The sequence below is a fragment of the Streptomyces sp. NPDC048415 genome (assembly GCF_040651675.1).
Lineage (GTDB): Bacteria > Actinomycetota > Actinomycetes > Streptomycetales > Streptomycetaceae > Streptomyces.
Genome location: NZ_JBEZKJ010000025.1, coordinates 1 through 57,671, shown reverse-complemented (window position 1 = coordinate 57,671; position 57,671 = coordinate 1). Strand labels below are relative to the sequence as shown.

Sequence of the window (57,671 nt, the reverse complement as noted above, 5' to 3'; positions counted from 1 at the left end):
TCGCCGTGCTGTCGTACCACTCGCTGGAGGACCGGCTGGTAAAGCAGGTGTTCGCGGCCGGCGCCGCCACGACCGCGCCGCCCGGCCTGCCGGTCGTCCCCGAGCGTTACCAGCCCCGGCTCAAGCTGCTCACCCGCGGTGCCGAACTTCCCACCGAGGAAGAGGTCGCCGAGAACCGGCGAGCGGCTCCCGCCCGGCTGCGGGGGGCGCAACGCATCCGCGAGGACGCCGAGTGAGGCGCGGGCAGGGGGAGGGCACGTGAGTCCGCACCGGGTTGGGGGTCCAAACTCTCCGAGCGGCGGTCAGTGGGGAAAACAAACCCGCGGGGTAGCGGTGAGGTGGGAAGCCAAACTCACCACGACCGCCGTGAACAGGAAAGCAAACCCCCGGGCGCCCGTCGATCGGAAGAACCAATCCCCCGCGCTGCTCGGTCGGGGGAGCGAACCCGCGGCCCTGATCAGCCGGGGGAGCGAACTCGCGGCGCCGGTCAGTCGGGGGAGCGAACTCGCGGCCCTGGTCAGTCGGGAGATCAAACCCCCGGAGCTCGTCAGCCGGGAAGTCAAACCCGCAGGGAGGGCGCGTGCGTAGGAAACCCGAACTGAGGGGACGTGCCGCCCGGCTCGCGCGGCTGCTCCCGGCCGGTGCCAGCCAGGCCGCCCGAGCCCCCTTCGTCCTGCTGGTCGTCCTCCTGCTCGGCGGCGGACTCATCGGGCTCCTGGTGCTGAACTCCGCGCTCAGTGAAGGGTCGTTCCGCCTGGACGACCTGCAGAAGGACACCAAGAGCCTCACCGACGAGGAACAGGCCCTCCAGCGGGATGTGGACGCCTACTCCGCCCCCGACGCCCTCCAGCGCCGCGCCCGCGAACTGGGCATGGTCCCGGGCGGCGACCCCGCCTTCCTCAACCCCGACGGCACCGTCAAGGGCGTCCCCGGAGCCCCCGCCCAGCAGTCCTCCGCACAGGCCCCGATGGTCCTCGCGCCCGAGGCGCTCGCCTCCGCGCCGACCGCGAACCCGACGCCCATGGTCCCGACACCGACCATGACCCCGACGCCCACCATGATCCCGACGCCGACCGTGATCCCGAACCCGGCGGGGGCCACCAGCGCCGTCGCCCCGCCCGCCCCGTCCGCACAGCTCTCCACAACCCCCGGCAGGTGACGGAAGTGTCCGACAGGGAACCGCCGCGCCGCCGCGTGCCCGGCCCCTCCAGGCCCGTACGCCCCAGCGGGCAGCGACGCCCGGGCCCCGGCGCGCGCCCCGCACGCCGCCCCGGCGCACCCCGCCCGCAGGGCCCGAGCGCCATCCGGCTCGGCAGCCCCCGCCCCCGTCTGCGCATGGTCAGCCTGGCGCTGACCCTGGTGATGATCGCTTTCGTCGTGCGACTGCTCCAGGTGCAGGCCGTGGACGCGAGCGCGTACGCCGCGAAGGCCGAGCAGAACCGGTACGTCGGGCGCACGCTGGCCGCCGAGCGCGGCGGGATCACCGACCGCAATGGCGTCGAGCTGGCGACGAGCGTGGACGCGTACGACATCACGGCCGATCCGACGATGTTCACGCGGCAGGCGACGAAGGTGACGGACGCGCCCGAGCAGGCCGCGGCGCTGCTCGCCCCGATCCTCGGCCAGAGCGTGGACAGCGTCGCCGGCAAGCTGCGGACGAAGAACACCCGCTACACCTTGCTCGCGCACCGCCAGACCCCCCAGGTCTGGAAACAGATCAAGGACCTGAAGACCACGCTCGGGGCCAAGGCGGAGACCGACAAGAGCACGATCAACGTTCTAGCGGGCGTCCTCGCGGTCCCCGCCAGCAAGCGCGTGTATCCGAACGGTGATCTCGCCGCCGGGATACTGGGCTGGGTCAACTCCTCCGGCAAGGGCGGCGGAGGTGTCGAGCAGCAGCTGAACAAGGAACTCGCCGGCAAGGACGGCAAGATCCGCTACGCCCAGTCCGGCGGCCGTCAGGTGCCGACCGTGGGTTCCACCGAAACGCCCGCCGTGGCCGGCTCCGACGTCGAGCTGACCATCGACCGCGACATCCAGTGGGCGGCGCAGAACGCCATCACCGAGCAGGTGAAGAAGTCCGAGGCGGACCGCGGGTACGTGATAGTGCAGGACGCCCGGACCGGCGAGATCCTCGCCATGGCCAACTCGCCGGGCTTCGACCCGAACGACCTCTCCCAGGCCGACTCGACGGCCCTGGGCAACGCGGCCCTCCAGGACGCCTACGAGCCCGGCTCCACCGCCAAGGTCATGTCGATGGCCGCCGTGCTGGAGGAGAACGTGGCCACGCCGGAAACGCATGTGATCGTGCCCAACCGGCTGCACCGCGGTGACCGGCTCTTCCAGGACGACATCGACCACGCGACCTGGGACCTGACGCTCAACGGCGTGCTCGCCAAGTCCAGCAACATCGGCACCATCCTGGCGGCCGGCCAGCTCGGCAAGACGCAGCAGCAGGCCAACCAGGTCCTCTACTCGTATCTGCGCAAGTTCGGCATCGGCAGCTACACCGGGCTCGACTTCCCCGGCGAGACGAAGGGCATCCTCGCGCCCGCGGCCAAGTGGTCGACCTCGCAGCAGTACACGATTCCTTTCGGCCAGGGCATGTCGATCAACGCGATGCAGGCGGCCTCCGTCTACTCGACGATCGCCAACGGCGGCGTGCGCGTCGAGCCGACGCTGGTGCGCGGCACGAAGGGCCCGGACGGCCGCTTCACCCCCGCCGCCCAGCCCAAGAAGACAAGGGTCGTGAGCGAGAAGACGGCCAAGACCCTCGCCCAGATGCTGGAGTCCGTCGTGGACGACGAGCAGGGCACCGGCGCCAAGGCGCGCATCCCCGGCTACCGGGTCGCGGGCAAGACGGGTACGGCCAACCGCGTGGATCCGGCCACCGGCAAGTACCACGGCTACACCTCGTCGTTCGCCGGATTCGCCCCCGCGGACAACCCGCGGATCACCGTCTACTGCGCGATCCAGAACGCCACCAAGGGCGGCTACTTCGGCGGTCAGATCTGCGGACCCATCTACAAGCAGGTCATGGAGTTCGCCCTGAAGACCCTCCAGGTACCGCCCACCGGAGCCCAGTCCGCCAGACTGCCGGTCACGTTCACGCCGTGATTCCCCCCGACCGCACGCCCTGATCAGCTCCTCCGCACAACGGACCAGGAACAGCTCGTGACAACGATCACCCCGGATTCCGGGAACCAACCGCCGCCGCGGCCCTCGCTTCGCTCCATCGGGGGTGCGCCCGGTACGCTCACCGCCGTGCCACACGCTGATCAGTCCCAAACCACCCAGAAGGGCGTTCCTGTGACATATCCGGGGCCGCCTCGACCGGTTCACGTCTCCGCCACACCCCTCGCGGAACTCGCCGATCAGCTGGGTGCCACCGCCCCGGCGTCGACCGCGGAGGTCACGGGCATCACCCATGACTCGCGGGCCGTGCGCCCCGGCGACCTGTACGCCGCGCTGCCCGGCGCCCGCCTGCACGGCGCCGACTTCGTGACCCAGGCCGCGAGTCTTGGTGCCGTCGCCGTCCTTACCGACCCGACCGGCGCCGAGCGCGCCGTGGCCACCGGTCTGCCGGTGCTCGTCGTCGAGGACCCGCGAGGGTCGATGGGCGAGCTGGCGGCCACGATCTACGGCCACCCGGGGCGCGACCTGCTCCAGATCGGCATCACCGGCACCTCCGGCAAGACCACGACGGCCTACCTCGTCGAGGGCGGCCTGAAGACGGTCCGCTCCACCGGGCTGATCGGCACGGTCGAGACGCGCATCGGTGACGAGCGCATCAAATCGGAACGTACGACCCCCGAAGCCACCGACCTGCAGGCCCTGTTCGCGGTGATGCGCGAGCGTGGCGTCGAGGCCGTCGCGATGGAGGTCTCCAGCCACGCGCTGGTTCTCGGCCGCGTCGACGGCTGCGTCTTCGACATCGCCGTCTTCAACAATCTCAGCCCGGAACACATGGAGTTCCACTCCGACATGGAGGACTACTTCCGGGCCAAGGCGCAGCTGTTCACACCGCGCCGCAGCAAACTCGGCGTCGTCAACCACGACGACGAGTACGGGCGCAGGCTCACCAAGGAAGCCACCGTCCCGGTCGTCACCTTCTCCGCCGAGGGCCACCCCGACGCCGACTGGCGCGCCGAGGACGTCGAAGTCGGGCCCATGGACTCGACGTTCACCGCGGTCGGCCCCAAGGGCGAGCGGATCACCGCCCGCTCGCCGCTCGCGGGCCCCTTCAACGTGGCGAACACCCTCGCCGCCGTCGTCGCCCTCGCCGAGGCCGGCCTCGACCCGCAGGCCGCCGCCGACGGCATCGCCGCCGTGCCGGGCGTCCCGGGCCGGCTGGAGCGCGTCGACGCGGGCCAGCCCTACCTGGCCGTCGTCGACTACGCGCACAAGACGGACGCCGTCGAGTCGGTCCTGCGCGCCCTGCGCAAGGTGACGTCCGGCCGGCTGCACGTGGTGCTCGGCTGTGGCGGCGACCGCGACAAGAACAAGCGGATGCCGATGGGCGCGGCCGCGGCCCGGCTCGCCGACACCGCCGTACTGACCTCCGACAACCCCCGCTCCGAGGACCCCCTCGCCATCCTCGCCACGATGCTCGCGGGCGCCGCCGAGGTGCCCGCGCACGAGCGCGGAGAGGTCCAGGTCTTCGAGGAACGGGCCGCCGCCATCGCCGCCGCCGTCGCCCGCGCGCAGCCGGGCGACACGGTGCTGGTCGCGGGCAAGGGCCATGAACAGGGCCAGGACATCGCCGGGGTGGTGCGTCCCTTCGACGACCGCCAGGTGCTTCGCGAAGCTATCCAGCAGACCCAGGGATGAACTTGTGATCGCCCTCTCTCTCGCCGAGATCGCAGCAGTCGTCGGCGGGCAGACGTACGACATACCGGATCCGGCGGTGCAGGTCACCGGACCGGTCGTCCGAGACTCCCGTGAGGTGAGGTCCGGCAGCCTCTTCGTCGCCTTCGCGGGCGAGCGTGTGGACGGCCACGACTTCGCCGAGGCGGTGATCGGGGCGGGCGCGGTCGCCGTACTGGCGTCCCGCCCCGTCGGCGTGCCCGCGATCGTCGTCGACGACGTGCAGACGGCGCTGGGCGCCCTCGCGCGCCATGTCGTCGAGCGGCTCGGCGCGACCCTCGTGGCCCTCACCGGCTCCGCGGGCAAGACCAGCACCAAGGACCTGATCGCACAGGTGCTGCGCACCAAGGCGCCGACCGTCTTCACACCGGGCTCGCTGAACAACGAGATCGGGCTGCCGCTCACCGCGCTCAGCGCCACCGAGGAGACACAGTTCCTCGTGCTGGAGATGGGCGCCCGCGGCCTCGGCCACATCCGGTACCTCACCGAGCTCACCCCGCCGAGGATCGGCCTCGTCCTCAACGTCGGCACCGCCCACATCGGCGAGTTCGGCGGCCGCGAACAGATCGCGCAAGCAAAGGGCGAGCTCGTCGAGAGCCTTCCGCCCTCCGAAGCAGGCGGCGCCGCGGTCCTCAACGCCGACGATCCCCTCGTACGCGCCATGGCGTCCCGCACGAAGGCACGCGTGATCCTCTTCGGAGAGTCCGACGAAGCGGACGTACGCGCCGAGAACGTCCGTCTCACGGAGAGTGGACAGCCTTCCTTCAGCCTTCGCACACCCTCCGGGTGCAGCGATGTGACCATGCGCCTGTACGGTGAGCACCACGTGTCGAACGCGCTCGCCGCGGCCGCCGTCGCCCATGAGCTGGGCATGTCCGCAGACGAGATCGCCCGCGCGCTCTCCGAGGCGGGCTCCCTCTCCCGCTGGCGGATGGAGGTCACCGAGCGCCCGGACGGCGTGACGGTCGTCAACGACGCCTACAACGCGAACCCCGAGTCCATGCGAGCCGCCCTGCGCGCGCTCGCGGCGATGGGCAAGGGGCGGCGGACCTGGGCGGTGCTCGGTCAGATGGCCGAGCTCGGGGACGAGGCGCTCGCCGAGCACGACGCGGTCGGACGGCTCGCCGTCCGGCTCAACGTCAGCAAGCTCGTCGCGGTCGGGGGCAGGGAAGCGTCCTGGCTGCAACTGGGCGCATATAACGAGGGTTCGTGGGGTGAGGAGTCGGTGCACGTGTCCGACGCACAGGCGGCTGTCGACCTGTTGCGCAGTGAACTGCGCCCGGGAGACGTCGTACTCGTGAAGGCGTCCAGGTCGGTCGGGCTCGAACGGGTGGCCCAGGCGTTGCTCGACGGCGGCGTTGAGGGTGAGGTTTCCGCCCGATGATGAACCAGATCCTGTTCGCAGGAGTCATTGGCCTCTTCCTGACCCTGATCGGCACCCCGCTGCTGATCAAGCTGCTGGCCCGTAAGGGCTACGGGCAGTACATCCGCGACGACGGCCCGAAGGAGCATCACAGCAAGCGCGGTACGCCGACCATGGGTGGTATCGCCTTCATCCTGGCGACGATCATCGCGTACTTCCTGTCCAAGGTGATCACGGGCAAGCCGCCGACCTTCTCGGGTCTGCTGGTGCTCGGACTGATGGCCGGCATGGGCCTGGTCGGCTTCCTCGACGACTACATCAAGATCGTCAAGCGGCGGTCGCTCGGTCTGCGGGCCAAGGCCAAGATGGCCGGCCAGCTGATCGTCGGTACCTCCTTCGCGGTCCTCGCGCTTCAGTTCGCGGACAACCGTGGCAACACCCCGGCCTCCACGAAGCTCTCCTTCGTCCAGGACTTCGGCTGGTCCATCGGCCCGGTGCTCTTCGTGGTCTGGGCTCTGTTCATGATCCTCGCCATGTCGAACGGTGTGAACCTGACGGACGGTCTGGACGGACTCGCCACCGGTGCCTCCGTGATGGTCTTCGGCGCGTACACGTTCATCGGCGTCTGGCAGTTCCAGGAGTCCTGCGCCAACGCGGCGACCTTGACCAACCCGGCCGCCTGCTATGAGGTACGCGATCCACTCGACCTCGCGGTCGTCGCCTCCGCGCTCATGGGCGCCTGCTTCGGCTTCCTGTGGTGGAACACCTCGCCCGCCAAGATCTTCATGGGCGACACCGGTTCGCTGGCGCTCGGCGGCGCGCTCGCGGGTCTCGCGATCTGCTCCCGCACTGAGTTCCTGATCGCGCTGCTCGGCGGCCTCTTCGTCCTGATCACCATGTCGGTCGTCATCCAGGTCGGCTCCTTCCGCCTGACCGGCCGGCGCGTCTTCCGCATGGCCCCGCTCCAGCACCACTTCGAACTCAAGGGGTGGTCCGAAGTCCTTGTGGTGGTCCGCTTCTGGATCATCCAGGGCATGTGCGTGATCGTCGGACTCGGCCTCTTCTACGCAGGATGGGCAGCCAAGAAGTGACCAACTGGCAGGGCAAGCACGTCACCGTCGCCGGCCTCGGCGTCTCCGGTATCCCGGCGGCCAAGGTGCTGCACGGCCTCGGCGCGGTCGTCACGGTCGTCAACGACGGCGATGACGAGCGCTCCCGGGCCCAGGCCGCGGAGCTGGAGGCGCTCGGTGTCACCGTGCGCCTCGGTGACGGCGCGACCCTGCCCGAGGGCACCGAGCTCATCGTCACCGCGCCCGGCTGGAAGCCGGACAAGCCGCTGTTCGCCGCGGCCGCCGCGGCGGGCGTCCCGGTCTGGGGCGACGTCGAACTCGCCTGGCGGCTGAGGGGCCCCGACGCGGCCCCCTGGCTCGCGGTCACCGGCACCAACGGCAAGACCACCACCGTCCAGATGCTCGCCGCCATCCTGAAGGCGGCGGGACTGCGCACGGCAGCGGTCGGCAACATCGGCGTCTCGCTGCTCGACGCGGTCCTCGGCGAGGAGACGTACGACGTCCTGGCGGTGGAGCTGTCCAGCTACCAGCTGCACTGGGCGCCCTCGCTGCGCGCGCACTCGGCCGCCGTACTGAACCTCGCGCCCGACCACCTCGACTGGCACGGCTCCATGGAGGCGTACGCCGCCGACAAGGGCCGTATCTACCAAGGCAATCGGGTCGCCTGCGTCTACAACGTGGCCGACAAGGCCACCGAGGACCTGGTGCGCGAGGCGGACGTCGAGGAGGGCTGCCGGGCGGTCGGCTTCACGCTCGGTACGCCCGGGCCGTCCCAACTCGGCGTGGTCGAAGGCATCCTGGTCGACCGCGCCTTCGTGGAGAACCGGCAGAAGAACGCGCAGGAGCTGGCGGAGGTCTCGGACGTCCGTCCGCCGGCCCCGCACAACATCGCCAACGCCCTGGCGGCGGCGGCCCTCGCGCGCGCCTTCGGTGTGCCCGCCCAGGCCGTACGCGACGGGCTGCGCGCCTTCCGTCCCGACGCCCACCGCATCGCGCACGTCGCCGATGTGGACGGCGTCGCGTACGTCGACGACTCCAAGGCCACCAACACGCATGCGGCGGAAGCCTCTTTGGCTGCCTACGAGTCGATCGTGTGGATCGCGGGCGGGCTCGCCAAGGGGGCGACCTTCGACGAACTGGTCGCCAAGTCGGCAAAGCGGCTTCGGGGTGCCGTGCTCATCGGTGCGGATCGTGCGCTGATCCGTGAAGCCCTCGCGCGACACGCCCCGGAAGTACCGGTCGTCGACCTCGAGCGGACCGACACTGGGGCGATGCTCGCGGCTGTCCAGGAGGCCAAGCGGCTCGCCCGGCCCGGGGACACGGTGCTGCTCGCCCCGGCGTGTGCGTCCATGGACATGTTCGCCAACTACAACAAGCGCGGTGACGCGTTCGCGGAGGCGGTTCGCGAACTCGGCGCCTGACCCGGCCGCCTTGCCGGGCGACCCTGGGAGGGACGGACGCGTGACATCGCCCAGGCCCGGAGACGCCGATGCCCAGTAGCCGTACCGGCCGACCTCCCGTGCAGCGCGCCACCGGACGGCCCGCCGTCCCCCGGGCGTCGCGCGACAACCCCGTACGCCGCTTCGCCACCCGCGTCCGCAAGGCCTGGGACCGGCCGCTGACCGCGTACTACCTGATCCTGGGCGGCAGTCTGCTGATCACCGTGCTCGGTCTGGTGATGGTCTACTCGGCCTCGCAGATCACGGCGCTCCAGCTGTCGCTGCCGGGCTCCTACTTCTTCCGCAAGCAGTTCCTGGCGGCCGCGATCGGCGGTGTGCTGATGCTGGTCGCCTCACGGATGCCGGTGAAGCTGCACCGGGCGCTGGCGTACCCGATCCTGGCGGGCGCCGTCTTCCTGATGGCCCTGGTGCAGGTGCCGGGGATAGGGATGGCGGTCAACGGCAACCAGAACTGGATCTCGCTCGGCGGCTCCTTCCAGATCCAGCCCAGTGAGTTCGGCAAGCTCGCGCTCGTGCTGTGGGGCGCCGACCTGCTCGCCCGCAAGCAGGACAAGGCGATGCTGGCGCAGTGGAAGCACATGCTCGTGCCGCTCGTGCCGGTGGCCTTCATGCTGCTCGGGCTGATCATGCTCGGCGGCGACATGGGCACGGCGATCATTCTCACAGCCATCCTCTTCGGGCTGCTGTGGCTGGCCGGAGCGCCCACACGGCTGTTCGCGGGCGTGCTGTCGGTGGCGGCGACGATCGGTGTCATCCTGATCAAGACCAGCCCGAACCGCATGGCCAGGCTCGCCTGTATCGGCGCCAGCGACCCGGGGCCCGGCGATCACTGCTGGCAGGCCGTGCACGGGATCTATGCCCTCGCCTCCGGTGGACTCTTCGGTTCCGGTCTTGGCGCCAGTGTGGAAAAATGGGGCCAACTGCCCGAAGCGCACACCGACTTCATCTTCGCCATCACCGGGGAGGAACTGGGCCTCGCGGGGACGCTGTCGGTACTCGCCCTCTTCGCGGCTCTAGGCTATGCGGGTATCCGCGTGGCCGGACGCACGGAGGACCCCTTCGTGAGGTATGCCGCGGGAGGCGTGACCACCTGGATCACGGCCCAGGCCGTGATCAACATCGGTGCGGTGCTCGGTCTGCTGCCGATCGCCGGGGTCCCGCTCCCGCTGTTCTCCTACGGGGGGTCCGCGCTGCTGCCGACCATGTTCGCCATCGGACTGCTGATCGCCTTCGCGCGCGACGACCCCGCCGCGCGGGCGGCGCTTGCGATGCGGCAACCTCGCTTTGGCAGAAAGCGGGCTGCGGTGAGAGGCTCCGCGGGGGCCGCGGGGCCTCGGAGATGGAACACGATGCGACGGCGCGCCGCGGCGCGTTCGTCCGGAGAGCGGTGAATTTCGGTGCATGTCGTACTCGCCGGCGGGGGGACCGCCGGCCACATCGAGCCCGCGCTCGCCCTCGCGGACGCCCTGCGCAGGCAGGACCCGACCGTGGGAATCACGGCCCTGGGCACGGAACGCGGACTTGAGACCCGACTCGTACCCGAGCGCGGCTACGAACTCGCGCTGATCCCCGCCGTCCCGCTGCCGCGCAAGCCCACGCCCGAGCTGATCACCGTCCCCGGGCGGCTGCGCGGCACGATCAAGGCGGCCGAGCAGATCATGGAGCGCACCAAGGCGGACGCGATCGTCGGCTTCGGCGGCTATGTGGCGCTGCCCGGCTATCTCGCGGCCAAGCGTCTCGGTGTGCCGATCGTCATCCACGAGGCCAACGCCCGGCCGGGGCTCGCCAACAAGATCGGTTCGCGCTACGCCGCCCAGGTCGCCGTCTCCACGCCGGACAGCAAGCTGCGCGGCGCCCGCTACATCGGCATCCCGCTGCGCCGCTCCATCGCCACCCTCGACCGGGCCGCCGTACGCCCCGAGGCGCGCGCCGCGTTCGGGCTCGACCCCAACCTGCCGACGCTGCTGGTGTCCGGCGGTTCACAGGGCGCTCGGCGCCTCAACGAGGTGGTCCAGCAGGCGGCTCCGTACCTCCAGCAGGCGGGCATCCAGATCCTGCACGCGGTCGGTCCGAAGAACGAACTGCCGCAGGTGCACCAGATGCCGGGAATGCCCCCGTACATCCCGGTACCGTACGTGGACCGGATGGACCTCGCGTACGCCGCGGCCGACATGATGCTCTGCCGCGCGGGCGCGATGACCGTCGCCGAACTCTCCGCCGTCGGGCTCCCCGCCGCCTATGTCCCGCTGCCCATCGGCAACGGCGAACAGCGGTTGAACGCCCAGCCGGTGGTCAAGGCCGGCGGCGGGCTCCTTGTCGACGACGCGGAACTGACGCCCCAGTGGGTGCAGCAGAACGTGCTGCCCGTGCTCGCCGACCCGCACCGGCTGTACGAGATGTCCCGCGCCGCCAGCGAGTTCGGCCGCCGGGACGCCGACGACCTGCTCGTCGGCATGGTGTACGAGGCGATCGCCTCACGCCACCGCTAGGTTCGCATGAGGGAAGGCAGGGAGCGTGGCCGGACCGACGACCGCCGAGCGCGGTGAACGGCAGAAGCTGAAGTCCGGCCCGCCCCGGCCGCCCCGACTGGGGCGGCTGCCCAGGCCTCGTACGCTCATCATCCTTATGATCGCCGTGGTGTTGGCCGGGGCCGCTTCGGTCTGGCTTCTCTACGGTTCGCGGTGGTTGCGGGTGGAGGGCGTGTCGGCTTCCGGGATGCGGGTGCTGACGGCTGAGCAGGTGCGAGATGCAGCCGATGTTCCGGTCGGTTCCCCGTTGATTTCCGTCGACACGGATGCGATTGAGGCGCGATTGCGCCGGAAATTGCCCCGAATTGACTCGGTTGATGTCGTCCGTTCCTGGCCGCATCGAATCGGGCTGAAAGTGACCGAGCGCACTCCGGTCCTGATTGTCGAAATGGGCTCAAAGTTCGTCGAAGTGGACGCCAAGGGCGTGCGATTCGCCAGGGTTTCTGACGCACCGAAGGGCGTACCGGCACTGGAATTGACCGTGCCTCAGTCGGCTGCGGCGCGCCGCTTCCCCGTCGACCGGCTGGTGCGCGAGGCGGTGCAGGTCGCCGGTGACATTCCGGCCGCCGTCGCCCGTGACACCCGTATCCTCAAGGTCCGTTCGTACGACTCCATCTCGCTGGAGTTGGAGGGTGACCGCACCGTCGAGTGGGGCAGTGGTGAGAAGGGCCGCGCGAAGGCCAGGACACTCACCGCTCTCATGAAAGCCGCTCCCGGGGCCCGGCACTTCGACGTGAGTGTGCCCACCGCCCCGGCGTCATCGGGGAGTTGACGCACATCCGCGCAGGCCAGCACCCTGGTTGGGCAGCGCTACGCCTGATCACATAGGGTGAAAAGAAAAACGGGAGGTTCGGCGTGTTCGTTGAACGTGCGCCACTTGTCGACTTAGTGTCCTGTTCGGAAGAGTCCAAGGAACAGACACACTGGTAACCCTAAACTTCAGCGTTAGGGTTCGGGTCGGCGTTCGGACCGTCCCATTCGGCATCAGTCGTCGGATCGCGACCGTGCGAGGCGACGACACGTAACTCGAGGCGAGAGGCCTTCGACGTGGCAGCACCGCAGAACTACCTCGCAGTCATCAAAGTCATCGGTGTCGGCGGCGGTGGTGTCAATGCCATCAACCGGATGATCGAGGTCGGTCTCAAGGGCGTCGAGTTCATCGCCATCAACACCGACGCGCAGGCGCTGTTGATGAGCGACGCCGACGTCAAACTCGACGTCGGCCGCGAACTCACCCGCGGACTCGGCGCCGGAGCCAACCCGGCCGTCGGCCGCAAGGCCGCCGAGGACCACCGCGAGGAGATCGAGGAGGTCCTCAAGGGGGCCGACATGGTCTTCGTGACGGCCGGTGAAGGCGGCGGTACCGGCACCGGCGGCGCGCCCGTCGTCGCCAACATCGCCCGCTCGCTGGGCGCCCTCACCATCGGCGTGGTCACACGCCCGTTCACCTTCGAGGGACGGCGCCGCGCCAACCAGGCCGAGGACGGCATCGCGGAACTCCGCGAAGAGGTCGACACCCTCATCGTCATCCCGAACGACCGGCTGCTGTCCATCTCGGACCGCCAGGTCTCGGTCCTCGACGCCTTCAAGTCGGCGGACCAGGTCCTGCTCTCCGGTGTTCAGGGCATCACCGACCTCATCACCACGCCCGGCCTGATCAACCTCGACTTCGCCGACGTCAAGTCCGTGATGTCCGAGGCCGGTTCGGCGCTCATGGGCATCGGCTCGGCCCGCGGCGACGACCGCGCGGTGGCGGCGGCCGAGATGGCGATCTCCTCGCCGCTCCTCGAGGCCTCCATCGACGGCGCCCGCGGCGTCCTGCTGTCCATCTCCGGCGGCTCCGACCTCGGCCTGTTCGAGATCAACGAAGCCGCCCAGCTGGTCAGTGAGGCCGCGCACCCCGAGGCCAACATCATCTTCGGCGCGGTCATCGACGACGCCCTCGGCGACGAGGTACGGGTCACCGTCATCGCCGCCGGCTTCGACGGCGGCCAGCCCCCCGCCAAGCGGGACACCGTCCTCGGCTCGTCCTCGGCCAGGCGCGAGGAGCCCGCCCCGGCGCGCCCCTCCGAGAGCCGCCCGTCCTTCGGCTCGCTCGGCAGCGTCACGCCGAAGGAGACGCCGGAGCCCGCCCCGGAGCCGGTGAACGAGCTTCCGGTCTCCCCGCCGGTCCCGCCGTCCCGCTCCTACTCGGACAGCGCGGCCGAGGAGCTGGATGTGCCGGACTTCCTGAAGTGATAGGCCAGCGCTCAGGAACGAGCACAGTGAGCGGCGCCCACTTCGCCTTCACCGACCGGTGGGGCGGGGTGAGCGCCGTTCCGTACGAGGAGCTCAACCTCGGCGGAGCGGTCGGCGACGACCCCGACGCCGTACGGACCAATCGTGAACTGGCCGCCAAGTCGCTGGGACTGGACCCGGCCGGGGTGGTCTGGATGAACCAGGTGCACGGGCCCGATGTGGCCGTGGTCGAGGAGCCGTGGGGGGATCGTCCCGTGGCCGAGGTGGACGCGATCGTCACGGTGCGGCGGGGGCTCGCCCTCGCCGTCCTCACCGCCGACTGCACGCCGGTCCTGCTGGCCGATCCGGTCGCCGGAGTCGTGGCCGCCGCCCACGCGGGGCGGCCCGGCATGATCGCCGGGGTCGTCCCCGCCGCCGTACGGGCCATGGTGGAACTCGGCGCCGAGCCGGCCCGGATCGTCGCCCGCACCGGACCCGCGGTCTGCGGCCGGTGCTACGAAGTGCCGCGGGAGATGCGCGCCGATGTCGCCGCCGTCGAGCCGGCGGCGTACGCCGAGACCAGTTGGGGCACGCCCGCGGTCGATGTGACCGCCGGAGTGCATGCGCAGCTTGAACGGCTCGGGGTGCACGACCGGGAGCAGTCGCCGGTGTGCACGCTCGAGTCGGAGGACCACTTCTCGTACCGCAGAGACCGCACCACCGGGCGGCTCGCGGGCTATGTCTGGCTGGACTGATGGGACATGACGGACCGTAAGGCTCAACTCGCCGGAAATCTGGCGAAAGTGGAAGAGCGCATCACGGCGGCGTGCATCGCTGCCGGACGCAAGCGCGAAGAGGTGACCCTGATCGTGGTCACCAAGACCTACCCCTCGAGTGATGTACGGATCCTGTCCGAACTCGGTGTGCGTCATGTCGCCGAGAACCGGGACCAGGACGCGGCACCCAAGGCCGCGGACTGTGCGGATCTGCCCCTCTCGTGGCACTTTGTCGGTCAGTTGCAGACCAACAAGGTGCGCTCCGTGGTCGGTTACGCGGATTTCGTGCAGTCCGTCGATCGCTCCAAGCTCGTCACCGCTCTCTCGAAGGAGGCGGTGCGGGCCGAGCGCGAAGTGGGGTGTCTCCTCCAGGTCGCCCTGGACGCCGAGGAGAGTGGCCGGGCTGAGCGAGGAGGCGTGGGGGTCGGCGGAATCGAAGAGTTGGGCGACCTCGTCGCCGCGGCACCGGGACTCCGGCTCGACGGACTGATGACCGTCGCGCCGCTCACCGGACAGTACGCGGGGCGCCAACAGGCGGCGTTCGAGCGGCTGATGGATTTGTCGACTGACCTGCGCCGGGCCCATCCGGCTGCGAACATGGTCTCGGCAGGGATGAGCTCGGACCTCGAACAGGCCGTCGCAGCCGGAGCGACACATGTACGCGTCGGTACTGCGGTACTCGGAGTCCGACCCAGGCTCGGGTAACGTCGCCAAGAAGTCGGACCACAGCAGAAAATATGGTCATTTCCGCCATAGGCGGGCATAACGACCTCGTGGATCGCGGGCACTTGGCAATTCGTCAGCCGATCCACCACAGAGCGGAGGACTCAGAGCATGGCCGGCGCGATGCGCAAGATGGCGGTCTACCTCGGCCTCGTGGAGGACGATGGGTACGACGGCAGGGGATTCGACCCCGACGACGACTTCGAGCCCGAGCTTGATCCGGAGCCCGAGCGGGACCGTCGGCGGCACGAGCCGCCGCACCAGTCACATCAGGCACATCAGTCCCAACGGGACGAATCGGTACGAGTGGTGCATCCTCCGGCGCCGCGCGATCCCGTGCCGCATTCCGCTTCGCTCGCCGCGGATTCCGGGCGTCCGGCGCGAATCGCCCCCGTGGCGTCCATCACACAAGAACGTCAGTCCCTTGAGAAGAACGCACCGGTGATCATGCTCAAGGTCGTGTCCGAACGAGAGCCTTACCGGATCACCACGCTGCACCCCCGGACCTACAACGAGGCCCGTACCATCGGGGAACACTTCCGTGAGGGCACCCCGGTGATCATGAATCTGACTGAGATGGATGACACAGATGCGAAGCGACTTGTCGACTTTGCGGCCGGTTTGGTGTTTGGTCTCCACGGCAGCATCGAGCGGGTGACGCAGAAGGTGTTCCTGTTGTCGCCTGCTAACGTCGATGTCACGGCGGAGGACAAGGCCCGCATCGCAGAGGGCGGGTTCTTCAACCAGAGCTGAGACGCAGGACCGGAATGAAGCACGGGAACAGGGGAGAGGGAAACACAGATCATGAGCGTGGTCGGGCAGGTTCTCTACATCGCGCTGATGTGTTTCCTCATCGTGCTCATCTTCCGGTTGGTCATGGACTACGTCTTCCAGTTCGCCCGCTCATGGCAACCCGGCAAGGCGATGGTGGTCGTTCTGGAGGCCACCTACACTGTCACCGATCCACCGCTCAAGCTTCTGCGGCGGTTCATTCCGCCGCTGCGTCTCGGGGGCGTGGCGCTCGACCTGTCCTTCTTCGTACTGATGATCATCGTCTACATCCTGATCACCATTGTGAGGTCGGTGTTGGTGTGAACGATACGGTCTTGCCGAATGCCGACGACAACGTTGAGGTGAAGAGATGCCGTTGACCCCCGAGGACGTGCGGAACAAGCAGTTCACGACCGTCCGCCTCCGAGAAGGCTATGACGAGGACGAGGTCGATGCCTTCCTCGACGAGGTCGAAGCCGAACTGACCCGCCTGCTCCGCGAGAACGAGGACCTGCGGGCCAAGCTGGCCGCGGCCACGCGCGCGGCCGCGCAGAATCAGCAGCAGGGCATGCGCAAGCCGCCCGAGCAGCAGGACCAGCAGCAGGGCCCGCCGCAGGGCATGCGCGGTCCCGGCTCTCCCGTGCCCGCCGGCATATCGGGCCCGCCGCAGCAGCAGATGGGTGGCCCCATGGGAGGCCCGCCCCAGCTGCCGAGCGGTGCGCCGCAGCTGCCCGCCGGGCCCAGCGGCCAGGGCGGTCCGCAGGGTCCCGGCCCGATGGGCCAGGGTCCGATGGGTCAGGGTCCGATGGGTCAGGGCCCCGGCCAGCAGATGCAGGGCCAGATGCAGCCGCAGATGCAGCAGCAGATGGGTGGCCCGATGGGCGGTCCCATGGGTGGCCCCATGGGCGGTCACGGCCCGCAGATGCCGCAGCAGGGCCCCGGTGGCGACAGCGCCGCGCGTGTCCTCTCGCTGGCCCAGCAGACCGCCGACCAGGCGATCGCCGAGGCCCGTTCCGAGGCCAACAAGATCGTCGGCGAGGCCCGTAGCCGCGCCGAGGGTCTGGAGCGCGACGCCCGTGCCAAGGCCGACGCGCTGGAGCGGGACGCGCAGGAGAAGCACCGCGTCGCGATGGGCTCCCTGGAGTCCGCTCGCGCCACGCTGGAGCGCAAGGTCGAGGATCTGCGCGGCTTCGAGCGCGAGTACCGCACGCGGCTGAAGTCCTACCTGGAGTCGCAGCTGCGTCAGCTGGAGACGCAGGCGGACGACTCGCTCGCTCCGCCGCGTACACCGGCCACGGCCTCCCTGCCGTCGCCGTCCGCGCCCTCGATGGCCCCGGCCGGCGCGAGCGCGCCGTCGTACGGGGGCAACCAGGGCATGGGCGGGGGGCCGGCTCAGGCCGGCCCCTCCTACGGCGGGCAGCAGCAGATGTCGCCGGCGATGACCCAGCCGATGGCGCCGGTGCAGCCGCAGCGGCCGTCGCCGATGCAGCAGGCTCCCTCGCCGATGCGTGGGTTCCTCATCGACGAGGACGACAACTGACGGCCTCTGGTACGCCTTAGGCGTCGGCAGCGTTCAGGGCGGGGCCCCCGGTAATCCGGGGGCCCCGCCCTTTTGCGCGGAGTCAAGCCCCTGCGGCATGTGAGGAGCGGGGTCTGGGGCAGAGCCCAGGTACGCGTTGGGTAGGGGCGGAGGGGGCGAAAAACCCCGACCGCCCCTATCGGGGTTACGCCTTGCGGAGGCGGAACGTCAGGGAGAGGGAGTCGTCCGTGAACGGGGCGCCGTAGGTGTCGTCCGCCTCGCCCTGGGCGAAGTCCGTGGCGAGGACCTCGTCGGCGATGAGGGCGGAGTGCTCGGTGAGGGCGGCGATCACTGCCGGGTCCGTGGACGTCCAGCGCAGCGCGATGCGGTCGGCCACATCGAGACCGCTGTTCTTGCGGGCTTCCTGGATCAGCCGGATCGCGTCACGGGCGAGGCCCGCCTGCCGCAGTTCCTCCGTGATCTCCAGGTCCAGCGCCACCGTCGCGCCCGAGTCCGAGGCGACCGACCAGCCCTCGCGCGGGGTCTCCGTGATGATGACCTCATCGGGGGCCAGGGTGACCGTCTCGCCGTCGACCTCCACCGACGCCGTGCCCTCGCGCAGGGCGAGGGAGAGCGCGGCGGCATCGGTCTCCGCGACGGCCTTCGCGACCGCCTGGACCCCCTTGCCGAAGCGCTTGCCCAGCGCCCGGAAGTTCGCCTTGGCCGTTGTGTCGACCAGCGAGCCGCCCACCTCGGAGAGGGAGGCGAGGGAGGAGACGTTCAGCTCTTCGGTGATCTGCGCGTGCAGCTCGCGGTCGAGGGACGCGAAGCCGGTCGCGGCGATCAGCGCGCGGGACAGCGGCTGGCGCGTCTTCACGCCCGACTCCGCGCGCGTGGCGCGGCCGAGCTCCACGAGACGGCGTACGAGGACCATCTGCTTCGACAGCTCCGGGTCGATGGCGGACAGGTCCGCCTCCGGCCAGGAGGAGAGGTGTACGGACTCGGGGGCGCCCGGCGTCACCGGCACCACCAGGTCCTGCCAGACCCGCTCGGTGAGGAACGGGGTCAGCGGGGCCATCAGCCGCGTGACCGTCTCCACGACCTCGTGCAGCGTACGCAGCGCGGCCTTGTCGCCCTGCCAGAAGCGGCGGCGCGAACGGCGGACGTACCAGTTGGACAGGTCGTCGACGAACGCGGAGAGGAGCTTTCCGGCGCGCTGGGTGTCGTACGCCTCCAGCGACTGCGTCACCTGGTCGGTGAGCGCGTGGAGCTCGGACAGGAGCCAGCGGTCGAGGACCGGGCGGTCCGAGGGGGCCGGATCGGCCCCACTGGGCGCCCAGTTGGAGGTGCGGGCGTACAGCGCCTGGAAGGCGACCGTGTTCCAGTAGGTGAGGAGGGTCTTGCGCACCACCTCCTGGATCGTGCCGTGGCCCACGCGGCGCGCAGCCCACGGAGAGCCGCCCGCCGCCATGAACCAGCGCACCGCGTCCGCGCCGTGCTGATCCATCAGCGGGATCGGCTGCAGGGTGTTGCCCAGGTGCTTGGACATCTTGCGGCCGTCCTCGGCGAGGATGTGGCCCAGACAGACCACGTTCTCGTACGACGACTTGTCGAAGACCAGGGTGCCGACGGCCATCAGCGTGTAGAACCAGCCGCGGGTCTGGTCGATGGCCTCCGAGATGAACTGCGCCGGGTAGCGGCTCTCGAAGAGCTCCTTGTTCTTGTGCGGGTAGCCCCACTGCGCGAACGGCATCGAACCCGAGTCGTACCAGGCGTCGATGACCTCCGGGACGCGCGTGGCCGTGCTCTGGCACTGGGGGCACGCGAACGTGACCTCGTCGATGTACGGGCGGTGCGGGTCCAGGTTCGACTGGTCGGTACCGGTGAGCTCGGAGAGCTCGGCGCGGGAGCCGACGACCGTGAGGTGGTCCTCCTCACAGCGCCACAGCGGCAGCGGGGTGCCCCAGTAGCGGCTGCGGGACAGCGCCCAGTCGATGTTGTTGTTCAGCCAGTCGCCGAAGCGGCCGTGCTTGACCGAGTCCGGGAACCAGTTGGTCTTCTCGTTCTCCTGGAGGAGGCGGTCCTTGACGGCCGTGGTGCGGATGTACCAGGACGGCTGCGCGTAGTAGAGGAGCGCGGTGTGGCAGCGCCAGCAGTGCGGGTAGCTGTGCTCGTACGGGACGTGCTTGAAGAGCAGCCCGCGGTCCTGGAGGTCCTCGGTGAGCTTTTCGTCCGCCTTCTTGAAGAAGACACCGCCCACGAGGGGGACGTCCTCCTCGAAGGTGCCGTTGGGGCGGACGGGGTTGACGACGGGCAGTCCGTACGCGCGGCAGACCTTGAGGTCGTCCTCACCGAAGGCGGGGGACTGGTGGACCAGACCCGTACCGTCCTCGGTCGTGACGTACTCGGCGTTCACCACGTAGTGGGTTTCCACGTCCGCGGGGAACTCGACGAGCTCGAACGGACGTTGATACGTCCAGCGCTCCATTTCGGCGCCGGTGAAGGTCTCGCCGGTGGTCTCCCAGCCCTCGCCGAGCGCCTTCTCGACGAGCGGCTCGGCGACGACGAGCTTCTCGTCACCGGATGGGCCCTTCGTCGCGACGACGTACGTGACGTCGGGGTGCGCGGCGACGGCGGTGTTGGAGACCAGCGTCCAGGGGGTCGTCGTCCACACCAGGAGCGCGGCCTGGCCGGCCAGCGGACCGGAGGTGAGCGGGAAACGGACGTACACGGACGGGTCGACGATCGTCTCGTAGCCCTGCGCCAGCTCGTGGTCCGACAGGCCGGTCTCGTCGCGCGGGCACCAGGGGGCCACGCGGTAGTCCTGGACCAGCAGGCCCTTGTTGAAGATCTCCTTGAGCGACCACCAGACGGACTCGACGTACTCGGGGTCCATGGTGCGGTAGGCGTCGTCCAGGTCGACCCAGTAGCCCATGCGCGTCGTCAGCTCGGTGAAGGCGTCGGTGTGGCGGGTCACGGACTCGCGGCACTTGGCGTTGAACTCGGCGATGCCGTACGCCTCGATGTCCTGCTTGCCGGTGAAGCCGAGCTCCTTCTCGACCGCCAGCTCCACCGGGAGGCCGTGGCAGTCCCAGCCGGCCTTGCGGGCCACGTGGTAGCCGCGCATGGTGCGGAAGCGCGGGAAGACGTCCTTGAAGACGCGCGCCTCGATGTGGTGGGCACCCGGCATGCCGTTCGCGGTGGGCGGCCCCTCGTAGAACACCCACTCGGGGCGGCCCTCGGACTGCTCGAGGCTCTTGGCGAAGATCTTCTGCTCGCGCCAGAAGTCGAGCACGGCGTGCTCGAGGGCGGGCAGGTCGACCTGGGCGGGCACCTGGCGGTACTGCGGCGGTTTCATCGGCGAGCTTCCTCCGGCGGACTTTCTGCCTTCCGTCGGAGGGACGAGAGCCGTCTTGCTACGGACGCCGTGTGCGGCGCGCTCCCGCGGTACCACCCTCCTTGGCTCTCCGGTGCGTGGTGCACACCCGTGAGCCCCCTCATTGGGGTCGCGATGCCGGGTCTACTGGCCCCTGCGGGGCGTTCTTCCGGCGGCTCCGGGGTGATCTTCGCGTCGCGCTCGCCCCCGGGCTTCCACCGTCCCCGGGTCGCTCCTGGCCGCTTACGCCGCTACTCGTCCCCATCCACGCTTTTCGCTCCGCTCAGTGTACGGCGCCGCGGGGACAGCGGCCCACCGGATTTCCGAGGCGCCCCGGTGGCCTGCGGAATGACCCGAATGGCGAGGCGCGGGCGTCCGGATCCTGGGACGTGGGGCCGGTCGGATTACCTGGCGGGGAGCTGGGCACAACGCATGCAGGCTTGTCGCGCGGGAACCGCGGGGCGGGCGAATCGTGAGCGTGCCCCGTTGCCGCGGGCCAGAAGTCGATTTATCGTCCCAGCACGATTCGCGAGCAAAATCACAATATGTGAAGGGGCCGCGGCCATGGTGGCGAAGAAGACCGCCGTACAGCAGTCGGCGTCCAGCAGATCCACGGGTCCGGCGGCCAAGGACGTGGGTGGGAAGAAGAGCGCACAGGGGGCACCGGCGACGCGCGATGCCAAGCCGGTGAAGACGGCCTCCACGACGGCCGGCAAGAAGGTGGCCACCACGAAGGCGGCGCCTGAGAAGGAGGCCATCAAGAAGGCGGCGCCTGAGAAGGAGGCCACCAAGGCGGCCACAAAGAAGGCGGCGGTCAAGAAGGCGGAGGTCAAGAAGGCGGAGGTCAAGAAGACGGCCGCTACGGGGACGGCCACCAAGAAAACGGCCGCTACGAAGGCAGCCGTCAAGAAAGCGGCGTCCAAGAAGGCAGCCGTCAAGGAGGCAGCTGTCAAGAAAACAGCCGCCAAGGAGACAGCCGCCAAGAAGGTGGTGGCCAAGGAGGCCATCGCGCAGTCGGCCGCAGCGAAGACGGCCGCGGCGACGGAGGCCGTCCCGGAGGAGACGGGATCGGCGAAGGGCGCCGGAGCGAAGGGCGGCACCACGAAGAGGACCGGTGCGAAGAGCGCGGCCAAGAAGAGCACGAGTACGGCCAAGAAGAGCACCAGTACGGCCAACACGGCGGTCGCTTCCGCGGCCCAGGGCGCGGCCGAGGCCGCGAAGACGACGGGAGCCACGACAGTGGTTGCGAAGAAGACCCCTCGCACGGCCACGGCGGCGCAGAAGCCCACCGCGGTCCCGAAGGCGCGGCTCGCCGCGGCGGAGCCCGGCGAGCTCGCGGTGCGCCCCGGTGAGGACCCCTGGACCCCGGAAGAGGTCACGGAGGCGCGCGAGGAGCTGCAGTCGGAGGCGCTGCGGCTGGGCACCGAGATCTCGTCGTCCGAGGAAGCGCTCGCGGGCCTGATGCGCGACTCCGGTGACGGCGCGGGCGACGACCAGGCGGACACCGGCACGAAGAACATCACCCGCGAGCACGAGTTGGCGCTCGCGGCCAACGCGCGCGAGATGCTCGAGCAGACCGAACTTGCCCTGGAGAAGCTCGACGCGGGCACCTACGGACTCTGCGAGAACTGCGGCAACCCCATCGGCAAGGCGCGGATGCAGGCCTTCCCGCGCGCCACCCTGTGCGTCGAGTGCAAGCAGAAGACGGAACGCCGCTACTGAACTGTGAGGGAGGGCTCCTGAGCACATGGGCCCCAGGGGGTGTGCCGTACCCTCGTCCTCAGTCAGGAACCTAGGTCGAGGGACTCACTCACGTGGCAGAGGCGGAGCGCATCATCGGTACGCCGGACATCCCAGGGGCGCCGGGGGCCGAGCCGGAGCAGTCCGGCGGGAACGCGGTGTCGGGCGACCGGTCCGGCTCCGAGGGATCGGCCCCGGCCGAGCCGTCCGGCGTGGACGAGACGCAGGCCACGGACGAGCGGCCCAAGGGCAGGCGCAGGATCGCCGTGCTCTTCACGGTCGCCACGCTGGCCTACGCCCTCGACCTCGTCAGCAAGATGCTCGTGGTCGCGAAGCTGGAGCACCACGACTCGATCAAGATCCTCGGGGACTGGCTGAAGTTCGAGGCGATCCGCAACGCGGGCGCGGCCTTCGGCTTCGGTGAGGCCTTCACGGTCATCTTCACGGTGATCGCCGCGGCCGTGATCGTGGTGATCGCCCGGCTCGCGCGCAAGCTCTACAGCCTGCCCTGGGCGATCGCTCTGGGCCTGCTGCTGGGCGGTGCGCTCGGCAACCTGACCGACCGGATCTTCCGCTCGCCCGGCATCTTCGAGGGCGCGGTCGTGGACTTCATCGCGCCCAAGCACTTCGCGGTCTTCAACCTGGCGGACTCGGCGATCGTCTGCGGCGGCATCCTGATCGTGCTGCTGTCCTTCCGCGGTCTCGACCCGGACGGGACCGTCCACAAGGACTGACCTTCGGGGCCGCTCGGGGGCACTGGCGTTCGGGCTGTGGTCCGGCGGTGTCCGACCCGTCCGGCATACTCGACGGGTGAGTACCATTCCCGAGGTCCGTAACCTGCCCGTGCCCGACGGCCTGGAGGGCGAGCGCGTCGACGCCGCCATCTCCCGCATGTTCGGCTTCTCCCGCACGAAGGCCGCCGAGCTCGCCGCGGCGGGGAAGGTCACGGTCGACGGCTCGGTGGTCGGCAAGTCCGAGCGGGTGCACGGCGGCGCCTGGCTCGAGGTCGAGATGCCGCAGGCCCCCGCGCCCGTGCGGATCGTGGCCGAACCCGTCGAGGGCATGGAGATCGTGCACGACGACGATGACGTGGTCGTGATCGTCAAGCCGGTCGGCGTGGCCGCGCATCCCAGCCCCGGCTGGTCCGGTCCGACCGTGATCGGCGGTCTCGCGGCCGCCGGGTACCGGATCTCCACCTCGGGCGCCGCCGAGCGCCAGGGCATCGTGCACCGCCTCGACGTGGGCACCTCAGGCCTGATGGTGGTAGCCAAGTCGGAGTACGCGTACACGTCGCTGAAGCGCCAGTTCAAGGAGCGCACGGTCGACAAGCGCTACCACGCGCTCGTCCAGGGCCACCCGGATCCCACCAGCGGCACCATCGACGCGCCCATCGGGCGGCACCCGAACCACGACTACAAGTGGGCGGTCACGGCCGAGGGCAAGCCCTCGGTCACGCACTACGACCTGGTCGAGGCGTTCCGTGCCGCCTCCCTGCTCGACGTCAAGCTGGAGACCGGACGCACCCACCAGATCCGCGTCCACATGTCCGCCCACCGCCACCCGTGCGTCGGCGACCTGACGTACGGCGCGGACCCGACGCTCGCCAAGCGGCTCGGCCTCACCCGGCAGTGGCTGCACGCGGTGCGGCTCGGCTTCGAGCACCCCGGGGACGGGCAGTGGGCGGAGTTCGAGAGCGACTATCCCGAGGACCTGCAGAAGGCGCTCGACAAGGTGCGTGAGGAGAGCTACGCGTGAGCGTGGCGTACGCGGTGCGGGTCGCCGAAGAGGCGGCCGACCGTGAGGCGTGCTTCGCGGTGCGCAAGGAGGTCTTCGTCGGCGAACAGGGCGTCCCCGAGGACATCGAGTACGACGTGTACGACGCCGGCGCCCTGCATGTGCTGGCCGTGCGCGAGGATGGGCTGCCCCTCGGCACCGGGCGTCTGCTGTACGGCGAGGCGGCGGCCGCGAAGACCGACGGCGACCTCTCGGTCGGCTCGCTCGGTCGGCTCGCCGTGACACGCGAGGCGCGCGGGCTCGGCGTCGGCGCCGCGCTCGTACAGGCCATCGAGGACGCGGCACGCGCGCGTGGACTGATGGCGGTGGACCTGCACGCGCAGACGCACGCGCTGGGGTTCTACGAGCGGCTCGGATATGTGGCGTACGGGACGGAGTTCCCGGACGCCGGGATACCGCACCGGGCGATGCGCAAAGCCCTGTAAGCCGGGTTTGTCGTAGGGGCATGGCACGCTTGACGTCTGGTCGTCCTTGATCGCCTAGACCCGCCGGAGCGCTGACCGTGGATCAGTTGGCCCTGCTGTTCATACTGCTGCTCGGGGCCGTGGTGAGCGTCCCGGTGGGGGACCGTCTGGGGCTGCCCGCGCCGGTGCTGATGACCCTCCTCGGGATCGTGCTGGCCGTGCTGGACTTCGTCCCGAACGTGGACATCCCGCCGGACCTGATCCTGCCCGCGCTGCTGCCGCCGCTGCTGTACGCCTCGGTACGGCGCACGTCGTGGAGACAGTTCGCCGCCAACAAACGCCCCATCTTCCTGCTCGCCGTGGCGCTGGTGTTCGTCACCACCCTGGCCGTGGCCGCCGTCGCGAGCGCGATCGTGCCCGGGCTGCCGATCGCCGCCGCCGTGGCCCTCGGCGCGCTCGTGGCGCCGCCCGACCCGGTCGCGGCGACCGCCGTCGCGGGCCGGCTCGGGCTGCCGCGCCGACTGGTGTCGATCCTGGAGGGGGAGGGGCTCTTCAACGACGTGACGGCCATCGTGATGTACCACGTCGCGATCGCCGCCGCGGTGAGCGGCTCGTTCTCGCCGTGGCGGGCCGGGCTCGACCTCGTGCTGTCGGCCGTCGTCGCGGTCGCCGTCGGTCTGGCGCTGGGGTGGGCCGCCAACAAGCTGATGTCACTGCTCGGCGACGCCACGCTGCAGATCGGCCTCACGCTGCTCGTGCCGTATGTCTCGTACGTGCTGGCCGAGGAGCTGCACGGGTCCGGTGTGCTGGCGGTGCTCACCACCGCGCTGTTCCTGGCGGAGTACGCCGCCGATGCCGACGACGTGATGACCCGGCTCGCCGGATCGACCGTCTGGGACGTGGTGGACACCCTCGTCACCGGGGTCGCGTTCGGGCTCATCGGGCTCGAACTGCACAACGCGATCAGGACGGCGTCCGGGCGGTGGGGCCAGATGCTCGGGTGGGCGGCCTCGATCGTCGCCGTCGTCGTACTCGTACGGCTGGCGTGGCTGCTGCCGGCGACCTGGCTGACGAAACGGCTGCACGCCAAGCGGGACTACGACGAGGAGATCCCGACGTCGTGGCGGGAGACCGTGGTGATGTGGTGGTCGGGGATGCGGGGGGTCGCCTCGGTGGCCCTGGCGCTGGCGATTCCGCTGAAGATGAACGACGGGTCGCCGTTCCCGGACCGGGACGAGATCGTGTTCATCGCCTTCGGGGTGATCATGGCGACGCTCGTGCTCCAGGGGCTCACCTTGCCGTGGCTGGTCAGAAGGCTCGGGGTGCGGGCCGACACCGACAGCGAGAAGGCCTTCGAGAAGAAACTGGCGATCCGCGCCGCGAAGGCCGCGAAGCGCCGGCTCCGGGAGATCGAGGAGGTCGAGGAACTGCCGGAGGAGTTGTCCGAGCAGTTGCTGCGGCGGGCCTACGACATCGGGGTGCGGATCAGTCCCGACATGGGGGACGAGGAGCGGCGCGAGGCGCACGAGCAGCGGGCCCGGCGGATCAGACGGATGCGGCGGATCCAGGGCGAGATGCTGAGCGCGGCCCGTCACGAGGTGCTGTCCGCGCGGAGCGAGTCCGGGGCGGATCCGGAGATCGTGGACCGGGTGCTGCGGCATCTGGATGTGCGCAGCCTGCGATGACGGAGCCCTGGGCCTGAGCGGGGGACTCTGCAACCGCGCACCGCCCGCTTCCGCCCTGATGGCAAGTCCGGCTCTCCCGGGTCGCCGTTCCCGCCGTCGGCGACTGCGGCGAGAACGGCGACCCGGCGCACTCACAGCTCAGCGGGTTCAGCCCCGGCCCGGCCCCGTCCGGGGCGGCTCGTAGGCCCGGCGCCGATCGGGACGTACCGCCGCGCCGTCCCCCTCGCCGTGACCGGCACGCGGCACCCGTCCGTTGCCGTGGCCCGGTGCCAGCACCGCATCCGCCGTGTTGACGCGGGGCAGGGCGTAGGGGTGCTGTTCGGTCAGCCAGCGGATCAGCTGCTCACGGACCGTCACCCGCACCGTCCAGATGTCGTCCGCGTCCTTCGCGGTGACCAGGGCGCGCACCTGCATGGTGTTGGGCGTCGAGTCCGTGACGGCCAGGCCGTAGTCGCGGCCGTCCCAGGCCGGGCACTCGCGCACGATGTCGCGGAGTTTCTCCCGCATCGCCTCCACGGGCGCGGAGTGGTCGACGTGCAGGAAGACGATGCCGGTCATCTGGGCGCTGCCGCGCGACCAGTTCTCGAAGGACTTCGAAGTGAAGTACGAGACCGGCATGGTGATCCGGCGCTCGTCCCACGTCCGTACCGTCAGGAACGTCAGCGTGATCTCCTCGACCGTGCCCCACTCGCCGTCCACGACGACCGTGTCGCCGAGGCGCACCATGTCGCCGAAGGCGATCTGCAGCCCGGCGAAGAGGTTCGCGAGCGTGGACTGGGCGGCCACACCGGCCACGATGCCGAGGATGCCCGCCGAGGCCAGCAGCGAGGCACCGGCCGCGCGCATCGCCGGGAAGGTGAGCAGCATCGCGGCGACCGCCATCACGCCGACGATCGCGGAGACCACCCGCTGGATCAGCGTCACCTGCGTGCGCACCCGGCGGACCCGCGCCGGATTGTGGTGGGCGGCCGCGTAGCGCGTGTACGAGGCTTCGACGATCGCCGTCGCGATGCGTATCACCAGCCACGCCGCGGAGCCGATGAGGATCAGGGTCAGCGTCCGGCCGATACCGACCCGGTGCTCCAACAGCAGCTTCGCCTCGTCGTAGGAGCCTCTGAGCAGGGCGGCGAACAGCACGAGGTGGAAGGGGATCCGGCCGCGACGGAGCAGCCCCCACAGGGGAGTGTCGTGGTCGCGGTCGTCGGCTCGTCGCAGCACCCGGTCCACGGCCCACCCTACGAGTAGCGTGAGCACGACCGAGCCACCTACGACGACCAGCGGGCGCAGTACGTTCTCCATCCTGTGACCGTAACCGGCTTCGCGCGGGCATGAACATGTGTTCTCGGGGCCCGAAGTGGGTACGGCCTCCGCCGGGCGCTGTCAGTCCCGGCTGGCACCATGGGGCTCATGAACATCATGCTCTTTCACTCGACCTACGGGTTGCGGCCCGCGGTGCGCGCGGCGGCGGACCGGCTGCGTGCCGCGGGACACGAGGTGTGGACCCCCGACCTCTTCGAGGGGCGCACCTTCGAGACCGTTGAGGACGGCATGGCGTTCAACGACGAGATCGGCAAGGACGAGCTGCTCAGGCGAGCTGTCCTGGCGGCCGCGCCCTACTCGGAGCGAGGCCTGGTGTACGCGGGGTTCTCACTCGGCGCCTCCATCGCGCAGACCCTCGCCCTGGGTGATGCGAAGGCCCGCGGGCTGCTGCTCCTGCACGGCACGTCGGACATCGCTCAGAGCGCGTCGGTGGACGAGCTGCCGGTCCAGCTGCATGTCGCCGAGCCGGACCAGTTCGAGACGGACGACTGGCTGAGCTCCTGGTATCTCCAGATGCGGAGAACGGGTGCCGATGTGGAGATCTACCGGTACGCGGGCGCCGGCCATCTCTACACCGACCCCGACCTGCCCGACTACGACGCCGAGGCGGCCGAGGCCACCTGGAAGGTGGCGCTCGGCTTCCTCGACAGCCTGTAGCCGACCGGGCATCACACCGGGTCGTACGTCCGCTCCACCTTCTGGGTGCCGCTGCGCGTGCGGTACGAGCGCACCCACGAAGCGGTCGCGTTCGGGTCCGTGCGGTGGGAGAGCACGTAGTAGTCCATCTGCGCGCGGTCGCCGGTGATGTCCAGGACGCCGTAGCCGTGGCGGTCGGTGTCGACCCAGTGGACGTGCCGGTTGGCCGTGCGGATGATCGGCGCGGCCACGGCCGAGACGGTGCCCTCCGGGGCCTTGACGATGTCGTCGAGGTTGTCGGAGGTGACCGATGTGACGACGAACTCCGTGGCGGCGGAGGCCGACAGCGGATATGTACCGGCGTCGACGGGCACGTCGTTGGCCCAGGCCATGTGGATGTCGCCGGTCAGGAAGACGGTGTTGCGGATCGCGTTGGAGCGCAGATGCGCGAGCAGTTCGCGGCGGTCGTCGGTGTAGCCGTCCCACTGGTCGGTGTTCAGGGCGATGCCCTCCTGCGGCAGTCCGAGCAGCTTGGCGAGCGGCTTGAGCAGGTCGGCGGGGAGCGAGCCGACCGAGAACGGCGAGATCATCACCGAGTTGCCGACCAGCCGCCAGGTGGTGTCCGAGGCCTTGAGCCCGGTCTTCAGCCAGTCGAGCTGGGCCCGGCCGGTGATCGTACGGTCCGGGTCGTCCACCGAACCGCTGGCCGTGGACGCCTGCTGCGAGCGGAAGGACCTGAGGTCGAGCAGGGAGAGGTCGGCGAGCTTGCCGAAGCGGAGCCGGCGATAGGTGGTGCCCGCGATCGCCGGGCGGACCGGCATCCACTCGAAGTAGGCCTGCTTGGCGGCGGCTTGGCGGGCCGACCAGGTGCCTTCGGCGCCCTCGGTGTGGTTGACCGCGCCGCCCGACCAGGCGTTGTCGGCGAACTCGTGGTCGTCCCAGATCGCGACGACCGGAGCTGCGTGGTGCAGCTTCTGAAGGTCGGGGTCGGTCTTGTAACGGCCGTGCCGGGTGCGGTAGTCGGCGAGGGTGAGGATCTCGTTCGCGGGGGCATGCGGCCGTACGACCGTGCCGCGCGCCGCGTACTCGCCGGACTTGTACTCGTAGATGTAGTCACCCAGGTGCAGCCAGGCGTCCAGGTCGCCGCGCGCGGCCAGGTGGCGGTACGGCGAGAAGTAGCCCGCCTCCCAGTTGGCGCAGGACACCACGCCGAAGCGCAGCCCGGCCACGGAGGCGTCGGCGGCCGGGGCGGTGCGGGTGCGGGCGACGGGGGAGTCGGTGCCGCCGGCGGAGAAGCGGAACCAGTAGTCGGTGGCCGGTTCCAGACCGCGGATGTCCGCCTTGACGGTGTGGTCGGAGGCGGCCGTCGCGGTGGTGGACCCCTTGGCGACGATCGTGGTGAACGCCTTGTCCTGGGCGACGATCCAGCTCACCTCGGTGTCCGGGCCGATCCCGGAGCCGGGTATCGCCTCGGAGGTGGGCGTCACCCGGGTCCACAGCAGAATGCCTTCCGGCAGTGGATCGCCGGAGGCGACACCGTGGAGGAAGGCCGGTGCTTCGGTGGAGGCGCGGGCGGGCAAAGCGGCCGCGAGCGGGGCGGCGAGTACGGCGGAGGCGGCCGCGGCCTTGACGACCGTACGGCGGCGCGGAGCACGGGAGTTGACGGCGGCTGAGGAGTCGGATGATCTGAAGCGACTGGTCACGAGCGATCAGGTTACCGACCAGTACAAGCCAAGAGCGGGCGAACTCGGAAAGTTCGCCCGCTCTTCGAGAGCTGGTCGCCCAACACGCGCCTCAGGGCGGGCCATTGAGCCCGCGCCGGTGGCTCAGGCCTTGAGGGCCGCGTCGATCGCCGTGGTGAACTCGGCGACCGTCATGGGCGCGGTCTGGCCGTCGGAGCCGGTGAGCTTCTTGCCGTTCATCACCAGGCTCGGCGTGCCGTTGACGCCGTCCTTGTTGGTGTTGAACGTCTCGGACATCGCCAGCGCCCAGGCGTCGTACGTGCCGTTCTTCACGGCGCTTTGGAACTTCGTGTTGTTCTTCAGCGCGCCGACCGTGTCCGCCACCTTGATCAGGTAGTCGTCGCTCTTGAACTTGTCGTTCGTCTCGTCGGGGTGGTACTTCGCCGAGTAGAGCGCGGTCTTGTACTCCAGGAAGGCCTCCGGGCTCACGTTCAGCGCGGCGCCCAGGGCGCTCATCGCGTTCTTCGAGCCCTCGCCGCGGGAGCCGATCTGGATCTTGCCGCTCTTGTCGGAGTCGCCGTCGAGGAACGTGCCGCCGATGTACTGGATCTTGAACTTGCCGGCGTCGAGGTCCTTCGTGACCGTCGAACCGACAGTCTGCTCGAACTGGGCGCAGACCGGGCAGCGTGGGTCCTCATACAGCTTCAGGGTCTTCTTCGCGGTGCTCTCGCCGAACACGACGGTCGTGCCGTTCGTGCCCGTCGTGTTGGCCGGCGCGACGACCTTGTCGCTCTTGACGGACTCCCAGTGGGTGGGCTTGTTGTTCTGCACGACGGCGTAACCGATGCCGCCGGCTATCGCGAGGACGGCGACGAGTGAACCGGCGACGATGGCCTGCCGCTTGACCTTGTCGCGCTTGGCCTGGCGCTCGCGCTCGAGGCGCAGCTTCTCACGGGCCGCCGACTTCGAAGCCTGGCTGTTCCGCTTGCTCATAGTGGTGATCTCCATGTGGGACGCGCACATGTCGTACGCGGAATACGTAGGGGGGACTGCTGGTGCTCAACCGCACAGGGCCGCCGAGGGCTCAGGCGAACACGGCCGAGCAGGGCGGTCCACGTCGTCCCAGGGAGTGCACGAACAGGCGCGTACGGGCGGCGGCGGTGCGGCGGGCGGTGCGCGGTAGCCGGCGGACCGGAGCGAGCCGCACGGTCACCGCGGCGACCGCGATCAGCAGCGGCCGGAAGGTCGAGGCGGCCACCGCCCGCAGCAACTGCTCCAGGGCCCGCTCGCCGCGGCGCAGCCAGGCGGCCGCGAGCAGACCGACGGTGAGGTGCGCGCCCAGCAGCAGCCAGGCGGCGCGCGGGTCGGCGTGCGCGAGCAGGGCCGCCGCACGGTCGGGGCCGGTACCGGTCACCCGGGCGAGCGGGGCGCCGACGCTGCCTCCGCCGCACAGCACGTCGAAGCCGACCGAGCGCAGCGGGCCCGCGACCGGGCCGCCCACCCTGCCGTAACAGACGTGCTGGCCCGTGGTGAACACGGTGTCGGCGGCCAGCTCCAGCGGGATCAGCAGGGCCGCGATCCGTCCGAAGCCGCGTGCGCGGCGGCCCGCGAGGGCGTAGGCGATGACGAAGACGGTGGCCGCGATCACGGCCACCGTGGTCAGGGGCAGTGGCACCCGGGACAGCAGTACGTGCGACGCGGTGGAGAGCGTCACGACGACTGCCGTGAACAGAGCCGCGCGAAGGGCTCTGAGCTGGGTCCCGGATATGTCCATAGCGCTGGAGAGTGTGCCACGTACTCCTGTAAGGGACCCCTAAAGGGTCCCTGTGAGTTGTGTGATGCCTACAGACCCGGAATCCGACCGTTACGGAAGAGGTCCACGAAGATCTGGTGGTCGGCACGCGCGCGTGCGCCGTAGCTGTGCGCGAAGTCCACCAGGAGGCCGGCGAAGCCGTCCTCGTCGGCCGCGATCGCCGCGTCGATGGCCCGCTCCGTGGAGAACGGCACCAGCTCCGAGTGGCCGCTCTCGTCGTCCGCCGCCGCGTGCATCGTGGCCGTGGCCCGGCCGAGGTCCGCGACGACCGAGGCGATCTCCTCGGGGTCGTCGATGTCGCCCCAGTCCAGGTCCACCGCGTACGGCGACACCTCGGCGACCAGCTGGCCCGCGCCGTCCAGCTCGGTCCAGCCCAGCCACGGGTCGGCGTGCGCCTGCAGGGCGCGCTGCGAGATCACCGTGCGGTGGCCCTCGTGCTGGAAGTACTCACGGATCGAGGAGTCCGTGATGTGCCGGGAGACGGCCGGGGTCTGGGCCTGCTTGATGTAGATCACCACATCGTTCTCCAGGGCGTCGCTGTTGCCCTCCAGAAGGATGTTGTACGACGGGAGGCCGGCCGAGCCGATACCGATGCCGCGGCGGCCCACGACGTCCTTCACGCGGTAGGAGTCCGGGCGGGCCAGGGACGACTCCGGGAGCGTCTCCAGATAGCCGTCGAACGCCGCGAGCACCTTGTAGCGGGTGGCCGCGTCCAGCTCGATGGAGCCGCCGCCGGGCGCGAAACGGCGCTCGAAGTCGCGGATCTCGGTCATCGAGTCGAGCAGCCCGAAGCGGGTGAGTGAGCGGGCGTCGCGCAGCGCGTCCAGGAGCGGGCCCTCGGCGGTGTCCAGCGTGAAGGGTGGCACCTCGTCGCTCTTGGCGCCGGTGGCGAGGGCGTGGACGCGCTCGCGGTACGCGCCCGCGTACACCTTGACCAGCTCGGTGATCTGCTCGTCGCTGAGCGCCTTCGCGTACCCGATGAGCGCCACGGAAGCGGCGAAGCGCTTGAGGTCCCAGGTGAAGGGGCCGACGTACGCCTCGTCGAAATCGTTCACATTGAAGATCAGGCGGCCCTGGGCGTCCATGTACGTACCGAAGTTCTCGGCGTGCAGGTCGCCGTGGATCCACACGCGCGCGGTGCGGTCGTCGAGGTACGGTCCGCCCCGCTTGTCGGCGTCCAGGTCGTGGTAGAAGAGGCCCGCCGTGCCCCGGTAGAACGCGAAGGCGGAGGCCGCCATCTTGCGGAACTTCACGCGGAACGCGGCCGGGTCGGCGGCCAGGAGCTCGCCGAAGGCGGTGTCGAAGACGGCGAGGATCTGCTCGCCGCGTTGCTCGGCGCTGAGCTGCGGGACCGACATCGCTGGGTGCCTCCTGGTGCAGGTGGTGCGTGACATGACGGGACGGACGCGCCGCCCCCGGGACGGATGGTCCGTCCACTTCCAACGGACGAAGGTACGCGGGAGTGCCCGGGTACCTCGCATGAAGGTACGGCTGATCGCCCGCGGAGTGTCAGTCCCGCGTCATAGACTTCGACGCTGTCCCCCAGACTGTCCGCAGCCTGTCGCCCATCGTTCTTCTTGGAGGCCGAACCCGTGTCGAAGCCGCCGTTCACGCACCTGCACGTCCACACCCAGTACTCGCTGCTGGACGGTGCCGCGCGGCTCAAGGACATGTTCAATGCCTGCAATGAGATGGGCATGACCCACATCGCCATGAGCGACCACGGCAACCTCCACGGGGCGTACGACTTCTTCCACACGGCGACGAAGGCGGGCGTCACACCGATCATCGGCATCGAGGCGTACGTCGCCCCCGAGTCCCGGCGCAACAAGCGCAAGGTCCAGTGGGGCCAGCCGCACCAGAAGCGCGACGACGTGTCCGGTTCGGGTGGTTACACGCACAAGACGATCTGGGCGGCGAACCGGACGGGCCTGCACAACCTCTTCCGGCTCTCCTCGGACGCGTACGCCGAGGGCTGGCTGCAGAAGTGGCCGCGCATGGACAAGGAGACGATCTCCCAGTGGTCGGAGGGGCTCATCGCCTCCACCGGCTGCCCTTCCGGTGAGCTCCAGACCCGCCTTCGCCTCGGCCAGTTCGACGAGGCCCTGAAGTCGGCCGCCGAGTACCAGGACATCTTCGGCAAGGACCGCTACTTCCTGGAGCTGATGGACCACGGCATCGAGATCGAGCGCCGGGTCCGTGACGGCCTCCTGGAGATCGGCAAGAAGCTCGGCATCCCGCCCCTGGTGACGAACGACTCGCACTACACGTACGCGCACGAGGCGACCGCCCACGACGCCCTGCTCTGCATCCAGACCGGCAAGAACCTCTCCGACCCGGACCGCTTCCGCTTCGACGGCACCGGCTACTACCTGAAGTCCACGGACGAGATGTACGCCATCGACTCCTCGGACGCCTGGCAGGAAGGCTGCGCCAACACCCTCCTGGTGGCCGAGCAAGTCGACACCACCGGCATGTTCGAGGCGAAGAACCTCATGCCGAAGTTCGACATCCCGGAGGGCTACACCGAGGTCACCTGGTTCCAGGAGGAGGTCCGACGCGGCATGGAGCGCCGCTTCCCGGGCGGCATCCCGGACGACCGCCAGAAGCAGGCGGAGTACGAGATGGACGTCATCATCCAGATGGGGTTCCCGGGGTACTTCCTCGTGGTCGCCGACTTCATCATGTGGGCCAAGAAGCAGGGCATCGCGGTCGGCCCGGGCCGTGGCTCCGCGGCCGGCTCGATCGTCGCGTACGCCATGGGCATCACCGACCTCGACCCGATCCCGCACGGTCTGATCTTCGAGCGCTTCCTCAACCCCGAGCGCGTCTCCATGCCCGACGTCGACATCGACTTCGACGAGCGCAGGCGCGTCGAAGTGATCAGGTATGTGACGGAGAAGTACGGCGCCGACAAGGTCGCCATGATCGGCACATACGGCAAGATCAAGGCGAAGAACGCCATCAAGGACTCCGCGCGCGTGCTGGGCTACCCGTACGCGATGGGCGACCGCCTCACCAAGGCCATGCCCGCCGACGTCCTCGGCAAGGGCATCGACCTCAGCGGCATCACCGACTCCTCGCACCCTCGCTACAGCGAGGCCGGCGAGATCCGGGCGATGTACGAGAACGAGCCGGACGTGAAGAAGGTCATCGACACCGCCAAGGGCGTCGAGGGCCTGGTCCGGCAGATGGGCGTGCACGCCGCCGGCGTCATCATGTCCAGCGAGCCCATCGTCGACCACGCCCCGGTCTGGGTGCGGCACACCGACGGCGTGACCATCACGCAGTGGGACTACCCGCAGTGCGAGTCGCTCGGCCTGCTGAAGATGGACTTCCTCGGCCTGCGCAACCTGACGATCATGGACGACGCCGTCAAGATGGTGAAGTCCAACAAGGGCATCGACCTCGACCTGCTGGCCCTCCCGCTCGACGATCCGACGACCTTCGAACTGCTCCAGCGTGGCGAGACCCTCGGCGTGTTCCAGTTCGACGGCGGCCCCATGCGCTCGCTGCTGCGCCTGATGAAGCCCGACAACTTCGAAGACATCTCCGCCGTCTCGGCGCTCTACCGTCCCGGCCCGATGGGCATGGACTCGCACACGAACTACGCGCTCCGCAAGAACGGCCTGCAGGAGATCACGCCGATCCACAAGGAGCTGGAGGAGCCCCTCCAGGAGGTCCTGGCCGTCACCTACGGCCTGATCGTGTACCAGGAGCAGGTGCAGAAGGCCGCGCAGATCATCGCCGGGTACTCGCTCGGCGAGGCCGACATCCTGCGCCGCGTGATGGGCAAGAAGAAGCCCGACGAACTGGCGAAGAACTTCAGCATCTTCCAGGCCGGTGCCCGCAAGAACGGCTACAGCGACGAGGCGATCCAGGCCCTGTGGGACGTGCTGGTCCCGTTCGCCGGCTACGCCTTCAACAAGGCGCACTCCGCCGCGTACGGACTGGTCTCCTACTGGACCGCCTACCTGAAGGCGAACTACCCGGCCGAGTACATGGCCGGACTGCTCACCTCGGTCAAGGACGACAAGGACAAGTCCGCGATCTATCTGAACGAGTGCCGGCGCATGGGCATCAAGGTGCTGCCGCCGAACGTCAACGAGTCGGAGCAGAACTTCGCCGCGCAGGGCGACGATGTGATCCTCTTCGGCCTCTCGGCCGTCCGCAACGTCGGGACGAACGTCGTCGAGTCGATCATCAAGAGCCGTAAGGCCAAGGGCAAGTACGCCTCCTTCCCGGACTATCTCGACAAGGTGGAGGCCGTCGCCTGCAACAAGCGCACCACGGAGTCGCTGATCAAGGCGGGCGCCTTCGACACGATGGGGCACACCCGCAAGGGCCTCACCGCGCAGTTCGAGCCGATGATCGACAACGTGGTGCAGGTCAAGCGCAAGGAGGCCGAGGGCCAGTTCGATCTCTTCGGCGGGATGGGCGACGACAGCGCGGACGAGCCGGGCTTCGGCCTCGACGTGGAGTTCACGACCGACGAGTGGGACAAGGCCTATCTGCTCGCCCAGGAGCGGGAGATGCTCGGTCTGTACGTCTCCGACCACCCGCTCTTCGGCCTGGAGCACGTGCTCTCCGACAAGGCGGACGCCGGCATCTCCCAGCTCACCGGAGGTGAGCACGCGGACGGCGCGGTCGTCACCATCGGCGGCATCATCTCGGGCCTCCAGCGCAAGATGACCAAGCAGGGCAACGCGTGGGCGATCGCCACCGTGGAGGACCTCGCGGGCTCCATCGAGTGCATGTTCTTCCCGGCGACGTACCAGCTCGTCTCGACCCAACTCGTCGAGGATGCGGTCGTGTTCGTCAAGGGCCGCCTCGACAAGCGCGAGGACGTGCCGCGGCTGGTCGCGATGGAGCTCCAGGTCCCGGACCTGTCGAACGCGGGCACCAACGCGCCCGTGATCCTCACCATCCCGGCCACGAGGGTCACCCCGCCCATGGTCAGCCGCCTCGGCGAGATCCTCAGCCACCACAAGGGCGAGAGCGAGGTGCGCATCAAGCTCCAGGGTCCGCGCAAGACCACGGTGCTGCGGCTCGACCGGCACCGTGTGAAGCCGGACCCGGCGCTCTTCGGCGACCTCAAGGTGCTGCTCGGCCCGTCCTGCCTCGCAGGCTGACGCACGCCGACCAGATGCACGCGAGGGGCGCATCCGCATCCGGATGCGCCCCTCGGTGTGTGCCTGGGCTTCAACAGCCCTGTCAGGCCTCAACAGCTCTATCGGGGCTTAACTGCCCTGTCGAGCTCAACTGCCCGCGCGGGGGCCTCAGTTGTGGCCGAAGCGCTTCTGCTGTTTACGGGCAATGTCCGCGGGGCTGCCCTGGGCATGCGACAGCGGCGACTGCTGCGCCTCCGTGGAAGACCTCTGCGCGTGCTCCTGAGCCTGCTCGGCCTGGGAGCCGCGTTCCTGCGGGCTGCCCTGCTTGCGGTTCTTGTTCTTGGCCATGGTGACTGCCTCCTGAGGGGGATCTAGGGGCCAGGGCCGCGACCAGATTCACATACGCTGACAAGTGGCGCATTTCAGAGAATTACCGTGCGTAATAAGCCCTGTCGGAGAGTTATCTTTCGGTACGCCACGCCGAAGATCGAGTTCCGGCCGTTAACCTCCGCACGGTCGGGCAGACTCGAAGCAAGCCCGAAGCAAACCTCCCGGAAAGAGGGTGGATCGCGTGGACCGCTGCATCGTCCTGGTGGACGCCGGGTATCTGCTCGGGGCTGCCGCCAGTCTCCTCGCCGGGGAACCTTCGCGATCCCGGATCACCGTCGACCACGCCGCCCTCATCCAGGGCCTGCGCGAGCGCGCCGAGTCCGACACGGAGCGGCCCCTGCTGCGTATCTACTGGTTCGACGGCGCCCCCGACCGCGTACCGCAGCCGGAGCACCGCAGGCTGCGCGTGATGCCTCGTGTGACGGTGCGGCTGGGCGCGCTGACCCGAAGCGACGGGCGGTGGGCCCAGAAGGGCGTCGACGCCGCCATGCACGCCGAGCTGACCGAGCTGGCCCGCAACCGCGCCTGCTCCGACGTGGTCCTGGTGACCGGCGACGGGGACCTGCTGCCGGGCATGATGGCCGCCAAGGAGCACGGTGTCGCCGTACACCTGTGGGCCGTGCAGGCCGCGGACGGCGACTACAACCAGTCCGAGGACCTGGTGGCCGAGGCCGACGAGCGGCGCGTGCTCGACCGGATCTGGATCACCAAGGCCGTACGCGCCAAGGAACTCGGCGGGATCTGCGCGCCGCCGCCGGTGCCGCGCCCCGAGATCGCCGCGATCCTCTCCGCCCCGCTGCCCGAGTCGGCACTCGCGTCGGCGGCCGAGCGGCCCGCGCCGGAGCCGGAACACCACTCGGCGGCCGACTCGCAAAACGGCACGCAGGAGCGGGTGCCTGCGCCCAAGGGCGTCCCCACGCCCAAGGACCTGGCCGCGCTGCGCGGCCCCGGCACACAGGCCGCGCAGCACCCCGCGAGCGCCACGCTGCGCTGGTCCTCCGACAAGGGCTGGATCGACCGGCCAGGAGGCGCCACCGAGTCCGCGGAGGCCGCCTCCTTGCCGACGCTCGCCCAGCTCACCTCCGCCGAGCAGCGATGGGCGGACCGCGAGGAGGACATCACCACGGTCGGCGGCGATCCGTACGAGGTGGGGCAGGTCTTCGCGCGCCGCTGGATGGAGCGCCTCACCGACCAGAGCCATCTGCAGAAGCTGTCCACGATGTACCCGCGGGTCCCGCACCGGGTGGACGGCGAGCTGCTGCGTTACGCGGCCCGCTTCGGCCTCCTCGCGCACAAGGACGACCAGATCGACGAGCATGACCGGTACGCGATCCGGGCGGGCTTCTGGCGCGAGATCGACGTGCGTACGGCGGCGGAACACGCCCCCGTGGCGGAGTGAGCGACGGCCCCGGGCGCATAACGGGGCATCGGACCCCGTAGTCTCGTTCTTCGTGAGTACGCACACGGCACAGGCAGTCCGCAACGGACACAAGGGTGATGTCGTGTGCGCGGTGCGGAGCCTGACCAAGACCTATCCCGCCGTCCGCGGACGCCGCGGCACCCCCGCGACGCCCGAGGTACGGGCCACCGACGCGGTACGCCTGGACATCCGCCGCGGTGAGATCTTCGGCCTGCTCGGGCCGAACGGCGCCGGCAAATCCACCCTTGTACGGCAGCTGACCGGGCTCATGCGCCCCGACAGCGGCAGCGTCGAGATCCTCGGGCACGACATCGTGCGCCACCCCGAGCGGGCGGCGCGGATCCTCGCCTACCTCGGCCAGGAGTCCACCGCCCTCGACGAGCTGACCGTGTCGCTCGCCGCCGAGACGACCGGGCGGCTGCGCGGTCTCGACCTCGGGCGGGCCCGCGCCGAACGCGACGCCGTACTCGACGAACTGGGCCTCACACCCCTTGCCTCCCGCCCCCTGAAGAAGCTGTCCGGCGGACAGCGCAGGCTCGCCTGCTTCGCCGCCGCGATCGTGGGGGAGCGTCCGCTGCTGGTCCTCGACGAGCCGACCACCGGCATGGACCCGGTGGCCCGCCGCGCCGTCTGGGCCGCCGTCGACCGGCGCCGCGCCGAACACGGCGCCACGGTCGTCCTGGTCACCCACAATGTCATCGAGGCCGAGACCGTCCTGGACCGCGTCGCCGTCCTCGACAAGGGCCGTGTCATCGCCTGCGACACCCCCGCCGGGCTCAAGGAGCGGGTCGCGGGCGAGGTGCGGGTCGAACTCGTCTGGCGTGAGAGCGCCCCGCTCGACGTCCCCGAGGTCGCCGCGCTGCGCGCCCGCGCTGTCGAGTCGGGCCGCCGCTGGACCCTGCGGCTGGCCCCCGAGGAGGCCCGCGCGGCGGTCGCCACGGTCACCGGAGGCGCAGCCTTCGCCGCCCTCGACGACTTCACCTTGGCCACACCGAGCCTGGAGGACGTGTATCTGGCGCTGGGCGGCAGCACGCAGGGGTTGGTGAAGGCGTGAGTGCGTGGAGCGCGGAATCCGTACGGAAGCCTGTAGGCGCCTGGAACAGGATGGCTGCCGAAGTGAAGGGGAGCAGCTCGACGTGAGTGTCGTACCCGCTGGAGTCCTGCCGGGCAGCGCGCTGCCCGTGGCCGAGGACGCCGGCGACGCCGTGGAACTGGGGGCGCGCGCGAGGCTGTGGCCGTCGCTGGCCGCCATCTACCGGGCGCAGCTCTCCCGGGCACGCGTCGCGCGGATCCCGCTGCTGTTCGTGGCCACCTTCCAGTCCGTCGGAATCATGATCATGATGCGGGGCGTGGTGGACGGCGGGGGCGAGGCGCGGGCCGTGGTGGCCGGCGCCTCGGTCCTCGTCGTGGCCTACGTCGGCCTCAACCTGCTCGCGCAGTACTTCGGCCAGCTGCGCGCCGACGGGGGGCTCGACCACTATGCGACGCTGCCGGTGCCGCCGGCCGCCGTCGTGCTCGGTGCCGCGGGCGCGTACGCGTCCTTCACCGTGCCGGGGACCCTCGCCACCGCCGTCTTCGGCTCCGTGCTCTTCGGGCTTCCGATGGCGCATCTGTGGATCCTCGCGGCGGTCATCCCGCTCTCGGGGGCCGCGCTCGCCGGGCTCGGGGCCGTGTTCGGACTGCTCGCGCCGCGGCCCGAACTCGCCACGCTGCTCGGACAGCTGGGGATGTCGGCGGCGCTGCTGCTGGGCGTGCTGCCGGGGGACCGGCTGCCGACCGTCGTGCAGTACGGCCGTGATCTGCTGCCCTCGACCTACGGCGTCGAGGCCTTCGCCCGTACGTTCGGAGCCCATCCCGACTGGGCCGCCGTCTTCGGTGACCTGGCCGTCTGCGCCGGTGTCGGGGTGGCCTCGCTTGCCCTCGCGACCTGGGCTTACCGCCGGGCGGCCGTCCGGTGACGCGGCTGACAGGCGGGCCTGGCACGATGTCAGGGTGACCGCTCCGCTGACTCCGCCTCCGCCGCCGCACCATCAGCCCCCGCACGACGCCTGGCAGGTTCCGCCAGGTGGCGCCGCGGGGTGTGCCGTGTATGAACAGGAGGGCCCCGGGATGAAGACCGAACTGCGGGAAGCCGCCGTGATCACGGTGGCAGTGGCGCTCGCGGGAGTGCTGCTCGGGGTGCTGTGGTGGTGGCTGGCGCCGCATGTGCCGCTGGTCGCGGACGACAGCGCGGTGTATCTGAAGGACACGGAGGGTGAGCAGGCCATCGGGGTCGACGGAACGTTCACTCTGCTGGCGCTGGGGTTCGGTGCGGTGAGTGCGCTGGGCGTTTTCCTGGTGCGGCGGCGTGGGGGTGTGCCGCTGGTCGTCGCCCTCGCCATCGGTGGGCTCCTCGGGTCCCTCCTCGCCTGGCGGATAGGCACCTGGCTCGGGCCCACGCAGAACGTGGTCGCCCACGCCAAGGCCGTGGGCAAGGGGGTCACCTTCTCCGCGCCGCTGAAGCTCGGCGCGAAGGGGGCGCTGCTGGCCTGGTCCGTGGCGGCCCTGGTGCTCCACCTCGGCCTCACTGCCCTCTTCGGCCCCCGGGACCCCGACCCCTACCAGAGCCCGTACCCGGCGGCCCCGCCGCCCCCTCCGGCCCCCTAGCCAAGCGTTTTGCCGCCCCCTCCGGCCCCGTAGCCAAGCGTTTTCTCGCCCCCTCCGCCCCTACCCGTCCCGTACCTGGGGGCTCCGCCCCCAGACCCCCGTATCGCGCTCCGCGCTCGTCCTCAAACGCCGGACGGGCTGGAACCCCGCAGCCGCCCACCGGCCGGAGGGGCCGTGTCGGTACATCGAATGCCCGCATCCGGACGGATCCAAGACGAAGAGCAACTCCTCACCCACAGCTGATCCGTTCGGATGCGGGCGGATGTACCGGCGCGGCCCCGACTCACCCACCGGGCGTAGGCGCTGGCGCCGGCGCCGGCGGCGGGACTCAGCCGGCACTCACGCCGGACGGTGGCCGTGGTTCGAGCGGCCCTTCTTCGTGCGCCACTTGCGTTTTCGCGTTTTCTTCGACATGTCCCTCGTACTTAACCGAGGAAGCCCCCCACGTCGAGGGCTCACGCACGCCCGACGGGCGCGAACACCGCTTCGGTGAGCTTCGCCAGATCATCTGGAGCGACCTCCACCTCCAGCCCCCGCCGCCCCGCCGAGACACAGATCGTGGCGTGCAGCCGCGCCGACGAGTCCAGCACCGTACGAAGCCGCTTGCGCTGCCCCAGCGGCGAGATACCCCCGCGCACGTACCCCGTCGTGCGCTCGGCGGCCGCCGGATCCGCCATCGCCGCCCGCTTGCCGCCCACCGCCGTGGCAAGCGCCTTGAGGTCCAACGAGCCCGCCACCGGCACCACACCCACCACGAGGGAACCGTCCACATCCGCCACCAGGGTCTTGAAGACCCGCTCCGGCGAGACCCCCATCGCCTCGGCGGCCTCCGAGCCGTACGAGGGATGGGAAGGGTCGTGGTCGTAGGAGTGGACGGTGTACGCAACGCCCGCCTCCGTCAGCGCCACCGTCGCCGGCGTACCTCCGGGCTGCTGCTTCTTCGACTTCTTCGCCATCGGCCTCGGCCTTCCCGGATGCGTCAGTTGAGGCTCGTCGGACCGCGCGTCAGGTCCGACGCCGGCAACGACGGCAGATTACGGATGATCGCGGTCTCCGCGCGCAGCAGTTTCAGCTCCTCACGCAGCCGCGACGCCGTGTCCGGCGCCTGGAGCAGCATCTGCTTCGCCGGAATGTCGAGCATCACGGCGGCCGCCACGAGGTAGGAGACGACAGCCGGCTCGTCCGGAAGGTCCGCCCCGGTGGACAGGGACCGCTCGCGCGCCCCCGCCAGCCGCTTCTGGTACTGGCGGAAGGCCCGCAGCACGCCCTCGGCGAGCGCCCCGGCCTCCTCGCCGGGGTCCTCGGGCAGCTCCTCCAGCTCGGCCGTCAGGAACGCGCCGGACGCGTCCACCGAAAGCAGCCGCACCCGCGTGGTGCCGGTCGCCAGTACCTCGAAGCTGCCGTCGGCGCGCTCCCGGATGGTCGCCGCGTCCGCGATGCAGCCCACCTCGTGGAAGGCCTTGACGGGATCGTCACCGAACCCGGCGGCGGGCCCGCGCTCGGGCACGGCGGTCAGGTCCGGCATGCCGGGCGCGGTGGGCGCGACCTCATGGCCGTCGCGGATGGCGACGACGGCGAACCGGCGCGGTTCGTCCTCGGAGGTCTTCAGCAGCTCGCGCATCATGGCGCGATAGCGCTCCTCGAAGATGTTCAAAGGAAGCACGAGCCCCGGGAACAGCACCGAGTTGAGGGGGAAGAGCGGAAGCCGGACGGTGGTCACGACGCGAAATCCTAATGGTCGCCGGAGCGGGCGCGTCCGCCGTGCCCACTCCGTGGATGCGGATCGGCGCCCCGCGGACGGAGCGGAAGGCTCGATGCGACCTCCAGACGGACGCCGTCGCGCAGCTCCAGGAACTGTCCGAGCGGGTCGTCGGAGACCCGGTCCCAGGGGAACGACGTCGCGTACGGGCCGATGAGGCGGAGCTGCTCGAGGGCGTCCCGCCAGCGCTCCAGCCGTACCAGGACGTACGTCAGCAGATTACGCACCTCCGCGGGCCACGGGTCGGCGGCCGCGTATGTCGCGGAGACCGCGATCGCGAGGTCGGCCGCCGAGTCGAGGCGCTCGCGCGCCACCACCGCCCCGCCGCCCTCGGTCAGATAGGCGAAGGCGGCCCGCACCGGCAGGGCCTGCACCAGGGAGCCCGGCAGCGCGTCCTGGGCCGCCCGCTCGGCGAAGTCGAAGCATTCCCGGTGCGAGCCGTACCAGGCGGCCGACAGGTACTGCAGGGCGGCCACATGGCAGCCGTAGTGGTGCGGGGAGCGCCGTACGGCCTCGCCCCACAGCTTCTCGAACTCGGTGTGTCCGGCATGGGTGCCCCGGGCGTGGTCGAGCGCGATCCGCCAGGGCACCGGGTCGCGCGACTCGCCCTCGGCGGCGGCGCCGATCAGCGGCCCGACCTGACGCAGCAGCTCGACACGGGCGGGCGACTCCCAGCCGCGGCGCACCGCCAGCTCGGCTTTGACGAGCAGCGCGTCCGGATCGTGCGGGGAGGCGCTCTGCCATTCCTGGAGCCACTCGTCACGGGAGCGCGCGAAGGTCGCGAGGCGCATCGCGTACCGGTCGCGGTTCTCCCATTCGGCGGCCTCGCGCGTGGTGGCGAGCAGCTTGGCGGCGGGGGCGTACTCGCCGCGGCCCGCGGCGACGAGCGCCGGACCGAGGCGCTCGTCCGGGGCGTCGAGCAGTACCTCGTCGTCGGCGGGCAGTCCGTCGGCGAGGCGCGAGGTGTTCCCGACCATCCGGGCCATGCGGATGAACGCGCGCAAGAGTGCCATGGTGTCGACCATTGAAAACCCGCAGGTCGGAGCAGTGCCAGAGATGCGCGGTGACGCTTTCGTAACCGTTGTTTGGTTGTAGGACAAGGGGTCAAGGGAGGGTAAAAGGTGAGTGCTGTTCTACTGTTGTTCCCCTGTCGCACGAGTGTTCTGGGGCAGCGTGGGCCCTGCCCGTCAGCTGCGCCGCAGCAGGCGCGTCGCCCCCGCCGCCACGGTGGTCGCCAGAACCCAGCCGAGCAGGATCACCACCGCCGCGAGCCACTGCCAGCCGCCGCGCAGCTGCCAGAAGCCGACCTGCCCGAGATCGATGACGGGCAGCAGCAGATCCAGGGCGAACAGTGAGGGGTTCCACGGGGGATGGCCATTGCCGTTGATCGGCGGATGGCTGGCGTGCGAGAAGGCGATCGACGTCGCCGCCCACACCACCGCCATCCACAGCGCGGCCCGCCCGGGCCGGTATCCGTAGGCGACCGTCCAGTCCTGCGCGTACCCCCAGAGCTTGGCGGCGAGCGGCAGGGTCTCGCGGCGGCGCCGCTGCTTGGCGAGCAGCACCTCGCGGGCGTCCTCGTCCTCGCCGCAGTTGCGCAGCACGGTGGCCAGGCGCTCGTAAGGCTCCGGGTTGTACTCGGCGGTCGCCGCCGACACCCACTCCAGGCGCCGGGTCAGCGGAAACGCGCCCTGCGGCACCAGGCTCTCGTACGTGAAGCCGCCCATGTGGAGGCTGCCGGGACCGGGCCAGCTGGACGCCCGGTCGACCAGGTTGACGATCCGCGCGCCCGAGAGCACGACCTTGCCGCGCTCCGGTCTCTCCCCGAGGAAGCGCAGCTCGGGCGTCTGGACCCGGCGCAGCGACAGCTCCTGGTCGTCGTCGAAGGTGAAGCGGGCCCGCTCGAAGTCGACGGAGTCCCCGAACCGTCCGTCGTCCAGGCGGATCCCGCCCTGGCACTCGAACCGCTGCACCAGCGTGCCCCGCGCCGGGGTGGTCCCGCTGGTCAGCAGCGGATTGCCGATGGCCGCGGGGGTCAGGTACAGGGTGCGGTTGACGGTCAGCTGGGGGGCGTTCAGGGCGAGGCGCGTGTACGGGTTGGTCAGCTTGCTGCCGCGCAGGCTGAGCGAGACACCGACGGTGGCGCCGCGCAGGCTCAGCTCGCCGTGCGACTCCAGCATCTCCGCCTGGAGGTCCTGCCCCACGGTCATGCCGTCGCCGGTGAGCGAGCGCCCCCGCCGGTCGCGGTAGACCACGGCCTGGTTGAGCAGCAGATCGGTGCCGATGTGCGCGTCGGTGAGCCGTACCCCGTTGTGGAAGCGGCAGCGCGGCAGATGCAGATCGCCCTCGGTGTGCACCCTGGCCGCCTCCAGGCGCGGCACCGAGCAGTCCACCAGCCGTACGGTCGTGAAGCGGGCCTCCGGAAGCAGGATCTCCTTCTCGAACCGGCACCCCTTCAGCTCGACGTACGGCACCACGATGCCGCCCGCGAGGTCGAGGACGTCGGTGATCTGTACGCCGGTCAGCTTCAGGGAGGAGACCCGGCCCTGCAGCGCGGGAGGGCCGTCGAGCAGCAGCCATGCCACGATCCGTGCCCGGACGCTGCGCTCGGCTCCCCAGGGATGACCCCCGTGCGGATCGTCCACGGTGGTGTCCCCGCTGCGCAGGTCGTACACGCTGCCATTGCGGAAGGCCTGCCACATTCCGGCTTCGGCGGGGGTCAGTTCGTCCGGCAGGTCCCCGCCGCGCAGGCCGGCGCCCTCAGTCACTGCACTTCCCTTCCTTCCCGGCTACTCGCCGGTTTCGTACAATCGTTCAATGCCCGCTGGGTGACGGCCCGAACGCTACTGGTGACGGGGATCCTCCAGAGAACCGAAGGTGGCTTGTATCAGCCATTGATACGGGCGTCCGGTGCCGTATCGCGGTCTGAGAGAATTGAGCACGTGCTGCACTCTTTCTCTATGGCCCGAATCGATCTGCGCGGCGACGCCCTCCCCGAGGGTTCCGCCCTGCGCGACCTGCTGCCCCGAGCCGACTTCGACGTACAGGCCGCCCTGGAGAAGGTGCGTCCCATCTGCGAGGCCGTGCATCATCGGGGCGACGCGGCGCTGATCGACTACGCCGAGAAGTTCGACGGCGTACGACTCGATTCCGTACGGGTCCCGGCCCAGGCGCTCACCGACGCCCTGGACCAGCTCGACCCGGCCGTGCGCGCGGCCCTGGAGGAGTCCATCCGCCGCGCCCGCCTGGTCCACCGCGAGCAGCGCCGTACGACGCACACCACCCAGGTCGTGCCCGGCGGCTCGGTCACCGAGAAGTGGGTGCCGGTCGAGCGCGTGGGCCTGTACGCGCCGGGCGGCCGGTCGGTCTACCCCTCGTCCGTGATCATGAACGTGGTCCCGGCCCAGGAAGCCGGGGTCGGGTCCATCGCGCTCGCGTCCCCTCCGCAGAAGCCCCGTTTTGAAAATGACGCAGCCGGCGGTCTCCCGCACCCGACGATCCTGGCCGCCTGCGCGCTGCTCGGCATCGACGAGGTGTACGCCGTCGGAGGTGCCCAGGCCGTCGCGATGTTCGCGCACGGCACCGAGTCCTGTGCCCCGGCCAACATGGTCACGGGCCCCGGCAACATCTGGGTGGCCGCCGCCAAGCGCTACTTCACCGGCAAGATCGGCATCGACACGGAGGCCGGTCCCACCGAGATCGCGATCCTCGCGGACGAGAGCGCCGACCCGGTGCACGTCGCCGCCGACCTGATCAGCCAGGCCGAGCACGACCCGCTGGCCGCCGCCGTCCTGGTCACGGACTCCGTGGCGCTGGCCGACGCGGTCGAGAAGGAGCTGGAGCCGCAGGTAGCGGCCACCAAGCACATCGAGGACCGGATCGTCCCGGCGCTGAACGGCAGGCAGTCCGCGATCGTCCTGGTCGACGGCGTCGACGAGGGCCTGCGGGTCGTCGACGCGTACGGCGCCGAGCACCTGGAGATCCAGACGGCCGACGCCGTCCAGGTCGCCGACCGGGTCAAGAACGCGGGCGCGATCTTCGTCGGCCCATGGGCACCCGTGTCGCTCGGCGACTACGCGGCGGGCTCCAACCATGTGCTGCCCACCGGCGGCTGCGCCTGCCACTCCTCGGGCCTGTCCGTCCAGTCCTTCCTGCGCGGCATCCACATCGTCGACTACACGAAGGACGCGCTGGCCGACGTCGCGCATCACGTGGTGACGCTGGCGGAGGCGGAGGACCTGCCGGCCCACGGGGCGGCGATCAAGGCCAGGTTCGGTTGGAAGGTTCCGGAGAGCAAGTGACTGGCATCGACGATCTCCCCGTACGGGACGAGCTGCGCGGCAAGTCCCCCTATGGCGCGCCCCAGTTGGACGTCCCCGTACGGCTGAACACCAACGAGAACCCGTACCCGCTGCCCGAGCCGCTCGTCGAGCGGATCGTCGAGCGGGTGCGCGAGGCCGCCCGAAACCTCAACCGCTACCCCGACCGGGACGCGGTGGAGCTGCGCACCGAGCTGGCCAAGTACCTGACGAAGACCGGCAGGCACCGGGTCGGCATCGAGAACGTGTGGGCGGCGAACGGCTCCAACGAGGTCATCCAGCAGCTGCTGCAGACCTTCGGCGGACCGGGCCGTACGGCGATCGGCTTCGAGCCCTCGTACTCGATGCACGCGCTCATCTCGCGCGCGACGGGGACGGGCTGGATCCCGGGCCCCCGGAACGAGGACTTCACGATCGATCCGGCCGCCGCCGAGCAGGCCATCGCCGAGAACCGGCCGGACGTCGTCTTCATCACCACCCCCAACAACCCCACGGGCAACGCGGTCCCGCCCGAGACCGTCCTCGCGCTGTACGAGGCCGCGCAGGCCGCGAGGCCGTCCATGGTGATCGTGGACGAGGCGTACATCGAGTTCAGCCACGGCGACTCGCTGCTGCCGCTGCTCGAAGGTCGGCCGAATCTCGTCGTCTCGCGGACCATGTCCAAGGCCTTCGGCGCGGCGGGGCTCCGCCTCGGCTATCTCGCCGCGCACCCGGCCGTCGTGGACGCCGTCCAGCTCGTACGACTGCCGTACCACCTGTCGGCGATCACCCAGGCGACCGCCCTGGCCGCCCTGGAACACACCGACACGCTGCTGGGGTACGTGGAGCAGCTGAAGACCGAGCGGGACCGGCTGGTCAGCGAGCTGCGTGCGATCGGGTACGCGGTGACCGAGTCGGACGCGAACTTCGTGCAGTTCGGGCGGTTCGCCGACGCGCACACGGCCTGGCAGAAGATCCTCGACCGGGGCGTCCTGGTCCGGGACAACGGCGTACCCGGATGGCTGCGGGTCTCCGCCGGAACTCCCGCCGAAAACGACGCGTTCCTCGACGCGGTACGTGAACTGAAGAAGGAGCAGAGCGCATGAACCGCGTAGGACGTGTGGAGCGGGTGACAAAGGAGACGTCGGTCGTCGTCGAGATCGACCTCGACGGATCCGGCAAGGTCGATGTGTCGACAGGTGTCGGCTTCTACGACCACATGCTCGACCAGCTCGGCCGGCACGGTCTGTTCGACCTGACCGTGAAGACCGAGGGCGACCTGCACATCGACTCGCACCACACCATCGAGGACACCGCCCTCGCGCTCGGCGCCGCCTTCAAGCAGGCGCTCGGCGACAAGGTGGGGATTTATCGATTCGGCAACTGCACGGTCCCGCTGGACGAGTCCCTCGCCCAGGTGACCGTCGACCTGTCCGGGCGTCCGTACCTCGTACACACCGAGCCCGAGAAGATGGCGCCGATGATCGGCGAGTACGACACGACGATGACCCGGCACATCCTGGAGTCCTTCGTCGCCCAGGCCCAGATCGCCCTGCACGTGCACGTGCCCTACGGGCGCAACGCGCACCACATCGTGGAGTGCCAGTTCAAGGCGCTCGCCCGCGCGCTGCGCTACGCCTCCGAGCGCGACCCGCGCGCCGCCGGCATCCTCCCCTCCACGAAGGGCGCGCTGTGACCGGCCTGTCGAGCATCCTGATCGTCGTCGGACTCTTCCTCCTCGGCGGCATCTACTCCTTCGTCAAGCAGCAGATGCCCAAGAGCCTCATCGTGCTGCTCTCCATCGGCGCCGCGATGTGTCTGGTCGCGGGCGTCATGAGGCTGGAGGTCTGGAATTGAGCGCACCCAAGAAGGTCGTCGTCTTCGACTACGGCTTCGGGAACGTCCGCTCCGCCGAGCGCGCCCTCGCGCGCGCGGGTGCCGATGTCGAGATCACGCGCGACTTCGACACGGCCATGAACGCGGACGGGCTGCTGGTGCCGGGCGTCGGCGCCTTCGCCGCCTGTATGCAGGGGCTGAAGGAGGCGCGCGGCGACTGGATCGTCGACCGCCGCCTGTCCGGCGGCCGCCCCGTCATGGGCATCTGCGTCGGCATGCAGATCCTCTTCGCGCGCGGCATCGAGCACGGCGTGGAGAGCGAGGGCCTCGACGAGTGGCCCGGCTCGGTCGAGCCGCTGCGGGCGGACATCGTGCCCCACATGGGCTGGAACACGGTCGAGGCACCGGCGGGATCGCAGCTCTTCGCGGGGCTCGAGGCCGACGCGCGCTACTACTTCGTCCACTCCTACGCCGTCCACGACTGGTCCCTCGAGGTCACGAACCCGGCGATGCGGGCACCCCTGGTGACCTGGTCTACGCACGGCAAGCCGTTCGTGGCGGCCGTCGAGAACGGCGCGCTGTGGGCCACCCAGTTCCACCCCGAGAAGTCCGGCGACGCCGGAGCCCAGCTCCTCACCAACTGGATCGGAACACTGTGAGCAAGCTCGAACTCCTCCCCGCCGTCGACGTCCGCGACGGCCAGGCCGTCCGCCTCGTCCACGGCGAGTCCGGTACGGAGACCTCGTACGGCTCCCCGCTCGAGGCAGCCCTCGCCTGGCAGCGGTCGGGCGCCGAGTGGCTGCACCTGGTGGACCTGGACGCCGCGTTCGGTACCGGCGACAACCGCGCGCTGATCGCCGAGGTGGCCTCGGCCATGGACATCAAGGTCGAGCTGTCCGGCGGTATCCGCGACGACGACACCCTGGCCGCCGCCCTGGCCACCGGCTGCACCCGGGTGAACCTCGGCACCGCCGCGCTGGAGACCCCGGAGTGGGTCGCCAAGGTCATCGCCCAGTACGGCGACAAGATCGCGGTCGGTCTCGACGTACGCGGCACCACGCTGCGCGGCCGCGGCTGGACCCGCGACGGCGGCGACCTCTACGAGACGCTGGAGCGGCTCAACTCCGAGGGCTGCGCGCGCTACGTGGTGACGGACATCGCCAAGGACGGCACGCTCCAGGGCCCCAACCTGGAGCTGCTGCGCAATGTGTGTGCGGCGACGGACCGCCCGGTCGTCGCCTCCGGCGGGGTGTCCTCGCTGGACGATCTGCGGGCCATCGCCGAGCTGGTGCCCCTCGGTGTCGAGGGCTCCATTGTCGGGAAGGCCCTGTACGCCAAGGCGTTCACCTTGGAAGAGGCCCTGGAGGCGGTAGCCAAGTGAGCGATGTGCGACGTGTCACGACCGGCGCGCCCTGGGAGGACGCTTTTGGCTACTCCCGCGCGGTGGAGCTGCCCAACGGCCTGGTGCTGGTCTCCGGCTGCGCCTCCGTGATCGACGGAGCGATCGTCGACAGCGACCCGTACGAGCAGGCGGTCAACTCCTTCAACGTCGCGCTCGCGGCGCTGGGACAGATCGGCCTCGGCCGCGACGACGTCGTCCGTACGCGTATGTACGTCACCCACGCCCGGGACGTGGAGGAGATCGGCCGCGCTCACAAGGAGCTGTTCGACTCCGTCCGTCCCGCCGCGTCCATGATCATCGTCTCCGGCTTCGTGGACCCGCGTCTGGTCGTCGAGGTCGAGGTGGAGGCGTTCCGAGGAGCATCCGCAGCATGACCCTTGCCGTACGAGTCATCCCCTGCCTGGACGTGGACAACGGCCGGGTCGTCAAGGGCGTCAACTTCCAGAACCTGCGCGACGCGGGCGACCCCGTCGAGATGGCCAAGGTGTACGACGCCGAGGGCGCCGACGAGCTGACGTTCCTGGACATCACGGCCTCCTCCGGCAACCGCGAGACCACGTACGACGTGGTGCGCCGCACGGCCGAGCAGGTCTTCATCCCGCTCACCGTGGGGGGCGGTGTCCGCGCCGCCGAGGACGTGGACAAGTTGCTCCGGGCGGGTGCGGACAAGGTCGGCGTCAACACGGCCGCGATCGCCCGGCCCGATCTGATCCGGGAGATCGCGGAGCGGTTCGGGCGGCAGGTGCTGGTGCTGTCGGTGGACGCCCGCAGGACGCCGGCCGGCACCTTCGAGGTCACCACTCACGGTGGTCGCAGGGGTACCGGTATCGACGCCGTCGAGTGGGCCCATCAGGCCGCCGAGCTGGGCGCGGGCGAGATCCTGCTCAACTCGATGGACGCGGACGGCACGAAGGACGGCTACGACATCGAGATGATCGAGGCCGTCCGCAAGCACGTGACCGTGCCGCTCATCGCCAGCGGCGGCGCGGGCCGGCTCGCCGACTTCCCCCCGGCCGTCGCCGCGGGCGCCGACGCGGTGCTCGCCGCGTCCGTCTTCCACTTCGGCGATCTACGGATCAGCGAGGTGAAGGAGACGCTGCGCGGGGCGGGGCATCCGGTCCGCTGATGTCGCACTGCCCGCGGTAAGCCCCGGTCACCTGGTGGTCGGGGCTTACTCACGGGTGGATACGAAGGAAAAGTTGCGCAATAAATATTGCACAAATTTCCTTTCACATCTAGCGTGCAGTCATGGCCAAAAAGGAGAACCGGCGCGTCACGAATCTGGGCACGCTCAAGGCGCTCGCCCATCCGTTGCGGATGAAGCTGTACAGGGCCCTGTTCGTGGCCGAGGCGGCGACCGCCTCGCAACTCGGTGAGCTTGTCGACGAGGCCCCCTCGCTGGTCAGTTACCACCTGCGCAAGCTCGCCGAGCATGGGCTGATCGAGGAGGCCGAGCCGCGGAGTGGGGACGGTCGTGAGCACTGGTGGCAGCCCGCGTCCTGCGGTGTGACTGTCCGCGACGAGGACTTCCGCAGCGCGCCCGAGGAGTCGGCCGCGCACACCGCGTTCACCCGGCTCCTCGTCGACCAGCGCAGTGATCTCTACCGGCGTTATGTGGACGAGCGGCACGCCTGGGGCCCCGAGTGGAGCACCGCCGCATCCGACTCCGAGTCCACGCTGCGGTTGACGGCGGCCGAACTTGCCGAGCTCAACGAGGAGTTGCTCTCTGTCGTCAGGAAGTACGACGAGAAGGGCCGCGCCGACGAGAAGGCCGGTGACACCGAAGCGCGCGAGAACGTCGCCCTGCACTTGTACAGCTTCCCGTTCCGCGCCTGATTCAGCGTCTGAGAGGACCTCGTCCCGTGACCGCGATCGGCACACTTTCGGCCCCGGCTCCCGCCGCCCAGAGACCCGCTCATCGGGATCCCAACGTCCTGCGCTGGCTCGCCGCCTACATGTCGTCGATGATCGGTGACAACGTCTACTACATCGCGCTGTCCTGGGCGGCCGTGCAGTCCGGAACGGCCGCGCAGGCCGGTGTCGTGATGACGGTGAGCGCCGTGCCGCGGGCCCTGCTGATGCTCGGCGGGGGTGTGATTGCCGACCGGTTCGGGCCGCGCAAGGTCGTCATCGGGAGCGACGCCGTGCGCTGCGCGGCCGTCCTCGCCGTGGCCGCGCTGCTGTTTGCGACGAGCCCGGGGCTGTGGCTGCTGGCCGTGCTCTCCCTCGTCTTCGGCACCGTCGACGCGGTCTTCATGCCCGCCGTGGGCGCCCTCCCGGCCCGCGTCACCAGCCGCGACCAGCTCGCCCGCGTCCAAGGCATGCGTGGTCTCGCGATTCGCTTCGCCAACGTGGCCGGCGCCACGCTCGGCGGCCTCTGCGTGGCCCTCGGCGGCGCGGCGGCGGCGTTCGGGCTCGCGGGGATGCTCATCGCTCTTTCCGTGCCGTTGTTGATCTCCGTACGGATGACGGACCTTCCCACAGACGCCGCGGGCGGCGCGCACGACATGGACGGCGCGGGTGTGGCAGGAGCTTCGGCCGACAAGGAGCACGCGCGCGTGGCCGCCGACAAGACCGGTGCGGGGGCCGTACAGGCGAAGCCCGCCGGAGCCCCGGCCTGGCGGGACCTGCGCGACGGCCTCGGCTACATCCGGCGCCACCGTGTCCTCGCCCCACTTATCGCCGCCATCGCGCTCGGCGACCTCGGCTTCGTTGGACCGCTCAACGTCGGCCTGACCCTGCTGGCCGACCAGCGCGGCTGGGGCGCGTCCGGGATGGGCTGGGTGCTCGCCGGCTTCGGGACCGGCGCGGGGGCCGCCGCGCTGCTGCTGACCGTGCGGGGGCGGCTGCCGCGCGCGGGACGCGTGGCCGCGGTGGCGCTCCTGGTGGGGTCGGTCGCGATCGGCGCGCTCGCGTTCGTGTCCAGCGTCGCCGCGGCCGTCGTCGTCGCTCTGTTCGTCGGACTGTTCGCCGGGCTCAGCGGCGCCCTGTGCGGCGCCTTGTTGCAGACCCAGACCGACCCCGCCTACCTGGGCCGCGTAAGTTCCGTCTCCGGCATCGTCAGCCTCGGTCTCGCTCCGCTCAGCATGCCGCTGACCGCCGCCGCGATCGGCTGGTGGGGCACCGGCCCGGTCTTCGTCACCAGCGCCGCGGTCTGCGGCCTCGGCGGGGTCCTCGCCCTCTGCGTCGGACCCCTGCGCCGGGCCGAACTGACCAAGTAGCCCTCAGATGCCCAGTTGCTTCGTCTCCTGCAGCTTGGCGATCGCATCCTTGTCGCCGTCCAGCTGCACGTCGGCCTCCTTCTGGCGCCCGTACGCGAACAGCAGCAGCTCCGAGGGCTCGCCGGTCACCGTCACGACCGGCGTGCCCCGGTGCGCGACCGCCGTCTGGCCGTCGGGGCGGCGCAGTACGAGGCCGGTCGGGGTGCCGCGGCCGGTCAGCCGGGCCGTGCGCTCCAGCCGGGACCACAGGGCGTCCTGGAAGACCGGGTCCAGTTCGCGCGGCGTCCAGTCGGGCTGTGCGCGCCGTACGTCCTCGGTGTGGACGTAGAACTCGACCGTGTTCGACGCCTCGTCGATCTGCTTCAGCGAGAAGGGCGAGAAACGTGGTGGCCCCGTACGGATCAGCTGGATCAGCTCCTCGTACGGCTTCGCCGTGAACTCCGCCATCACTCGCTCCAGGCGGGGTGCGAGCTGCTTGATCAGTATTCCGCCGGCCGCGTCGGCGCGCCGCTCGCGCACCACCACGTGCGCGGCGAGATCCCGGGCGTTCCAGCCCTCGCACAGCGTTGGGGCGTCCGGTCCCAGGGCTTCCAACAGATCGGCGAGAAGGAGTCGTTCACGCTTGGCATGGGTCGACATACCAGCCAGCCTACGACCGGCCGCCCGGTCCGCCCAGTAGGGCGCCGGCGGGGTCCGTCCTGTGGACAACCGAGGGGTACGTCCGCCCGGCGCGGCACAATGGCATCCATGACCAGCACGCCTCCGCCCAGCAGGCCCAGCAGGCCCAGCAGCCTGGACCCCGACATCGTCGCGCGCCTCAAGCGCGGCGCCGACGGGCTCGTCCCCGCCATCGCCCAGCAGTACGACACCGGTGAGGTGCTGATGCTCGGCTGGATGGACGACGAGGCGCTGCATCGCACGCTCACCACGGGCCGCTGCACCTACTGGTCGCGCAGCCGCCAGGAGTACTGGGTCAAGGGCGACACCTCCGGTCACTTCCAGCACGTGAAGTCCGTCGCCCTGGACTGCGACGCCGACACGGTCCTGGTGAAGGTGGACCAGGTGGGCGCGGCCTGCCACACCGGCGCCCGCACCTGCTTCGACGCCGACGTGCTGCTCAAGGACGCCGATTCCGGCGTACCGTCACTGGATCAGTAAGGTCAGCCGCCATGGACCTCGAGACGTTCCGCAAGCTGGCCACCGACCGCCGTGTGATCCCCGTCAGCCGCAAGCTGCTCGCGGACGGCGACACGCCGGTCGCGCTCTACCGCAAGCTGGCCGCCGAGCGCCCCGGCACTTTCCTCCTGGAGTCCGCGGAGAACGGCCGCGCGTCCTTTTCGTGGTCTCGCTACTCCTTCGTGGGCGTCCGCTCCGCCGCCACCCTCACCGAGCGCGACGGACAGGCGCACTGGCGCGGCACACCGCCCGTCGGCGTCCCCGTCGACGGCGACCCGCTCGTGGCCCTGCGCGCCACGATCGAGGCGTTGCACACGCCGCACGGCGAGGGCCTGCCCCCGTTCACCGGCGGCATGGTCGGCTATCTCGGCTACGACATCGTGCGCCGCCTGGAGAAGATCGGCCCCGGCGAGCGCGACGACCTGAAGCTGCCCGAGCTGACCATGCTGCTCACCAGCGACCTCGCGGTCATGGACCACTGGGACGGCTCGGTCCAGCTGATCGCCAACGCGATCAACCACAACGACCTCGACACGGGCGTCGACGAGGCCTATGCCGACGCCGTCGCCCGCCTGGACGCCATGGAAGCCGACCTCTCGCGCGCCGTCTCGCAGCCGCCCGCCGCACTCCCGCCGTCCGAACTGCCCGAGTACACCGCGCTGTGGGGCGGCCCCGACTTCCGGGACGCCGTCGAGGACATCAAGGAGCGCATCCGGGCCGGTGAGGCCTTCCAGGTCGTCCCCTCCCAGCGCTTCGAAACGCCGTGCACGGCAAGCGCGTTGGACGTGTACAGGGTCCTGCGGGCGACGAACCCCTCCCCGTACATGTACCTGTTCCGTTTCGACGGCTTCGACGTCGTGGGCTCCTCCCCGGAGGCCCTCGTCAAGGTCGAGGACGGGCAGGCGATGGTGCACCCCATCGCGGGCACCCGGCCGCGCGGCGCCACCGTCCAGGAGGACCAGGCCCTCGCCGACGAACTGATCGCCGACCCCAAGGAGCGCGCCGAGCACCTCATGCTCGTCGACCTCGGGCGCAACGACCTGGGCCGGGTCTGCGAACCGGGCTCCGTCGAGGTCGTCGACTTCATGTCCATCGAGCGGTACTCGCACGTGATGCACATCGTGTCCACGGTGACCGGCCGGGTCGCGGCGGGCCGTACGGCCTTCGACGTGCTCACCGCATGCTTCCCCGCGGGCACCCTCTCCGGAGCGCCCAAGCCGCGCGCGATGCAGATCATCGACGAACTGGAGCCGTCCAGGCGGGGGTTGTACGGCGGCTGCGTCGGCTACCTCGACTTCGCGGGCGACTCCGACACCGCCATCGCCATCCGTACGGCCCTGTTGCGCGACGGCACGGCGTACGTCCAGGCCGGCGCCGGCATCGTCGCCGACTCGGACCCGGTCGCCGAGGACGACGAATGCCGGAACAAGGCGGCGGCGGTGCTGCGCGCGGTGCACACGGCGAACCGGCTCGGGCGGTAGGAAGCGGCGCAGGTCGGGCAGTAGGACGAGGCTCACGTGAACCCCGGGTGACGGTTCGCCCGGGGTTCAGGCGATAGTGGAGTACGTGACTGCTGTACCGCATCCCCGATCCGAAGCCGCCGGACCCGACAGGTCCGGCCGCCGCAGCCTCGCCGTGGCCCTGCTCAGCGGCGCGCTCGGCGCGGCCGTGGCCCTGCTGTCCACCCGGCAGAGCTGGTCGGAGGGCACCGCGACGGTGGCCGGCGGCGACTTCCCGCTGACCGCCAAGGGCAGCGACGTCACGGGCGTGCCCGCGGCGCTCGCCATAGTGGGCCTCGCCGCGCTCGTCGCCGTCTTCGCCGTACGCCGCTCCGGCCGCCTGCTGGTCTCCGCCCTGCTCGCCCTCTCCGGCGCGGGCACGGTCGTAGCGGCCGTGCTCGGCGCGAGCGACAGCTCCGCGCTCGACGAGAAGGCCGCGGCGGCCTCCGGCAACACCGCCGCCACCGCGGACGCCCTCAGCCACACCGTCTGGCCGTACATCGCGGCCGCGGGCGGCGCGCTCATCCTCCTCGCGGGACTGCTCGCGCTGCGCTACGGACGGCTGTGGCCCGCGATGTCCGGCCGCTACGAGCGCGACGGCACACCCCGGCCGCGCAAGGTCAAGCCGGTCGACCCGGACCGCCCCGAGGACCTCTGGAAGGCCCTGGACCGGGGCGAGGATCCGACGGGACCGGATCCGGCCGGGACCTGACTCCCGCCACCCCGCAGCCGTACCCCGCAACTTCCTTCGTGACCTGGCCGAACCGACGCGCGAGGAAAGACCCCCCGCTCACGGCGAAGGCGCGCGTACGGGACAATGGACGGTGAGCGTCCGACTCACACACGCATACAGCAACGAGGAGCAAGTCATGGCGGGCAGCAGCCACGGTCACACCCCGGCCGCCTGGACCGGTGTCATCATCGCCTTCATCGGTTTCTGCGTCGCGGGCGCCTTCACGGTGATGGCCAACCCGCTGGGCTTCTGGGCCGGCATGGTCGTCGTCGTCCTCGGCGGTGTCGTCGGCATGGCCATGCGGGCGGCGGGCCTGGGGCAGCCGAAGAAGACCGTCTCCCCGCAGTCGGGCCGCGAGGCCGTGGGCGCCGAGGGCTGACCCACCCAGAGCTTGGTGAGAGGCGGCCCCGGCGTACTGCCGGTGCCGGTCCGTCCTC

53 protein-coding genes (1 of these 53 running past the window's edge) are annotated in these 57,671 nt (G+C 70.2%); 41 read left to right on the top strand and 12 right to left on the bottom strand.

Annotated elements, in window-relative coordinates:
* The 16 genes from rsmH to AB0D27_RS18765 form a co-directional block, all read left to right on the top strand.
* Nucleotides 1-236, top strand: the end of a protein-coding gene (gene rsmH / locus AB0D27_RS18840; RefSeq protein ID WP_362509558.1) for a 16S rRNA (cytosine(1402)-N(4))-methyltransferase RsmH. 721 nt of this gene lie to the left of the window's left edge; only the last 236 of its 957 coding nucleotides appear in the window; its start codon lies beyond the left edge, outside the window; the stop codon is at nt 234-236.
* A 344-nt stretch (nt 237-580) separates the two neighbouring features.
* A complete protein-coding gene (locus AB0D27_RS18835) occupies nt 581-1,159 on the top strand; it encodes a hypothetical protein (protein ID WP_362509555.1) in 579 nt (192 codons plus the stop codon).
* Nucleotides 1,160-1,164: 5 nt separating this feature from the next.
* On the top strand, nt 1,165-3,117 hold the full coding sequence (locus tag AB0D27_RS18830) for a penicillin-binding protein 2 (protein ID WP_362509552.1): 1,953 nt from the start codon (nt 1,165-1,167) through the stop codon (nt 3,115-3,117).
* 57 nt (nt 3,118-3,174) lie between these two features.
* A complete protein-coding gene (locus tag AB0D27_RS18825) occupies nt 3,175-4,830 on the top strand; it encodes a UDP-N-acetylmuramoyl-L-alanyl-D-glutamate--2,6-diaminopimelate ligase (protein WP_362509549.1) in 1,656 nt (551 codons plus the stop codon).
* A gap of 4 nt (nt 4,831-4,834) precedes the next feature.
* Nucleotides 4,835-6,250 carry a UDP-N-acetylmuramoyl-tripeptide--D-alanyl-D-alanine ligase gene (murF, locus tag AB0D27_RS18820; protein WP_362509546.1) on the top strand — a complete coding sequence of 472 codons (1,416 nt, stop codon included), beginning with the start codon at nt 4,835-4,837 and terminating at the stop codon, nt 6,248-6,250.
* On the top strand, nt 6,247-7,320 hold the full coding sequence (mraY, locus tag AB0D27_RS18815; protein WP_362509543.1) for a phospho-N-acetylmuramoyl-pentapeptide-transferase: 1,074 nt from the start codon (nt 6,247-6,249) through the stop codon (nt 7,318-7,320). The genes murF and mraY overlap by 4 nt, the downstream gene beginning before the upstream one ends.
* Entirely contained in the window at nt 7,302-8,720 is a 1,419-nt protein-coding gene (murD, locus tag AB0D27_RS18810; protein ID WP_362509540.1) for a UDP-N-acetylmuramoyl-L-alanine--D-glutamate ligase, read from the top strand. Before mraY ends, murD begins: the two co-directional genes overlap by 19 nt.
* A 68-nt stretch (nt 8,721-8,788) precedes the next feature.
* Nucleotides 8,789-10,150 carry a putative lipid II flippase FtsW gene (ftsW, locus tag AB0D27_RS18805; protein ID WP_362509537.1) on the top strand — a complete coding sequence of 454 codons (1,362 nt, stop codon included), beginning with the start codon at nt 8,789-8,791 and terminating at the stop codon, nt 10,148-10,150.
* Between the two features lie 6 nt (nt 10,151-10,156).
* Nucleotides 10,157-11,248 (top strand): undecaprenyldiphospho-muramoylpentapeptide beta-N-acetylglucosaminyltransferase, encoded by a 1,092-nt coding sequence (gene murG, locus AB0D27_RS18800; RefSeq protein WP_362509534.1) that lies wholly within the window; start codon nt 10,157-10,159, stop codon nt 11,246-11,248.
* A gap of 25 nt (nt 11,249-11,273) precedes the next feature.
* On the top strand, nt 11,274-12,059 hold the full coding sequence (locus AB0D27_RS18795; RefSeq protein WP_362509531.1) for an FtsQ-type POTRA domain-containing protein: 786 nt from the start codon (nt 11,274-11,276) through the stop codon (nt 12,057-12,059).
* Nucleotides 12,060-12,334: 275 nt separating this feature from the next.
* Nucleotides 12,335-13,525, top strand: a complete 1,191-nt coding sequence (ftsZ, locus tag AB0D27_RS18790; RefSeq protein ID WP_362509528.1) for a cell division protein FtsZ — start codon at nt 12,335-12,337, stop codon at nt 13,523-13,525.
* Nucleotides 13,522-14,259 (top strand): peptidoglycan editing factor PgeF, encoded by a 738-nt coding sequence (gene pgeF, locus AB0D27_RS18785; protein WP_362509525.1) that lies wholly within the window; start codon nt 13,522-13,524, stop codon nt 14,257-14,259. The genes ftsZ and pgeF overlap by 4 nt, the downstream gene beginning before the upstream one ends.
* Nucleotides 14,260-14,265: 6 nt before the next feature.
* On the top strand, nt 14,266-14,985 hold the full coding sequence (locus AB0D27_RS18780) for a YggS family pyridoxal phosphate-dependent enzyme (RefSeq protein ID WP_362509522.1): 720 nt from the start codon (nt 14,266-14,268) through the stop codon (nt 14,983-14,985).
* 129 nt (nt 14,986-15,114) lie between these two features.
* The gene (gene sepF / locus AB0D27_RS18775; protein WP_362509519.1) at nt 15,115-15,756 is read left to right on the top strand and encodes a cell division protein SepF; all 642 of its coding nucleotides are present in this window, start codon (nt 15,115-15,117) and stop codon (nt 15,754-15,756) included.
* A gap of 51 nt (nt 15,757-15,807) precedes the next feature.
* Entirely contained in the window at nt 15,808-16,098 is a 291-nt protein-coding gene (locus AB0D27_RS18770) for a YggT family protein (protein ID WP_362031296.1), read from the top strand.
* Nucleotides 16,099-16,144: 46 nt separating this feature from the next.
* Nucleotides 16,145-17,314 (top strand): DivIVA domain-containing protein, encoded by a 1,170-nt coding sequence (locus AB0D27_RS18765; RefSeq protein WP_362509514.1) that lies wholly within the window; start codon nt 16,145-16,147, stop codon nt 17,312-17,314.
* 184 nt (nt 17,315-17,498) lie between these two features.
* Here the strand turns inward: AB0D27_RS18765 and ileS are convergent, their stop codons facing one another.
* Nucleotides 17,499-20,651: an isoleucine--tRNA ligase gene (gene ileS, locus AB0D27_RS18760; protein ID WP_362509511.1), complete on the bottom strand. Its 3,153-nt coding sequence runs from the start codon at nt 20,649-20,651 to the stop codon at nt 17,499-17,501.
* A gap of 582 nt (nt 20,652-21,233) precedes the next feature.
* Between ileS and AB0D27_RS18755 the strand changes: the two genes are divergently transcribed.
* The 5 genes from AB0D27_RS18755 to AB0D27_RS18735 all read left to right on the top strand — a co-directional run bounded on the left by AB0D27_RS18755 (nt 21,234) and on the right by AB0D27_RS18735 (nt 26,292).
* Nucleotides 21,234-22,391, top strand: a complete 1,158-nt coding sequence (locus tag AB0D27_RS18755) for a TraR/DksA family transcriptional regulator (RefSeq protein ID WP_362509508.1) — start codon at nt 21,234-21,236, stop codon at nt 22,389-22,391.
* Nucleotides 22,392-22,483: 92 nt separating this feature from the next.
* Nucleotides 22,484-23,143 carry a signal peptidase II gene (lspA, locus tag AB0D27_RS18750; RefSeq protein WP_362509505.1) on the top strand — a complete coding sequence of 220 codons (660 nt, stop codon included), beginning with the start codon at nt 22,484-22,486 and terminating at the stop codon, nt 23,141-23,143.
* A gap of 76 nt (nt 23,144-23,219) precedes the next feature.
* Nucleotides 23,220-24,164 (top strand): RluA family pseudouridine synthase, encoded by a 945-nt coding sequence (locus AB0D27_RS18745; protein WP_362509502.1) that lies wholly within the window; start codon nt 23,220-23,222, stop codon nt 24,162-24,164.
* Nucleotides 24,161-24,628, top strand: a complete 468-nt coding sequence (locus AB0D27_RS18740) for a GNAT family N-acetyltransferase (protein ID WP_362509499.1) — start codon at nt 24,161-24,163, stop codon at nt 24,626-24,628. The genes AB0D27_RS18745 and AB0D27_RS18740 overlap by 4 nt, the downstream gene beginning before the upstream one ends.
* 77 nt (nt 24,629-24,705) lie before the next feature.
* A complete protein-coding gene (locus AB0D27_RS18735; protein WP_362509496.1) occupies nt 24,706-26,292 on the top strand; it encodes a Na+/H+ antiporter in 1,587 nt (528 codons plus the stop codon).
* Nucleotides 26,293-26,439: 147 nt separating this feature from the next.
* Here the strand turns inward: AB0D27_RS18735 and AB0D27_RS18730 are convergent, their stop codons facing one another.
* Nucleotides 26,440-27,591: a mechanosensitive ion channel domain-containing protein gene (locus AB0D27_RS18730; protein ID WP_362509493.1), complete on the bottom strand. Its 1,152-nt coding sequence runs from the start codon at nt 27,589-27,591 to the stop codon at nt 26,440-26,442.
* Between the two features lie 108 nt (nt 27,592-27,699).
* Between AB0D27_RS18730 and AB0D27_RS18725 the strand changes: the two genes are divergently transcribed.
* Nucleotides 27,700-28,269 carry a dienelactone hydrolase family protein gene (locus AB0D27_RS18725; protein ID WP_362509491.1) on the top strand — a complete coding sequence of 190 codons (570 nt, stop codon included), beginning with the start codon at nt 27,700-27,702 and terminating at the stop codon, nt 28,267-28,269.
* 11 nt (nt 28,270-28,280) lie between these two features.
* On the opposite strand, the gene AB0D27_RS18720 is transcribed toward AB0D27_RS18725, so the two are convergent.
* The 4 genes from AB0D27_RS18720 to AB0D27_RS18705 form a co-directional block, all read right to left on the bottom strand.
* Complete coding sequence (locus AB0D27_RS18720) at nt 28,281-29,951, bottom strand: alkaline phosphatase D family protein (protein WP_362509488.1); 1,671 nt, start codon at nt 29,949-29,951, stop codon at nt 28,281-28,283.
* A gap of 123 nt (nt 29,952-30,074) precedes the next feature.
* A complete protein-coding gene (locus AB0D27_RS18715) occupies nt 30,075-30,923 on the bottom strand; it encodes a DsbA family protein (RefSeq protein ID WP_362509486.1) in 849 nt (282 codons plus the stop codon).
* Between the two features lie 91 nt (nt 30,924-31,014).
* Complete coding sequence (locus tag AB0D27_RS18710; protein ID WP_362509483.1) at nt 31,015-31,704, bottom strand: hypothetical protein; 690 nt, start codon at nt 31,702-31,704, stop codon at nt 31,015-31,017.
* Nucleotides 31,705-31,772: 68 nt separating this feature from the next.
* Nucleotides 31,773-33,101 (bottom strand): DUF2252 domain-containing protein, encoded by a 1,329-nt coding sequence (locus tag AB0D27_RS18705; protein WP_362509480.1) that lies wholly within the window; start codon nt 33,099-33,101, stop codon nt 31,773-31,775.
* Nucleotides 33,102-33,335: 234 nt separating this feature from the next.
* Between AB0D27_RS18705 and dnaE the strand changes: the two genes are divergently transcribed.
* Nucleotides 33,336-36,875: a DNA polymerase III subunit alpha gene (gene dnaE / locus AB0D27_RS18700; protein ID WP_362509477.1), complete on the top strand. Its 3,540-nt coding sequence runs from the start codon at nt 33,336-33,338 to the stop codon at nt 36,873-36,875.
* 147 nt (nt 36,876-37,022) lie between these two features.
* Here the strand turns inward: dnaE and AB0D27_RS18695 are convergent, their stop codons facing one another.
* Nucleotides 37,023-37,202: a hypothetical protein gene (locus AB0D27_RS18695; protein ID WP_362509474.1), complete on the bottom strand. Its 180-nt coding sequence runs from the start codon at nt 37,200-37,202 to the stop codon at nt 37,023-37,025.
* Nucleotides 37,203-37,425: 223 nt separating this feature from the next.
* On the opposite strand from AB0D27_RS18695, the gene AB0D27_RS18690 reads away from it, so the two are divergent.
* The 4 genes from AB0D27_RS18690 to AB0D27_RS18675 all read left to right on the top strand — a co-directional run bounded on the left by AB0D27_RS18690 (nt 37,426) and on the right by AB0D27_RS18675 (nt 41,310).
* A complete protein-coding gene (locus tag AB0D27_RS18690; protein ID WP_362509471.1) occupies nt 37,426-38,643 on the top strand; it encodes an NYN domain-containing protein in 1,218 nt (405 codons plus the stop codon).
* A gap of 52 nt (nt 38,644-38,695) precedes the next feature.
* Nucleotides 38,696-39,718 carry an ABC transporter ATP-binding protein gene (locus tag AB0D27_RS18685; protein ID WP_362509468.1) on the top strand — a complete coding sequence of 341 codons (1,023 nt, stop codon included), beginning with the start codon at nt 38,696-38,698 and terminating at the stop codon, nt 39,716-39,718.
* 82 nt (nt 39,719-39,800) lie between these two features.
* Entirely contained in the window at nt 39,801-40,622 is an 822-nt protein-coding gene (locus AB0D27_RS18680; protein WP_362509465.1) for an ABC transporter permease, read from the top strand.
* Between the two features lie 34 nt (nt 40,623-40,656).
* Nucleotides 40,657-41,310 carry an AAA family ATPase gene (locus AB0D27_RS18675; protein ID WP_362509462.1) on the top strand — a complete coding sequence of 218 codons (654 nt, stop codon included), beginning with the start codon at nt 40,657-40,659 and terminating at the stop codon, nt 41,308-41,310.
* Nucleotides 41,311-41,765: 455 nt separating this feature from the next.
* Here AB0D27_RS18675 and ybaK read toward each other — a convergent pair whose 3' ends face one another.
* The 4 genes from ybaK to AB0D27_RS18655 form a co-directional block, all read right to left on the bottom strand.
* Nucleotides 41,766-42,266, bottom strand: coding sequence for a Cys-tRNA(Pro) deacylase (gene ybaK / locus AB0D27_RS18670; RefSeq protein ID WP_362509459.1), 501 nt, complete (start codon nt 42,264-42,266; stop codon nt 41,766-41,768).
* A gap of 23 nt (nt 42,267-42,289) precedes the next feature.
* Nucleotides 42,290-43,030, bottom strand: coding sequence for an LON peptidase substrate-binding domain-containing protein (locus AB0D27_RS18665; RefSeq protein WP_362509456.1), 741 nt, complete (start codon nt 43,028-43,030; stop codon nt 42,290-42,292).
* Nucleotides 43,031-43,041: 11 nt separating this feature from the next.
* Nucleotides 43,042-44,082: a hypothetical protein gene (locus AB0D27_RS18660; RefSeq protein WP_362509454.1), complete on the bottom strand. Its 1,041-nt coding sequence runs from the start codon at nt 44,080-44,082 to the stop codon at nt 43,042-43,044.
* A gap of 174 nt (nt 44,083-44,256) precedes the next feature.
* Nucleotides 44,257-45,837 (bottom strand): oxidoreductase, encoded by a 1,581-nt coding sequence (locus AB0D27_RS18655; protein WP_362509451.1) that lies wholly within the window; start codon nt 45,835-45,837, stop codon nt 44,257-44,259.
* A 192-nt stretch (nt 45,838-46,029) separates the two neighbouring features.
* On the opposite strand from AB0D27_RS18655, the gene hisD reads away from it, so the two are divergent.
* The 10 genes from hisD (at nt 46,030) to AB0D27_RS18605 (ending at nt 53,826) form a co-directional block, all read left to right on the top strand.
* Nucleotides 46,030-47,370 carry a histidinol dehydrogenase gene (gene hisD / locus AB0D27_RS18650; RefSeq protein WP_362509448.1) on the top strand — a complete coding sequence of 447 codons (1,341 nt, stop codon included), beginning with the start codon at nt 46,030-46,032 and terminating at the stop codon, nt 47,368-47,370.
* Nucleotides 47,367-48,473: a histidinol-phosphate transaminase gene (locus tag AB0D27_RS18645; protein ID WP_362509445.1), complete on the top strand. Its 1,107-nt coding sequence runs from the start codon at nt 47,367-47,369 to the stop codon at nt 48,471-48,473. The genes hisD and AB0D27_RS18645 overlap by 4 nt, the downstream gene beginning before the upstream one ends.
* A complete protein-coding gene (gene hisB, locus AB0D27_RS18640) occupies nt 48,470-49,063 on the top strand; it encodes an imidazoleglycerol-phosphate dehydratase HisB (RefSeq protein ID WP_362509442.1) in 594 nt (197 codons plus the stop codon). Before AB0D27_RS18645 ends, hisB begins: the two co-directional genes overlap by 4 nt.
* Nucleotides 49,060-49,224: a hypothetical protein gene (locus tag AB0D27_RS18635; protein WP_189187717.1), complete on the top strand. Its 165-nt coding sequence runs from the start codon at nt 49,060-49,062 to the stop codon at nt 49,222-49,224. The genes hisB and AB0D27_RS18635 overlap by 4 nt, the downstream gene beginning before the upstream one ends.
* The gene (gene hisH / locus AB0D27_RS18630; RefSeq protein ID WP_362509677.1) at nt 49,215-49,862 is read left to right on the top strand and encodes an imidazole glycerol phosphate synthase subunit HisH; all 648 of its coding nucleotides are present in this window, start codon (nt 49,215-49,217) and stop codon (nt 49,860-49,862) included. Before AB0D27_RS18635 ends, hisH begins: the two co-directional genes overlap by 10 nt.
* Nucleotides 49,859-50,584 (top strand): bifunctional 1-(5-phosphoribosyl)-5-((5-phosphoribosylamino)methylideneamino)imidazole-4-carboxamide isomerase/phosphoribosylanthranilate isomerase PriA, encoded by a 726-nt coding sequence (priA, locus tag AB0D27_RS18625; RefSeq protein WP_362509439.1) that lies wholly within the window; start codon nt 49,859-49,861, stop codon nt 50,582-50,584. The genes hisH and priA overlap by 4 nt, the downstream gene beginning before the upstream one ends.
* Entirely contained in the window at nt 50,581-50,979 is a 399-nt protein-coding gene (locus AB0D27_RS18620; RefSeq protein ID WP_362509436.1) for a RidA family protein, read from the top strand. Before priA ends, AB0D27_RS18620 begins: the two co-directional genes overlap by 4 nt.
* On the top strand, nt 50,976-51,731 hold the full coding sequence (hisF, locus tag AB0D27_RS18615) for an imidazole glycerol phosphate synthase subunit HisF (protein WP_362509433.1): 756 nt from the start codon (nt 50,976-50,978) through the stop codon (nt 51,729-51,731). The genes AB0D27_RS18620 and hisF overlap by 4 nt, the downstream gene beginning before the upstream one ends.
* A 122-nt stretch (nt 51,732-51,853) precedes the next feature.
* Entirely contained in the window at nt 51,854-52,441 is a 588-nt protein-coding gene (locus AB0D27_RS18610; protein ID WP_362509430.1) for a helix-turn-helix domain-containing protein, read from the top strand.
* Nucleotides 52,442-52,467: 26 nt separating this feature from the next.
* Nucleotides 52,468-53,826: an MFS transporter gene (locus AB0D27_RS18605; RefSeq protein ID WP_362509427.1), complete on the top strand. Its 1,359-nt coding sequence runs from the start codon at nt 52,468-52,470 to the stop codon at nt 53,824-53,826.
* Between the two features lie 3 nt (nt 53,827-53,829).
* Here AB0D27_RS18605 and AB0D27_RS18600 read toward each other — a convergent pair whose 3' ends face one another.
* Nucleotides 53,830-54,465: a TIGR03085 family metal-binding protein gene (locus AB0D27_RS18600; RefSeq protein ID WP_362509424.1), complete on the bottom strand. Its 636-nt coding sequence runs from the start codon at nt 54,463-54,465 to the stop codon at nt 53,830-53,832.
* A 108-nt stretch (nt 54,466-54,573) separates the two neighbouring features.
* Here AB0D27_RS18600 and hisI point away from each other — a divergent pair, with 108 nt between their 5' ends.
* From hisI to AB0D27_RS18580, 4 genes are all read left to right on the top strand, one after another.
* Nucleotides 54,574-54,984 carry a phosphoribosyl-AMP cyclohydrolase gene (gene hisI, locus AB0D27_RS18595; RefSeq protein ID WP_362509421.1) on the top strand — a complete coding sequence of 137 codons (411 nt, stop codon included), beginning with the start codon at nt 54,574-54,576 and terminating at the stop codon, nt 54,982-54,984.
* An 11-nt stretch (nt 54,985-54,995) separates the two neighbouring features.
* Entirely contained in the window at nt 54,996-56,483 is a 1,488-nt protein-coding gene (locus tag AB0D27_RS18590; RefSeq protein WP_362509418.1) for an anthranilate synthase component I, read from the top strand.
* Between the two features lie 76 nt (nt 56,484-56,559).
* Nucleotides 56,560-57,213: a TIGR02234 family membrane protein gene (locus AB0D27_RS18585; RefSeq protein WP_362509415.1), complete on the top strand. Its 654-nt coding sequence runs from the start codon at nt 56,560-56,562 to the stop codon at nt 57,211-57,213.
* Nucleotides 57,214-57,370: 157 nt separating this feature from the next.
* Entirely contained in the window at nt 57,371-57,613 is a 243-nt protein-coding gene (locus AB0D27_RS18580) for an HGxxPAAW family protein (protein WP_362509412.1), read from the top strand.
* Nucleotides 57,614-57,671: the final 58 nt, after the last annotated feature.

Bases quoted from the DNA above. Each gene is read 5' to 3' on its own strand.
- hisD (WP_362509448.1), top strand. From the start codon at position 46,030: ATGGCCCGAATCGATCTGCGCGGCGACGCCCTCCCCGAGGGTTCCGCC.
- AB0D27_RS18730 (WP_362509493.1), bottom strand. From the start codon at position 27,591: ATGGAGAACGTACTGCGCCCGCTGGTCGTCGTAGGTGGCTCGGTCGTG.
- AB0D27_RS18580 (WP_362509412.1), top strand. From the start codon at position 57,371: ATGGCGGGCAGCAGCCACGGTCACACCCCGGCCGCCTGGACCGGTGTC.
- AB0D27_RS18715 (WP_362509486.1), bottom strand. From the start codon at position 30,923: ATGAGCAAGCGGAACAGCCAGGCTTCGAAGTCGGCGGCCCGTGAGAAG.
- AB0D27_RS18710 (WP_362509483.1), bottom strand. From the start codon at position 31,704: ATGGACATATCCGGGACCCAGCTCAGAGCCCTTCGCGCGGCTCTGTTC.
- AB0D27_RS18725 (WP_362509491.1), top strand. From the start codon at position 27,700: ATGAACATCATGCTCTTTCACTCGACCTACGGGTTGCGGCCCGCGGTG.
- AB0D27_RS18610 (WP_362509430.1), top strand. From the start codon at position 51,854: ATGGCCAAAAAGGAGAACCGGCGCGTCACGAATCTGGGCACGCTCAAG.
- AB0D27_RS18770 (WP_362031296.1), top strand. From the start codon at position 15,808: ATGAGCGTGGTCGGGCAGGTTCTCTACATCGCGCTGATGTGTTTCCTC.
- AB0D27_RS18705 (WP_362509480.1), bottom strand. From the start codon at position 33,101: ATGTCGGTCCCGCAGCTCAGCGCCGAGCAACGCGGCGAGCAGATCCTC.
- AB0D27_RS18765 (WP_362509514.1), top strand. From the start codon at position 16,145: ATGCCGTTGACCCCCGAGGACGTGCGGAACAAGCAGTTCACGACCGTC.
- hisB (WP_362509442.1), top strand. From the start codon at position 48,470: ATGAACCGCGTAGGACGTGTGGAGCGGGTGACAAAGGAGACGTCGGTC.
- AB0D27_RS18755 (WP_362509508.1), top strand. From the start codon at position 21,234: ATGGTGGCGAAGAAGACCGCCGTACAGCAGTCGGCGTCCAGCAGATCC.
- ftsW (WP_362509537.1), top strand. From the start codon at position 8,789: ATGCCCAGTAGCCGTACCGGCCGACCTCCCGTGCAGCGCGCCACCGGA.
- AB0D27_RS18600 (WP_362509424.1), bottom strand. From the start codon at position 54,465: ATGTCGACCCATGCCAAGCGTGAACGACTCCTTCTCGCCGATCTGTTG.
- hisI (WP_362509421.1), top strand. From the start codon at position 54,574: ATGACCAGCACGCCTCCGCCCAGCAGGCCCAGCAGGCCCAGCAGCCTG.
- AB0D27_RS18780 (WP_362509522.1), top strand. From the start codon at position 14,266: ATGACGGACCGTAAGGCTCAACTCGCCGGAAATCTGGCGAAAGTGGAA.
- ybaK (WP_362509459.1), bottom strand. From the start codon at position 42,266: ATGGCGAAGAAGTCGAAGAAGCAGCAGCCCGGAGGTACGCCGGCGACG.
- sepF (WP_362509519.1), top strand. From the start codon at position 15,115: ATGGCCGGCGCGATGCGCAAGATGGCGGTCTACCTCGGCCTCGTGGAG.
- mraY (WP_362509543.1), top strand. From the start codon at position 6,247: ATGATGAACCAGATCCTGTTCGCAGGAGTCATTGGCCTCTTCCTGACC.
- hisF (WP_362509433.1), top strand. From the start codon at position 50,976: ATGACCCTTGCCGTACGAGTCATCCCCTGCCTGGACGTGGACAACGGC.
- AB0D27_RS18660 (WP_362509454.1), bottom strand. From the start codon at position 44,082: ATGGCACTCTTGCGCGCGTTCATCCGCATGGCCCGGATGGTCGGGAAC.
- AB0D27_RS18590 (WP_362509418.1), top strand. From the start codon at position 54,996: ATGGACCTCGAGACGTTCCGCAAGCTGGCCACCGACCGCCGTGTGATC.
- AB0D27_RS18695 (WP_362509474.1), bottom strand. From the start codon at position 37,202: ATGGCCAAGAACAAGAACCGCAAGCAGGGCAGCCCGCAGGAACGCGGC.
- ileS (WP_362509511.1), bottom strand. From the start codon at position 20,651: ATGAAACCGCCGCAGTACCGCCAGGTGCCCGCCCAGGTCGACCTGCCC.
- murD (WP_362509540.1), top strand. From the start codon at position 7,302: ATGGGCAGCCAAGAAGTGACCAACTGGCAGGGCAAGCACGTCACCGTC.